Source organism: Pseudomonas sp., assembly GCF_036404235.1.
GTDB lineage: Bacteria > Pseudomonadota > Gammaproteobacteria > Pseudomonadales > Pseudomonadaceae > Aquipseudomonas.
Window position 1 is genome coordinate 1 of record NZ_DASWOT010000215.1, and the last position, 56,589, is coordinate 56,589.

54 protein-coding genes and 5 pseudogenes (1 of these 59 only partly in view) are annotated in these 56,589 nt (G+C 56.7%); 37 read left to right on the forward strand and 22 right to left on the reverse strand.

Features of this window, described 5'->3' with window-relative positions; genetic code table 11:
* Positions 1-234: 234 nt before the first annotated feature.
* Positions 235-1,152: a cation diffusion facilitator family transporter gene (locus tag VGC62_RS26950; RefSeq protein WP_331190127.1), complete on the forward strand. Its 918-nt coding sequence runs from the start codon at positions 235-237 to the stop codon at positions 1,150-1,152.
* Between the two features lie 52 nt (positions 1,153-1,204).
* Here VGC62_RS26950 and VGC62_RS26955 read toward each other — a convergent pair whose 3' ends face one another.
* The 3 genes from VGC62_RS26955 to VGC62_RS26965 form a co-directional block, all read right to left on the reverse strand.
* Complete coding sequence (locus tag VGC62_RS26955) at positions 1,205-4,345, reverse strand: CusA/CzcA family heavy metal efflux RND transporter (protein WP_331190128.1); 3,141 nt, start codon at positions 4,343-4,345, stop codon at positions 1,205-1,207.
* A gap of 24 nt (positions 4,346-4,369) precedes the next feature.
* Positions 4,370-5,674, reverse strand: coding sequence for an efflux RND transporter periplasmic adaptor subunit (locus VGC62_RS26960; RefSeq protein WP_331190129.1), 1,305 nt, complete (start codon positions 5,672-5,674; stop codon positions 4,370-4,372).
* A 65-nt stretch (positions 5,675-5,739) separates the two neighbouring features.
* Complete coding sequence (locus tag VGC62_RS26965; protein ID WP_331190201.1) at positions 5,740-6,966, reverse strand: TolC family protein; 1,227 nt, start codon at positions 6,964-6,966, stop codon at positions 5,740-5,742.
* 487 nt (positions 6,967-7,453) lie between these two features.
* Between VGC62_RS26965 and VGC62_RS26970 the strand changes: the two genes are divergently transcribed.
* The 3 genes from VGC62_RS26970 to VGC62_RS26980 are packed head-to-tail and all read left to right on the forward strand — an operon-like array spanning position 7,454 to position 10,006.
* Complete coding sequence (locus tag VGC62_RS26970; RefSeq protein ID WP_331190130.1) at positions 7,454-8,128, forward strand: heavy metal response regulator transcription factor; 675 nt, start codon at positions 7,454-7,456, stop codon at positions 8,126-8,128.
* Positions 8,125-9,561 (forward strand): heavy metal sensor histidine kinase, encoded by a 1,437-nt coding sequence (locus VGC62_RS26975; RefSeq protein WP_331190131.1) that lies wholly within the window; start codon positions 8,125-8,127, stop codon positions 9,559-9,561. The genes VGC62_RS26970 and VGC62_RS26975 overlap by 4 nt, the downstream gene beginning before the upstream one ends.
* The gene (locus VGC62_RS26980; RefSeq protein WP_331190132.1) at positions 9,542-10,006 is read left to right on the forward strand and encodes a DUF411 domain-containing protein; all 465 of its coding nucleotides are present in this window, start codon (positions 9,542-9,544) and stop codon (positions 10,004-10,006) included. The genes VGC62_RS26975 and VGC62_RS26980 overlap by 20 nt, the downstream gene beginning before the upstream one ends.
* A 289-nt stretch (positions 10,007-10,295) precedes the next feature.
* Here VGC62_RS26980 and VGC62_RS26985 read toward each other — a convergent pair.
* Both VGC62_RS26985 and VGC62_RS26990 read right to left on the reverse strand, forming a co-directional pair.
* A pseudogene (locus VGC62_RS26985) lies at positions 10,296-10,466 on the reverse strand (flavin reductase family protein); the annotation flags it as partial.
* 3 nt (positions 10,467-10,469) lie between these two features.
* The gene (locus tag VGC62_RS26990; RefSeq protein WP_331190205.1) at positions 10,470-10,631 is read right to left on the reverse strand and encodes a hypothetical protein; all 162 of its coding nucleotides are present in this window, start codon (positions 10,629-10,631) and stop codon (positions 10,470-10,472) included.
* Positions 10,632-10,638: 7 nt separating this feature from the next.
* Between VGC62_RS26990 and VGC62_RS27870 the strand changes: the two genes are divergently transcribed.
* Positions 10,639-10,839, forward strand: coding sequence for a helix-turn-helix domain-containing protein (locus VGC62_RS27870; RefSeq protein WP_414705855.1), 201 nt, complete (start codon positions 10,639-10,641; stop codon positions 10,837-10,839).
* 421 nt (positions 10,840-11,260) lie between these two features.
* On the opposite strand, the gene VGC62_RS26995 is transcribed toward VGC62_RS27870, so the two are convergent.
* Positions 11,261-12,163, reverse strand: coding sequence for a LysR family transcriptional regulator (locus VGC62_RS26995; protein WP_331190133.1), 903 nt, complete (start codon positions 12,161-12,163; stop codon positions 11,261-11,263).
* 141 nt (positions 12,164-12,304) lie between these two features.
* Here VGC62_RS26995 and VGC62_RS27000 point away from each other — a divergent pair, with 141 nt between their 5' ends.
* The 3 genes from VGC62_RS27000 (at position 12,305) to VGC62_RS27010 (ending at position 13,636) form a co-directional block, all read left to right on the forward strand.
* Complete coding sequence (locus VGC62_RS27000; RefSeq protein WP_020291262.1) at positions 12,305-12,502, forward strand: tautomerase family protein; 198 nt, start codon at positions 12,305-12,307, stop codon at positions 12,500-12,502.
* Positions 12,503-12,589: 87 nt separating this feature from the next.
* Positions 12,590-12,943, forward strand: a complete 354-nt coding sequence (locus VGC62_RS27005; RefSeq protein WP_331190134.1) for a hypothetical protein — start codon at positions 12,590-12,592, stop codon at positions 12,941-12,943.
* A 78-nt stretch (positions 12,944-13,021) separates the two neighbouring features.
* On the forward strand, positions 13,022-13,636 hold the full coding sequence (locus VGC62_RS27010; RefSeq protein WP_331190135.1) for a nitroreductase family protein: 615 nt from the start codon (positions 13,022-13,024) through the stop codon (positions 13,634-13,636).
* 72 nt (positions 13,637-13,708) lie between these two features.
* Here the strand turns inward: VGC62_RS27010 and VGC62_RS27015 are convergent, their stop codons facing one another.
* The gene (locus VGC62_RS27015; protein WP_331190136.1) at positions 13,709-14,584 is read right to left on the reverse strand and encodes a LysR family transcriptional regulator; all 876 of its coding nucleotides are present in this window, start codon (positions 14,582-14,584) and stop codon (positions 13,709-13,711) included.
* Between the two features lie 104 nt (positions 14,585-14,688).
* Between VGC62_RS27015 and VGC62_RS27020 the strand changes: the two genes are divergently transcribed.
* Both VGC62_RS27020 and VGC62_RS27025 read left to right on the forward strand, forming a co-directional pair.
* Positions 14,689-16,056 carry an MFS transporter gene (locus tag VGC62_RS27020; protein ID WP_331190137.1) on the forward strand — a complete coding sequence of 456 codons (1,368 nt, stop codon included), beginning with the start codon at positions 14,689-14,691 and terminating at the stop codon, positions 16,054-16,056.
* A gap of 126 nt (positions 16,057-16,182) precedes the next feature.
* Positions 16,183-16,767, forward strand: coding sequence for a carboxymuconolactone decarboxylase (locus tag VGC62_RS27025; protein WP_331190138.1), 585 nt, complete (start codon positions 16,183-16,185; stop codon positions 16,765-16,767).
* Positions 16,768-17,189: 422 nt separating this feature from the next.
* Here VGC62_RS27025 and VGC62_RS27030 read toward each other — a convergent pair whose 3' ends face one another.
* Positions 17,190-17,984 carry an SDR family oxidoreductase gene (locus VGC62_RS27030; RefSeq protein ID WP_331190139.1) on the reverse strand — a complete coding sequence of 265 codons (795 nt, stop codon included), beginning with the start codon at positions 17,982-17,984 and terminating at the stop codon, positions 17,190-17,192.
* A 139-nt stretch (positions 17,985-18,123) separates the two neighbouring features.
* A complete protein-coding gene (locus VGC62_RS27035; RefSeq protein ID WP_331190140.1) occupies positions 18,124-19,032 on the reverse strand; it encodes a LysR family transcriptional regulator in 909 nt (302 codons plus the stop codon).
* 181 nt (positions 19,033-19,213) lie between these two features.
* Here VGC62_RS27035 and VGC62_RS27040 point away from each other — a divergent pair, with 181 nt between their 5' ends.
* Together VGC62_RS27040 and VGC62_RS27045 are read left to right on the forward strand one after the other, a co-directional pair.
* Positions 19,214-20,161, forward strand: coding sequence for an alpha/beta hydrolase (locus tag VGC62_RS27040; RefSeq protein WP_331190202.1), 948 nt, complete (start codon positions 19,214-19,216; stop codon positions 20,159-20,161).
* 76 nt (positions 20,162-20,237) lie between these two features.
* Positions 20,238-20,513, forward strand: a pseudogene (locus VGC62_RS27045) (dioxygenase); the annotation flags it as partial.
* A gap of 15 nt (positions 20,514-20,528) precedes the next feature.
* On the opposite strand, the gene VGC62_RS27050 reads toward VGC62_RS27045, so the two are convergent.
* Positions 20,529-21,410 (reverse strand): LysR family transcriptional regulator, encoded by an 882-nt coding sequence (locus VGC62_RS27050; protein ID WP_331190141.1) that lies wholly within the window; start codon positions 21,408-21,410, stop codon positions 20,529-20,531.
* Positions 21,411-21,566: 156 nt separating this feature from the next.
* Here VGC62_RS27050 and VGC62_RS27055 point away from each other — a divergent pair, with 156 nt between their 5' ends.
* The 8 genes from VGC62_RS27055 (at position 21,567) to gfa (ending at position 28,118) form a co-directional block, all read left to right on the forward strand.
* Entirely contained in the window at positions 21,567-22,577 is a 1,011-nt protein-coding gene (locus tag VGC62_RS27055; protein WP_331190142.1) for an LLM class oxidoreductase, read from the forward strand.
* Positions 22,577-23,377, forward strand: coding sequence for a sugar phosphate isomerase/epimerase family protein (locus VGC62_RS27060; RefSeq protein WP_331190143.1), 801 nt, complete (start codon positions 22,577-22,579; stop codon positions 23,375-23,377). The genes VGC62_RS27055 and VGC62_RS27060 overlap by 1 nt, the downstream gene beginning before the upstream one ends.
* A gap of 16 nt (positions 23,378-23,393) precedes the next feature.
* Positions 23,394-24,200, forward strand: coding sequence for a sugar phosphate isomerase/epimerase family protein (locus VGC62_RS27065; RefSeq protein ID WP_331190144.1), 807 nt, complete (start codon positions 23,394-23,396; stop codon positions 24,198-24,200).
* A gap of 40 nt (positions 24,201-24,240) precedes the next feature.
* Entirely contained in the window at positions 24,241-25,224 is a 984-nt protein-coding gene (locus VGC62_RS27070; RefSeq protein ID WP_331190145.1) for an LLM class flavin-dependent oxidoreductase, read from the forward strand.
* Positions 25,224-25,583, forward strand: a complete 360-nt coding sequence (locus VGC62_RS27075; protein ID WP_331190146.1) for an ArsR/SmtB family transcription factor — start codon at positions 25,224-25,226, stop codon at positions 25,581-25,583. The genes VGC62_RS27070 and VGC62_RS27075 overlap by 1 nt, the downstream gene beginning before the upstream one ends.
* A gap of 431 nt (positions 25,584-26,014) precedes the next feature.
* Positions 26,015-26,290 (forward strand): formaldehyde-responsive transcriptional repressor FrmR, encoded by a 276-nt coding sequence (gene frmR / locus VGC62_RS27080; RefSeq protein ID WP_331190147.1) that lies wholly within the window; start codon positions 26,015-26,017, stop codon positions 26,288-26,290.
* 69 nt (positions 26,291-26,359) lie between these two features.
* Positions 26,360-27,469, forward strand: a complete 1,110-nt coding sequence (locus VGC62_RS27085) for an S-(hydroxymethyl)glutathione dehydrogenase/class III alcohol dehydrogenase (RefSeq protein ID WP_331190148.1) — start codon at positions 26,360-26,362, stop codon at positions 27,467-27,469.
* A 70-nt stretch (positions 27,470-27,539) separates the two neighbouring features.
* Positions 27,540-28,118, forward strand: coding sequence for an S-(hydroxymethyl)glutathione synthase (gfa, locus tag VGC62_RS27090; protein WP_331190149.1), 579 nt, complete (start codon positions 27,540-27,542; stop codon positions 28,116-28,118).
* A 269-nt stretch (positions 28,119-28,387) separates the two neighbouring features.
* Here the strand turns inward: gfa and VGC62_RS27095 are convergent.
* Together VGC62_RS27095 and salA are read right to left on the reverse strand one after the other, a co-directional pair.
* Positions 28,388-28,721: pseudogene (locus tag VGC62_RS27095) on the reverse strand (dioxygenase); the annotation flags it as partial.
* Between the two features lie 73 nt (positions 28,722-28,794).
* Complete coding sequence (gene salA / locus VGC62_RS27100) at positions 28,795-30,069, reverse strand: salicylate 1-monooxygenase (protein WP_331190150.1); 1,275 nt, start codon at positions 30,067-30,069, stop codon at positions 28,795-28,797.
* 133 nt (positions 30,070-30,202) lie between these two features.
* On the opposite strand from salA, the gene VGC62_RS27105 reads away from it, so the two are divergent.
* Positions 30,203-31,102, forward strand: coding sequence for a LysR family transcriptional regulator (locus VGC62_RS27105; protein ID WP_331190151.1), 900 nt, complete (start codon positions 30,203-30,205; stop codon positions 31,100-31,102).
* Between the two features lie 213 nt (positions 31,103-31,315).
* Positions 31,316-31,573 (forward strand): cupin domain-containing protein, encoded by a 258-nt coding sequence (locus tag VGC62_RS27875; RefSeq protein WP_414705857.1) that lies wholly within the window; start codon positions 31,316-31,318, stop codon positions 31,571-31,573.
* Between the two features lie 135 nt (positions 31,574-31,708).
* Here VGC62_RS27875 and VGC62_RS27110 read toward each other — a convergent pair whose 3' ends face one another.
* The 3 genes from VGC62_RS27110 to VGC62_RS27120 all read right to left on the reverse strand — a co-directional run bounded on the left by VGC62_RS27110 (position 31,709) and on the right by VGC62_RS27120 (position 34,471).
* On the reverse strand, positions 31,709-32,122 hold the full coding sequence (locus VGC62_RS27110; protein WP_331190152.1) for a cupin domain-containing protein: 414 nt from the start codon (positions 32,120-32,122) through the stop codon (positions 31,709-31,711).
* 64 nt (positions 32,123-32,186) lie between these two features.
* Positions 32,187-33,113, reverse strand: a complete 927-nt coding sequence (locus tag VGC62_RS27115) for a LysR family transcriptional regulator (RefSeq protein ID WP_331190153.1) — start codon at positions 33,111-33,113, stop codon at positions 32,187-32,189.
* Positions 33,114-33,571: 458 nt separating this feature from the next.
* Positions 33,572-34,471, reverse strand: a complete 900-nt coding sequence (locus VGC62_RS27120) for a LysR family transcriptional regulator (RefSeq protein WP_331190154.1) — start codon at positions 34,469-34,471, stop codon at positions 33,572-33,574.
* Between the two features lie 99 nt (positions 34,472-34,570).
* On the opposite strand from VGC62_RS27120, the gene VGC62_RS27125 reads away from it, so the two are divergent.
* Complete coding sequence (locus VGC62_RS27125) at positions 34,571-35,095, forward strand: heme-binding protein (protein WP_331190155.1); 525 nt, start codon at positions 34,571-34,573, stop codon at positions 35,093-35,095.
* A gap of 167 nt (positions 35,096-35,262) precedes the next feature.
* Complete coding sequence (locus VGC62_RS27130; RefSeq protein WP_331190156.1) at positions 35,263-36,108, forward strand: aldo/keto reductase; 846 nt, start codon at positions 35,263-35,265, stop codon at positions 36,106-36,108.
* A gap of 79 nt (positions 36,109-36,187) precedes the next feature.
* Here the strand turns inward: VGC62_RS27130 and VGC62_RS27135 are convergent.
* The 3 genes and pseudogenes from VGC62_RS27135 to VGC62_RS27145 all read right to left on the reverse strand — a co-directional run.
* Positions 36,188-36,340 (reverse strand): annotated as a pseudogene (locus VGC62_RS27135) (AraC family transcriptional regulator); the annotation flags it as partial.
* Positions 36,340-36,528, reverse strand: a pseudogene (locus VGC62_RS27140) (Rieske 2Fe-2S domain-containing protein); the annotation flags it as partial. The pseudogenes VGC62_RS27135 and VGC62_RS27140, both read right to left, overlap by 1 nt.
* A gap of 119 nt (positions 36,529-36,647) precedes the next feature.
* Positions 36,648-37,532, reverse strand: coding sequence for a LysR family transcriptional regulator (locus tag VGC62_RS27145; protein WP_331190157.1), 885 nt, complete (start codon positions 37,530-37,532; stop codon positions 36,648-36,650).
* A gap of 134 nt (positions 37,533-37,666) precedes the next feature.
* Between VGC62_RS27145 and VGC62_RS27150 the strand changes: the two genes are divergently transcribed.
* The 3 genes from VGC62_RS27150 to catA all read left to right on the forward strand — a co-directional run bounded on the left by VGC62_RS27150 (position 37,667) and on the right by catA (position 40,111).
* Positions 37,667-38,782: a muconate/chloromuconate family cycloisomerase gene (locus tag VGC62_RS27150; protein ID WP_331190158.1), complete on the forward strand. Its 1,116-nt coding sequence runs from the start codon at positions 37,667-37,669 to the stop codon at positions 38,780-38,782.
* Between the two features lie 47 nt (positions 38,783-38,829).
* Entirely contained in the window at positions 38,830-39,120 is a 291-nt protein-coding gene (gene catC / locus VGC62_RS27155; RefSeq protein ID WP_331190159.1) for a muconolactone Delta-isomerase, read from the forward strand.
* Between the two features lie 61 nt (positions 39,121-39,181).
* Positions 39,182-40,111: a catechol 1,2-dioxygenase gene (gene catA / locus VGC62_RS27160; RefSeq protein ID WP_331190160.1), complete on the forward strand. Its 930-nt coding sequence runs from the start codon at positions 39,182-39,184 to the stop codon at positions 40,109-40,111.
* A gap of 257 nt (positions 40,112-40,368) precedes the next feature.
* Here the strand turns inward: catA and VGC62_RS27165 are convergent, their stop codons facing one another.
* From VGC62_RS27165 to VGC62_RS27180, 4 genes are read right to left on the reverse strand one after another with little or no spacing between them, the layout of a single operon-like run.
* Entirely contained in the window at positions 40,369-41,343 is a 975-nt protein-coding gene (locus VGC62_RS27165) for an ornithine cyclodeaminase (protein WP_331190161.1), read from the reverse strand.
* Positions 41,340-43,394, reverse strand: coding sequence for an NADH:flavin oxidoreductase (locus tag VGC62_RS27170; protein WP_331190162.1), 2,055 nt, complete (start codon positions 43,392-43,394; stop codon positions 41,340-41,342). Before VGC62_RS27170 ends, VGC62_RS27165 begins: the two co-directional genes overlap by 4 nt.
* A gap of 17 nt (positions 43,395-43,411) precedes the next feature.
* Positions 43,412-44,797 (reverse strand): aminotransferase, encoded by a 1,386-nt coding sequence (locus VGC62_RS27175; protein WP_331190163.1) that lies wholly within the window; start codon positions 44,795-44,797, stop codon positions 43,412-43,414.
* Between the two features lie 38 nt (positions 44,798-44,835).
* Complete coding sequence (locus tag VGC62_RS27180) at positions 44,836-45,480, reverse strand: TetR family transcriptional regulator C-terminal domain-containing protein (protein WP_331190164.1); 645 nt, start codon at positions 45,478-45,480, stop codon at positions 44,836-44,838.
* Between the two features lie 191 nt (positions 45,481-45,671).
* Between VGC62_RS27180 and VGC62_RS27185 the strand changes: the two genes are divergently transcribed.
* The 10 genes from VGC62_RS27185 to VGC62_RS27230 form a co-directional block, all read left to right on the forward strand.
* Positions 45,672-47,267: an ABC transporter substrate-binding protein gene (locus tag VGC62_RS27185; protein ID WP_331190165.1), complete on the forward strand. Its 1,596-nt coding sequence runs from the start codon at positions 45,672-45,674 to the stop codon at positions 47,265-47,267.
* 73 nt (positions 47,268-47,340) lie between these two features.
* Complete coding sequence (locus VGC62_RS27190) at positions 47,341-48,324, forward strand: ABC transporter permease (protein ID WP_331190166.1); 984 nt, start codon at positions 47,341-47,343, stop codon at positions 48,322-48,324.
* A gap of 17 nt (positions 48,325-48,341) precedes the next feature.
* Positions 48,342-49,208, forward strand: a complete 867-nt coding sequence (locus VGC62_RS27195) for an ABC transporter permease (protein WP_414705856.1) — start codon at positions 48,342-48,344, stop codon at positions 49,206-49,208.
* Positions 49,205-50,788 (forward strand): ABC transporter ATP-binding protein, encoded by a 1,584-nt coding sequence (locus tag VGC62_RS27200; protein ID WP_331190167.1) that lies wholly within the window; start codon positions 49,205-49,207, stop codon positions 50,786-50,788. Before VGC62_RS27195 ends, VGC62_RS27200 begins: the two co-directional genes overlap by 4 nt.
* A gap of 434 nt (positions 50,789-51,222) precedes the next feature.
* Positions 51,223-52,092, forward strand: coding sequence for a MurR/RpiR family transcriptional regulator (locus tag VGC62_RS27205; RefSeq protein WP_331190168.1), 870 nt, complete (start codon positions 51,223-51,225; stop codon positions 52,090-52,092).
* A gap of 46 nt (positions 52,093-52,138) precedes the next feature.
* The gene (locus VGC62_RS27210) at positions 52,139-53,728 is read left to right on the forward strand and encodes an ABC transporter substrate-binding protein (protein ID WP_331190169.1); all 1,590 of its coding nucleotides are present in this window, start codon (positions 52,139-52,141) and stop codon (positions 53,726-53,728) included.
* A gap of 33 nt (positions 53,729-53,761) precedes the next feature.
* Complete coding sequence (locus VGC62_RS27215; RefSeq protein ID WP_331190170.1) at positions 53,762-54,691, forward strand: ABC transporter permease; 930 nt, start codon at positions 53,762-53,764, stop codon at positions 54,689-54,691.
* 35 nt (positions 54,692-54,726) lie between these two features.
* Positions 54,727-55,548 carry an ABC transporter permease gene (locus VGC62_RS27220; protein ID WP_331190171.1) on the forward strand — a complete coding sequence of 274 codons (822 nt, stop codon included), beginning with the start codon at positions 54,727-54,729 and terminating at the stop codon, positions 55,546-55,548.
* Positions 55,549-55,551: 3 nt separating this feature from the next.
* The gene (locus VGC62_RS27225) at positions 55,552-56,511 is read left to right on the forward strand and encodes an ABC transporter ATP-binding protein (RefSeq protein WP_331190172.1); all 960 of its coding nucleotides are present in this window, start codon (positions 55,552-55,554) and stop codon (positions 56,509-56,511) included.
* Between the two features lie 8 nt (positions 56,512-56,519).
* Positions 56,520-56,589 carry the 5' portion of an ABC transporter ATP-binding protein gene (locus VGC62_RS27230; RefSeq protein WP_331190173.1) on the forward strand. 899 nt of this gene lie beyond the right edge of the window, so 70 of the gene's 969 nt are visible here — the first part of the coding sequence; the start codon lies at positions 56,520-56,522; the stop codon falls past the right edge of the window.

Genomic DNA, 56,589 nt, shown 5'->3' on the forward strand with positions numbered 1-56,589 from the left:
AACTCTGGGACGGACTTGGGCTGGTTTCAATACTGGATACGATAAACCGGCTTAGCCGCCTGACCTGAACCGCCGTATACGGATCCGTACGTACGGTGGTGTGAGAGGACGGCGGATGTAAATCCGCCTCCTACTCGATGCGTTTTTTATAGATTGTGTGGCGAACGTCCCGCCTGCCTAATGTGTCCTAACACAGCCTCTATTATTCATTTCCCCCTACCAAAGGACCCTCTAATGAGCTCAGGTCACAGCCATGGCCAAGTACGTGCAGGTCATGAGAAAAAACTCCTGATAGCACTGGGCCTGACCACCGGATTCATGATCGCGGAAATTATCGGTGCATGGATCACAGGAAGTCTGGCACTTCTCTCCGACGCAGCACACATGTTTACCGACTCAGCTGCGCTGGCGATATCGCTCATGGCGTTGCAGATCGCAAAACGGCCTGCGGATCGCAACCGCACATTTGGTTATGCGCGATTCGAGATCCTGGCCTCGGCATTTAACGCCATGCTTCTTTTCTTCGTTGCTATCTACATTCTTTACGAGGCCTATCAAAGACTCGTGAGCCCTGCCCCTATTCAATCAACAGGGATGTTGGTTATCGCCATTCTGGGGCTGGTTGTGAACCTGGTCTCAATGCGGCTATTGGGGGCGGCGAGTGGTGAAAGTCTTAACGTAAAAGGTGCGTATCTGGAGGTCTGGAGCGACATGCTTGGATCGATAGGTGTCATTGTTGCGGCACTGGTGATCCGCTTCACCGGCTGGACGTGGGTGGATTCGCTCGTTGCGGCAGGCATTGGCTTGTGGGTATTGCCAAGAACCTGGACGCTCTTGCGTGAAAGCATGAATGTGCTTCTGGAGGGTGTTCCGAATGGGATTGACCTGGAAGAGGTCGAGCGAACCATTGTGGCGGTTGAGGGGGTCAAAGCGATCCATGACCTGCACGTCTGGTCGGTTACCAGCGGTAAAAACGTGATGAGCGTGCATCTGGTGATTCCACATACATCGCTTACCGGACAAGACATCCTGGCTCAGGTAACGACCTCAGTCAGTGAGAAATTTGATATTGCTCACTGCACCATTCAACTTGAGCATGATGGTTTCCACGATCAAGAGCACGAACATGCAGATCATGAGCATCATTCGTGAACCGCTCGCGGCGGTTTCCTGCCGCGAGCGGTGACTCAACGAGCAGACGCCCCTACACCTCTTCTTCCCGGCGATGCGCCCATTGATAAAGCGCAGGAAGTACAAGCAGTGTCAGAGCAGTAGAGGAAAGGATTCCGCCAATCACAACGGTCGCCAGTGGCCGTTGCACTTCAGCCCCGGTGCCTGTGGCCAATGCCATCGGGATAAAGCCAAGCGAAGCAACCAGCGCAGTCATCAACACGGGGCGCAAGCGTGTCAAAGCCCCCTCGTTAATGGCATCCGCCAACGAGCGCCCCTCTTGGCGTAGGTTGCGAATGAAAGAGATCATGACCAAGCCGTTCAGCACGGCGACCCCAGACAATGCGATGAAGCCTACGCCTGCTGAAATCGACAGCGGTATGTCACGCAGCCAAAGCGCCATGACGCCACCCGTCAATGCGAATGGAATACCTGTAAAGACCAGCAAACCGTCCTTCATGTTGTTGAACATCAAGAACAACAGCGCCAGCACCATCAGCAGCGCCACTGGAACCACTATCTGCAGGCGCTTGGCGGCGGACTGTAGCTGCTCGAACTGGCCACCCCAATTTGTCCAGTACCCCGCTGGAATCTGAACACTGCTGTTGATCGTCTCCCCCGCTTCCTGAACGAATGAGCCGAGGTCACGACCCCGTACGTTGGCGCTGACGATTACCAAACGCTTGCCGTTCTCCCGACTGATCTGGTTCGGACCCAGCACCAAATCCAGACTTGCCACCTGGGACAGGGAGATGAAGCTGATCTGCTGGTTAGCGCTGCTTGCGGTGGCAGGCACCGGGATAAGCAGGCTGGAAAGCCCGGCCACATCAGTTCTTAGTGCTTCAGACAAGCGCACCACCATGTCAAACCGGCGATCGCCTTCGTACAGTGTGCCCGCCTGGCGTCCGCCGACGGCAATAGCAATAGCGTCTTGAACATCGCCAACATTCAGGCCGTATCGCGCTGCCTTGTCGCGATCAATGTTGATCGTCAGCACAGGCAAGCCAGTGGTTTGTTCGACCTTTACCTCGGAGGAGCCGGGCACCGTCTGCAAGGTCGCGGCAATTTTGGCCGCAGTTTGGTTCAGCACAGCCATGTCGTCGCCAAACACTTTCACCGCGACGTCGCTGCGTACCCCTGAAACCAGCTCATTGAAGCGCAGCTGGATTGGCTGCGACAGCTCGTAGTTACTGCCGGGTACTGTCGCGGCAGCCTGTTGCAATTCGGCAATCAGTGTTTCCCGAGACTTGCCCGGGTCAGGCCACTCGCTTTGCGGCTTGAGCATGACGTAGCTGTCAGAGATATTCGGTGGCATCGGGTCGGCAGCGATTTCTGCCGTGCCGGTGCGGGCGAACATACGCTCCACTTCCGGCATTTTTTCCATGACGGCTTTTTCAAGACGCTGCTGCATGTCCACCGACTGGCTCAGGCTCGTGCCAGGAACCCGAAGCGCTTGCAGCGCAAAATCACCTTCACTCAAGCTGGGGATGAACTCGCTGCCCATGCGACTCGCCGTAAACCCGGACAGGACGATCAACACAAACGCCATGGAAAACGCTATCGACCGATGCCCCAGCACCCATTTCAGCACAGGTGCGTAGCGCAGGCGTGCCGTGCGCATCACCACGCCCTCTTCTTCCTTGACCTTGCCGGTGACGAACATAGCGATGGCGGCCGGCACGAACGTCACCGACAGGATCATGGCGCCCAGTAGCGCTATCACCACGGTAAATGCCATCGGGTGGAACATTTTGCCTTCGACGCCCGTCAAGGCGAAGATCGGCAGGTACACCACCATGATGATCAACTGACCGAAGATCAGCGGTCGACGCGCCTCTCTGGCGGCGGCAAACACCTCATGGAAACGCTCCGAGCGGGTCAACATCCGTCCGTGTTTGTGCTGCGCGTGGGCAAGCCTGCGGATCGCGTTTTCGACGATCACCACCGCACCGTCGACGATGATGCCAAAGTCCAGCGCGCCCAGGCTCATCAGATTGGCGCTGACTTTGTTGGTGAACATACCGGTGAAGGTGAATAACATTGCCAGCGGAATCACCATCGCGGTAATCAACGCTGCACGGATATTGCCGAGGAAAAGAAACAGAATCGCGATAACCAGAATGGCCCCTTCGATCAGGTTCTTCTTCACCGTGGAGATGGCTTTTTCAACGAGATTGGTACGGTCGTAAACGGTGATCGCTTCTACCCCTTTGGGCAGCGAGCGATTGATATCCGCCAGCTTGGCGGCGACAGCCTGCGAGACCGTGCGGCTGTTTTCGCCGATCAGCATGAACACGGTGCCGAGAACCACCTCACGGCCATTTTCCGTCGCAGCTCCCGAACGTAGCTCCTGACCGATATCCACATTTGCCACGCTGCTGACTCGAATAGGCGTGCCCTGAACGTTGGCAATCACGATGTTGGCGATGTCCTGGACTGTACCGAGCTGGCCCGGAGCACGAATCAGTAACTGCTCGCCGCCGCGCTCAATGTAGCCTGCGCCAATATTCGCGTTGTTACGCTCAAGGGCCGCCACCAGGTCGTTCAAGGTCAGCTTGTAGGCCGCCAGTTTCTTGGGATCTGGAGCGATCTGATACTGCTTGGCGAAACCACCAATGGTATTGATCTCGGCCACGCCAGGCACATTGCGCAGTTGCGGCTTGATGATCCAGTCCTGGATGACCCGAAGATCGGTTGGGGTATAAGGCGTTCCATCCTCTTTTAGCGCCCCCTCCCTGGCCTCAACCGTCCACAGGAAAATCTCGCCGAGCCCGGTGGAGATCGGCCCCATGACGGCGTCGACGCCCTCAGGCAGCTGATCCTTGGCGATTTGCAGACGCTCGCCCACCAACTGGCGTGCAAAAAACAGGTCGGTGCCATCTTCAAAAATCACCGTGACCTGCGACAGCCCCGAACGCGACAGAGAACGGGTCTGCTGCAGCCCGGGAAGTCCCGCCATGCTCGTTTCAATCGAAAAGGTCACCCGTTGTTCTGTCTCCAGCGGCGAAAAGCCGGGAGCCGACGTATTGATCTGCACCTGAACGTTAGTGATGTCAGGTACAGCATCGATGGGCAATTTCTGATAGCTGGCAATGCCAAGCCCAGCCATGAGCAAAACAGCAAGCATCACCACGATGCGTTGTTCGATTGCGAATTGGATTAACCGTTCAAACATGGCGTTGTACTCGTGCGGGGCAGATCAATGGGAATGCTCAGCGGAGCCTTTACCCAGCTCGGACTTGAGAATGAAACTGCCAGCGGCGGCCACTTGCGTGCCAACTGCCAAGCCTTGAACGATTTCCACATAGCCACCGTCGCGCCTGCCGACTTTCACCGGGCGCAGCTCAAAGCCTTCAGCATCACGAACAAACACCGAGGTCTTGTCTTCAATGGACTGGATGGCGGACTCAGGCAGGCTGACAGCTGCGTTGGCTTTGTCTGCAGTCACATCAACAGAGACAAACAGCCCTGGACGCCATGCCCCTTCAGGGTTGGCCAGCACCACGCGTACCGCAGCGGCTCGGGTCTGCTCCCCAAGCAAGCTTCCTACGTAACTGATGCGGCCTTCGACTTGAGCATCAAGGTCGGGGGCACTGACCGTTACCGCCCGGCCCACCACGACTTTGTTCAGATCCTTGGGCGTCACACCAAAGGTCGCCCAAACCCTGGACAAATCCGAGAGAGTGAAAGCAGAGCTTGATTCATTGACCACTTCGCCAATCGCAAGATGTTTTTCAATGACCACCGAGTTGAACGGAGCAATCAATTCGTAACGATTACCCGCGGACGGATTCAAGCTGGCGCCGATAGCGCTCAATTTCTGACGGCCGTTGGCGAAGCTGATGTCAGCCTCCTGATAGGCCTGACGGGCCAGCAGATAGTCCTGCTCTGCGGAAATCTTGTCTTCCCAGAGTTTTTTCTCGCGCTGCATGGTCAGACGTGCGAGCTCCAGACGACGCTGCGCGGCATTCAACTCACTGCGCTGATCGGAGATTTGCTGGCTCGCAATAACCGCCAGCACCTGGCCCCTTTTCACGGCCTGGCCCAGGTCAACTTTCACCTCCTCAACGATACCGCTGACCCTGGGCACCACATGGGTCGTACGGTCTTCGTCAAAGCGGATTTCACCAGGAAAGGTGACGGAAGTACTCATCTCCCGGGGCACGGCGACAACCAGCTCGATACCGGCTGCGCTGATCTGTTCAGCGCTGAGCGCAAGCTTTCCTTCTTGCGCATGGGACTCATCTGACGCATCGCTACCGTGGCCCTTTTCACCGTGAGTTTCGTCACTGTCTTTATCAGCGTGCTCCTTTTTGTCGCCGTGCCCGCTCTCACCCGCCTGCCCCTCTTCTTCCGAGTGCTCGTGCGGTGATTCTTTAGCGTCCTTGCTCGTCGGCTTCGGCTCAGCCGCCGAAGGAAAACCCTGATTACCCAGTGCCAGGCTCCCCAGGCCAATGATTGCGACCACAGCCAAGGCCGTTGTCATGCTCCGTTTGTTATCCATGGATGCTCCCGGCGATCACGTAGTTGCGTACACAACGAACGCCCAATAAGTACGAGAAAATGAGTTTAAGGATGGGTAGTGAACCGGTTCAGATCGCCGTAGATGCGCTCAACGGTCACTCTGGCGTCAGTCGCCATGGCCAGTGATTCGAGGTATTGGCCACGCGCCGCAATCAGCGTGCGCTGCGCATCGAGAACTTCCAGAAAGCCGAATTTGCCCATCTCGAAACCACGAGTGGCCGCATCAACAGCGCTTTTCGCCGACGGCAGGATGACTTGATCAAACGACTCCACATCCCGCATGGCAGTTGCCCACTGATCGAGTGCAGACTGGGTCTGGGTACGCAATCTGAGCTCTACAGCGTTGCGTAAGTCCCGGGCCTGATCGGCCCGCCGCGACGCCGCGAGCACATTTCCCTGGTTTCTGTTGAACAGCGGAAGGGGCATGGACATGCCGACAACGTTGACCCGCTCGCGGTCCTCGCGACTGTACTGACTGCCGATGCTCACGGTGAGGTCGGGGATGCGTTGCGCTCGCTCAGAACCCAACGCCGCGTCACGTTGCTCAATCTGGGCTTGCGCCAGACGCAGTTCGGCAGACTGATTGATAGCAGTGAAAATCTTCGCAGCTGGCGGAGATTTTCCTGGCGAGAGTTCCCGATATTCCAACCGATCAAATGATGACGTTGACGATCCGGTGGTCCGGGCCAGGTCACGGTAGCTGTTGGCTTTCAACGTTTGGGCTCGCCGGACCAGCACGTCAGTTTCAGCCAACTGCACTTGAGCACGGGTCACTTCGACCGGAGAGGATTTCCCCGCACGCACACGACCTTCGGCCACTTCTACGCCACGCTGGGCAAGCGCTTGGGACTGTCGCGCAAGATCCAGACCTGTGTCAGCCCGTACAGCTGTGAAAAAGGCCTGGACGACTTCGGCACGCAACTCGTTACCGCGGCGCTCAAGCTCCCACTGCGCAGCATCCTGGCCCCGGCTCGCGACCTCAATACGAGCGCCTCGCTTGCCTCCCAACTCCAGCGCCTGGCTGAGCATAACCGTCGTCGTGCTAGTGTTACGACGCGTGTCTTCCACTTCCCACGACAACTCGGGATTCGGAAACAGACCTGACTGTTGCCTGTCACCTTCGGCCACGCCGATCTCCCAGCGTGCCGCTGCAAGCTCGGGGTTTTCCGTAAATGCAGCCTCGATAGCCTCAGGCAAGCTTAAGCTCTGGGCAGCCACAACGCCGGGGACGGCGAAAGGCAACATCAGGGCGCATAGGACGCTCATTCTCACAGAGGCTGGCACAGGAAAAAATCTAGACCTAAGCACGTTCGCACTTCTCCAGTCGCATAAATCACCCAACCAAAAACAGGTATTACCCCGCCCCGAGGGCTGGAGTTTGATGCGGGGACTTTATGCAACAGGACTTATCAGAGGGATTGCTGGAACATTACAATTCTGTAATTGAGCGTCAGTGGATACTTCTTCACATTACAATGCGTGGCGCCATTATCTGCATTCGCTATAGAAATAATGCGCAATACTTTTTCGCTTGATTTGCGACGACATATTAAAAATGTGATTCATCTCTTAAATCCAGAGCGGCATAACTTTAAAGCTGATTTTCTTAAAGGAGTGGGTTGACCCTCAAGCGGCTACAGGCTCCAAGATCCTCCGAAAATTCAGAGAGCTGTGAGGCTCGCACCAGACTCAATAACAAAACGCTAACCCTCACAGAATTTGTTGATCATTCCCCCACCGATAGAAACAGGACATTCATATGCGAATCCTTGTTGTAGAGGACGAGCCAAAAACTGCCGAATACATGCATCAAGGTTTAACAGAGAGTGGCTATGTCGTGGATGTGGCTGCCACCGGACTTGACGGACTCTACCTGGCTCAGCACCAGACCTACGACATCATAATCCTGGATGTGAACCTGCCAGAAATGGAGGGCTGGGAAGTATTAGCCAAGCTCAGGAAAACCGATAATACCCGGGTCATGATGGTCACCGCTCGCGGTCGCCTGGATGAGAAAGTCAGGGGGCTGGAAATGGGCGCTGATGACTATCTCGTCAAGCCGTTCGAATTCCCTGAGCTGCTGGCCCGAGTGCGAACCCTCCTGCGTCGCAGTGAACAAAGCGGGTTGCCTGACGTATTGCGCGTAGGCGACCTTGAGCTGGATCAGGGACGACACAGAGCGTTCAGAGGCAACCAGCGTATCGACCTGACGACCAAGGAGTTTGCCCTGCTGCATCTGTTGATGCGCCATAGCGGAGAAGTCATGTCCCGCACTCAGATCATCTCTCTGGTGTGGGACATGAATTTTGATTGCGACACCAACGTCGTTGAAGTCTCGATCCGTCGGTTACGCGCCAAAATCGACGATCCTTTCGAGCATAAATTAATCCATACCCTGCGCGGCGTGGGTTATGTGCTGGAAGTCCGGGGATGAAACCGACTCGCCTGTCCATGAGGCTAGGCCTCACGGTAACCGCCATGAGCGCCGTGCTGGTATTGGTGATGGCGACGTTCGCCTATGCAACCATCTCCCATCAGTTGGACGTGAGAGCCAGAGATGGACTGAATGAAAAGCTGGGACAGATTGAACACAGTCTGGAGGAGAGCCTGGCCTCGACTGCCGATATTGTGCTTCACCCCCACAACCTGCGTGACCAGATCATTGGGCACGATAACTTCACCCTTATGATCCTCGACTCAGGCACCCCGCGAAAACGCTTGATGAACCTGGGAAGCAACGAGGGTTTAGAGCTACCTGTACCCGATACTGACGAGCCCTTGCAAGACTTCCAGCGTTTGAAATCTGCAGAGGGTTACGAAATTCTCGTGGCTTACAAGAAAGTGCGCCTCACTAGCGGCCAGCAAATCCTGATCATTCTTTCCCTGGATAGAAAGAGCGATGTCACATTACTCAACGCTTTTGTGAAGTCCACACTGATAGGACTGCCTCTTATCTTGCTGCTGGTGGGCGGCTGTGGGTGGTGGGTTGTACATCGCGGATTGAGACCTCTGCGCGCGTTCCGCAAGATTGCAGAAAGAGTCTGCGCTCGGGATCTCTCCTTGCGGATGAAAGTAACAGGGCTGCCTGACGAACTGCGTGACCTGGCCCATGCCGTCAATCTCATGCTCCATCGGCTGGACGGCGATGTTCAGCAACTGACGCAGTTCTCGGACGACCTGGCACATGAACTGCGCTCCCCGATGAACAATTTGATGGGCAAGGCTCAGGTGACCTTATCCAGAGAGCGGCCGCCGCAGGAGTACAAAAAGGTCCTTGAGTCCTGTACCGAGGAACTGGAGCGCTTGTCACTCATGGTGTCCCAGATGCTTTTTCTGGCGAGCGTGAGTCAGCCATCGGCTCGACTAGCGTTTGGCCCTGTGAACCTTCATGAGGAAGCCCAAAAAGTCGCCGAGCTGTTTGCATCGTCAGCTGAAGAGAAGGCTATGCTCTTACAGATCCAGGGGAGCGGTTGCGCCCAGGGCGACAGGCTGATGATCCAGCGGGCGATTTCGAATCTACTTTCTAATGCCATACGGCATGGCACTCCCGGTAGCACCGTCACGATAATGCTCGTCGAGCATGCTGATGAAGTAGCGCTGGCGGTACGCAATGAGGGCGACGGGATTGAAACCGAGCATTTACCTCGATTGTTTGATCGTTTCTACAGGGTTCATCCCAGTCGTTCCCGCCAACAAGGAGGCACAGGACTGGGGCTCGCCATCGTCCGCTCTATCATGACGCTGCATGGAGGTCGTGTAGCGGTTGAAAGCGAGCTGCGTCAGTTCACTGCGTTCACTTTGTATTTCCCCCACCCTCTTTCCCAAAAAATATCTGCGAGTACGATCAATGCACCTGCTTTCAGTTAAAAAACAAGCGTTTATCCTCGCCACTGCGGTAATCATCGGTTTCGCTCCTGTTCTACAGGCAGCCCCGCAGCTGTCCATTGACGTTCATCGGGACCCGAACTGCGGGTGCTGCAGCAAATGGATCGCTTACTTGCAAGAGCACGGCTATACCGTGGTCGATCACCTTGAAGACAACATGAGCGAGGTGAAGGAAAAGCTCGGTGTGCCCGCACAACTGGGGTCCTGTCATACCGGCGTGGTGAATGGGAAATTTGTGGAGGGTCATGTGCCTGTAGAACAAATAGCCGAGCTGACCCGGCGAACGGATCTGATCGGCGTCGCCGCACCCGGCATGCCAATGGGATCACCTGGCATGGAGTCAGGTAACCGTCGCAGTGCCTACCAAATCATCGGCCTGACCAAATCTGGCGCCGAAGAAGTCGTAGCTGACTATCCGGCCCGATAACTTCCGCCTTTATGGCTCTGGTTGACCGAAAAACCAATAGATCAGCCCCAGAGCCCATCATCAAAATCAGGTTGCAGAGACAGTGCGAAATTCTATGGTCAGGTGGCTGACTTCATGGACGGGCTTGAGGCGCTCGCCAATGCGATCCGCATTCGTTTAAGTTGTCTGGGCTTGGCTTGCAGGGACGGCAAGACATTCACGCCATCGCATGCTGCTGGATAAAAAAAGCCAGGCTGAGCAGGCCTGACCAAAGGAGTTTTTGTTGAGCAGTGCACACCGGCCTCGGAAATTATGAGGCGACAGCTTTATAGGGCTTCTGGGCTGAGGAGGCTTCACCCAAACGGTGATAGGCGCGATTGAAATACACCAGCCCCTCTTGGGAGCCGCCTATGCACAGGTCGAGGATTTCACAATAGAAAATCGTGTGTGAGCCCACTTCGTGAGCTTGGGTAATCCGGCAATGTTACCGGCCAGGGCATCGTCGGAGTTGATCAAGCGAACCAGCTTGCTGCTGGACCTTGAAGCTCTCGCCGGCACGCTCCAGTTCATAGACGATGTCGGCGCTGTAGTGCTTGAGCGAATCCTTGCGGAACTCACGCAGGTTCTGCGCACAACGTAAAGCCATCTATGGCATGACGGTATTCGACTATGGACTGCGCCAACGAATGGCGCATGCCATGAACTTGCTGATAAAGGACGGGGTATCAGCCTCTGAAGTCGCCAAGGCTATTGGCTACAGCAACCAGGCCAGTTTTTCGACAGCATTCAAGAAATATTATGGCCACCCTCCCCGCGAAGCGCGCCGTAGCACGAGCAAGTTTCTGACCCCCTGAGCCCGATCCCTCGCTGGAGAAGTTCAGAAAACAGGATTGATGCGCGCCGTGTGCGTCCATCGAGACCAGCAGGTCGCTCGACTTCCCGACCTTGAGCATCCACGCAGGTCAAGCCAGTGGGTCGCCAGTGGGTCGCCAGAATGCCCACTCCCCAACTACAAATCCAAAGCAACGCCATGCCATGCCTCAATACAGCCATTTTGCCGGGCTGGTGTAACCGCAAGTGTTCGTGTTTTTCATGGAGGTCTTCTTCGATGACTTATCGGCTTACGGTGGCTGCTCGCCTCGATCGAATGTGGGCATCAGACCGCGCGCCACAATCCTATAGTGGAAACGTGGCTCGATAAATAATCGTTCAGGATCAAGTATGTAGAATCTATGTCCACAGATGAAAGCCGGGCGCTATGTCCTTCCGTTGAGGCTACTGCCAGTGCTCACACAACCGTACCAACTCATCGACCACGTACCTCACCTTGGGCCGCAAGTGGGAAACCTTGGGCCATACGGCATGGACCTCAACCGGCTCCGGCTCATAGTCTCCCAGCACCTCTGCCAGCCTGCCTGCGTCAATATCGTCCTTGAAGAGGCAGCGCGGCATCTGGCACAGGCCAATGCCGGCCACGGCTGCGAGGATCATGGCCTCGCCGTCGCCTATCTGGTGGGTTGAAGGTGGCACATAACGAACGGTTTCTTGCCCTTCCCTGACTCGCCAGGAGAGCGGCTGCCCCCGTCGATGCCCGACGATGCAGTGGTGACGATTCAGATCTTCCAACGTGTCAGGTACGCCGAAACGGTCCAGGTAACTCGGCGCTGCACAGATAGCCCAGCGTTGTCGTGCAAGGCGGCGGGCAACCAGGCCGTTGGTATCTTTGAGTTCTCCAAAACGAACCAGCAGGTCGATGCCCTCCTCTATCGGATCGACCAGGTGGTCAGAAAAAGTCATGTTCAACTGCAGCGAGGGATACTTGTCAGCGATTTCAAATAACAAGGGCGCGACGACCCGGCGCCCGAATGCGACGGGCATGTCTACGCGCAATCGTCCGGAAGGCTCGCGGGTTCCCGGACCCAGTCCGCTCTCTGCAGCGCCGATTTCTTCGAGTGCGTTTGAGCAGGCGATGAAATAGGCATCGCCATCAGCAGTCAGGGAGATGCGACGAGTGGATCGATGAAACAGCTGCACCCCCAAGCGTCCCTCAAGACGAGCAATTGACTTGCCAACGGCAGACTTCGAAATCCCAAGTCGCCCGGCCGCCTCGGTAAAGCTGTTCGAGCGCGCAGCCACGACGAAGGTGATGACGCCTTGGAACGAGTCTATGGGGATCATAACGGCCTAAATAAGTAGACAATAAGTCTACCCACTTTATAGTTTTAGGCAGTTTATCGCCAGACGCTTCTACTCTAGCATTGCTGTATGTCACGGACTGATCACTTCAGACCCGAGTTTTTATCCCAAGAGGAATACATCATGCCCGTAGTCCGCGTTAGCTGGTTCGAAGGTAAAGAGCACGCTCAGAAAGCCACCGTCGCTGCTGAAATTACCGAAAGCATCGTCAAAAACACCGGCACCCCAGCCGAATACATCTATGTTATTTTCGAAGACGTAGCGCCATCAGATTGGGCAGGTTCGGGCAAGTTGTTCGGTGAAGCTCCCGAGAAGTCCTGAGCCTGAACACCGCATCGAATGCATCGGCTGGATCAGCGATGCATCCTCACCTGGCGTCCTCTGACGCCGACGATGGAAGAGACCCCCATGCATCCATATATTTCCTGCCTGTTCTCCCTTGCGATCAAACCCGGTGACTTTCCAGAGTTCAAAGCGCTGATCGCCAAGATCGTTGTCGCCACCAAGCAAGAGCCGGGCACATTGGTTTATGAGTACAGCGTCAACGAAGATCAAAGCGTTGCGCATATTCTTGAGCGCTACAACGTCGAATCCGTGGTCAGCCACGTAGACACGACCTTCGCTCCGTTCGGCAAACGCTTCCTCGAACTGTGCACCATTACCAGCCTGGTCGTGTACGGCACGCCTGATGCCGAGATCCGTAAACGTCTGGATCCGTTCGGTGCTGTGTACATGACGCCGTTCGACGGCTTCAGCCGCTAACTGATTTGATCCGCGCAGACTCGACTGCAAAAAAATGGGGCTGCGCTTATTTCCCCCTTTTACTGCACAGAGAGCACCATGTCCGCCATTGCTGACGTTATTAAGTCCCGAATTTCCGCCAACAACTACGACACTGAGCGCAAATTGTCAGATCAAGAGATCGCTGATCTGATTGATCTGGCGACACACGCGCCTTCCGCATTCAACCTTCAAAACTGGCGATTCATCGCCGTGCGCAGCGAGGAAGCAAAAACACGTTTGCTGCCATTGGCATACGGCCAACAGAAGGTGATGGATTCAGCGGTAACGTTCATTATTTGCGGCACCCTGAATCCGCATGAAACGATCCCAGCGTCCCTGAAACCGTCAATGGATGCCGGCATCATCGACAAGTCGATTTACGACATGTGGGTGGGCGCAGCTCAGGGTATGTACTCTGAAAATCCGCAACTGCGACGCGACGAAGCCATTCGCTCAGGTTCACTCGCCGCCATGACGCTGATGCTTGCTGCCAAAGGCCAGGGTCTTGATTCGACCCCAATGATCGGCTTCGATCAGGCGGCAGTCGCGAGTGCATTCGATCTTTCGGCTACCGAGATTCCGGTCATGCTGGTGACCGTCGGTTATCCGGGCGAGAGCAACTGGCCGCAAAAGCCACGTAAAGCCGTTCGCGAAGTGCTTGAGTTCATCTAGCAACAATGCGCCGACGTTGTCGGCGTTTCGCTCTTGCATGGGTTTGCTGGGGTCCGGGAACCCCGAAACGCACTACTTGCGGCTCGAAGGCAAACCCAGGCCATATGGCTCAAGTAACTGCGCGATAGTCTGCGAGGTATGACGGACCACTGGGTCGTTGCGACTATCCGGGTGCATAGCGACCCAAATGTCGAGATTGAGCATGGGGAGGTGACTCTCAAGCCTGGTCAGGCGGGGGTCGGGATCGCCGATAAAGCAGGGTAAACCTGCCACACCGATTCCTGTGCAAGCAGCTTCGTATTGATGACTCAACTCCGAGAGTTCGCAAGCCACACGCCTTGAGCCAATGACATCGTAAAGCCAACGTTTATGGGCAAAATCAGCTTGGCGGTCGGTATAGCCAACAAACGCCCACTGCTGCTCATCGTGCGCATAAGGGTAGTCTTGCCCTGCATAGAGTGCGAAGCGCATCTGCCCCACCTTCTTGATGATGTCTGTATCTTCGATGGGTGGAGATAATCGCAACGCCAGGTCCGCCTCCAGTCGCGACAATGAGGCGACATGAGACTCGCTCAGAATGGTCAGTTGCACCTGTGGGTAGAGACGCGCCAGTTTGGCGATGTTTGGTGCCAGAAAGTGCCTGGCAAGAATGGGAGGTGCCGTAATAGAAACCTTTGCCCTCACGGCTGTACTGGACGTCAAGCACTTGCGTTCTATGGCAAACGACTTCGCTTCAATATCCAAAGCATCCAGGAGTATTTGTTGACCTATAAGCGTGAGGCGTGACTCGCGCGCTAGCCGATCCACTAAACGGACATTGAGTTGGGCTTCCAACGAAGCCAGACGCCGACTGACGGTGGCTTGATTGACGCCTAATACGCGTGCCGCGCCCGACAAACTACCTGACCGGGCGATTGTTAAAAAGAATTGAAGATCTTCCCAGTTCATAAGCCATGCAAATATGCATTGAGTGCCTGCGGATTTTAGTATTTACGCATGGACTGTCAACCGATACTTTCCCCCACTGCCACAGCATTGCGACTATTAAAACCATGTCAAAAACCACATCCCTGGCTGCAATACACATCGCGGCCTGCTTAGGATTCCTCGTGGTCCAGCTTGACGTCAGCGTAGTGAACGTCGGCCTGGGTACACTGAAAACGGCTTTCGACACAAACCTCACTGGCCTGCAATGGGTCATCAACAGTTACGCGCTGGCGTTCTCCGCGCTGCTGATTCTCGGTGGCGCCTGGGGCGACAAGTTCGGCGCCAAGACGGTCTTCGCTTCAGGTTTTGCGATTTTCACAGTTGCCTCCATCGGCTGTGGTCTGTCAAACAGCATGAGCATGCTTATCGGCATGCGAATTGTTCAGGGTGTCGGGGCCGCGCTATTGGTCCCGACGTCTCTGACACTGATACGACTGGCTTTCGAGGACCCAGACAAACGTAGATCCGCCGTAGCGATGTGGGGTGCCTGTGGAGGTATTGCCTTGGCTGCCGGGCCTGTCATGGGTGGCCTGTTAATCGAGTACCTGGGCTGGCGCAGCGTTTTTTTGATCAATGTACCTATCGGCATTCTGGCGATCGGACTTGTCATGCGCTACGCCCCGGCATCTCCTCGCGTTGATCACAAAGTCGATGTACCAGGACAGATCAGTATTGCCATTTGTCTAGCCTCGCTGACTTACGCACTGACCGAGTTGAGCGCCAAGGGCTGGGCTACCGAAACTGTCTCGGCCATGGCAATCGCCTTGGTGTGCGCGATTGCCTTTGTTGTGATCGAACGCCGGATAAAACACCCACTGTTGCCAGAGCGCCTGGCCAAAAACAAAATATTGGCGACCACTGCGTTGGCCGGCGCGGCGATCAACCTCACCTTCTACGGAACGGTGTTTGTATTGAGCATCTACTTCCAATCATTTCTGCACTATGACGCGTTCAGAACAGGCCTCGCATTTATCCCCCTGACGGCAGTGCTGACCATTTCCACCATGGTCTCGTCGCGTATTGCCAAACGCGTGAGCGCGCCGCGCATCATCACTACCGGTTTCTTGATTCAGGTCATAGGCTTTCTGGCGCTGTCCAGAGTCACTCCAGACACTTCGCTTTGGTACCTGAACATTGCCTTGATGATTGTGGGCATTGGCAGCGCAGCATCAGTGCCCTCGATCACTAACTCAATGTTGTCATCTGTCTCCAAGGATGACGCTGGCATGGCATCCGGCTTGATGGCATCGGCACGGCAGTTGGGGGGCGTGATTGGTGTTGCCGTGTTTGGTGCAATGATTACCAGCACCGAACCCACCGCGTTTTCTCATGGTTTGTCCAATGCAATGATCGTCTGTGCATTGGCTCTACTGTTCTGTCTTGGCGTGAGCCATTGGGTCAGCCGCCCGTCCAAACTAACGATCAGCACCTGAATATCTCTTTGAGAAATTACCCTCAAAGAACGTCATGGAGAAACAAAATGAGAACCACGGCATAGCTCGCGCAACCACGCAGGACGAAACCTCACGAACATCAGATCGACTCTAAAGGAGAGCCGTATGGCCAACCCAACCGAATCCAATGGCAACATCAGTTCAAAAGTAGAAATCGAGTATCCCGACTTTACGAAACTGCCTGATCAGGTACGGGAAAAGTTTGAGAGGCTGCCAACGAAGGTTAACTTCTTTCGAATGCTGGGTTACAGCCCCGGAGCATTTATTCCGGTCATCGATCTGACCAACGCAATATTCAGGGACCTCACCCTCTCCGATTACCATAAGGAGATGATGGTTTTGCTGTTGGCTGCGCATGAGAACGTCGCCTACGAATGGGAGCAACATGTTTCCATCGCTCAAGTTGCGGGCGTTCGTCCTGATCAGTTCGTCGCCATAGCAGAAGGCTGCCTGGATGATGCCGCAGCTTTCAAAGAGGACGAGCGCGTCCTGCTCCGGTTTGGCCACGCCATTATCGAAAAAGGCAAGGCCCCGGGGGTACTCTTCAAGCATGCCTTGCAGCACTTCTCGCTCCAGGAGTTGAGCGATGCAATTATTGTCATTGGTTATTATCGGATGTTGTCAGGCTACATCCAGACCTTCGATATCGCCGTTGACGCCCAAGCGGATGGGAACTGGATCAAAGGCTGAAACTGATCCGCCCTCTACACACACGGCGGCATTATCGCCGTGTGTACTACAGCGCGACAGCGATCCTACAAGCTATCCCCCATGAGTCACTTTCAAGTTCTTGAAATGCGCGACGGTCCCGGACTCGATCCAGATACCATATTTGAGATTGCTCACCAGGAGTGCTGGTTTCGCCGCGTGATCAAGATACAAACTGGCTTTTGCCCCCTCCACTACAACTTTCATATGAATCCACCGCCCAAGATCGATAAATGAGTTCAGTTTCAGGGTCACGCTCTGAAATAGCAGATTCGTCAGCACATGAAAGGATCAATGGCAACTCTGCCACCGATCCCATCGAGTAACTCCAACAGTCAAGGATGGACGTTGAAGTCGCTAAAACCCGTCTATCGATTATGCCAAGTACACATCAACCGATGAGGTCAAACAATGTCATCGACCACACCACCATCAACCCTGAGCGCTGCGCCCGTGGTGGCTGATGCCTGATGCGAGCAAACATAGACGATCATGTTCGCGACTTCTTCGACGGTTGCAGCGCGCTGGATGATCGAGCTGGGGCGATGCTCCATGATGAAAGCCTTCGCGACCTCCTCAAGGGATTTGCCAGTGCGCTCTACTTCGCTCTGCATCATCGCTGCAACGCCATCGGACAATGTCGGCCCTGGCAGTACGCTATTGACGGTCACACCGCTGCCGGCGACGCGCTTGGCCAGACCACGCGCCAATGCCAATTGAGCTGTTTTGGATACGCCATAGTGAATCATGTCTGCCGGGATATTGCGTGCAGACTCAGAGGACACAAACACTACCCTGCCCCAGTTCTTGCCCATCATTGCCGGCAGCAGCGCACGACTCAGACGCACACCTGACATGACATTGGTCTGCCAATAGCTGTCCCAGACGTCATCGTCAGTTTCAAAGAAATCCTGGGGGCCATAGATACCCGCATTGTTCACCAGGATGTCGATATGCCCAGCGCCCTGCACCAGTTTTTCAACGCCATTTGGAGAACTCAGATCTGCGGCCACGCCAGTGATTGTGGCACCCGGCACAGCACTGGCTAGTTTGGCGACCGCATCGTTTACAGAACCGTCACTGCGGCCATTGATCACCACTTCTGCCCCAGCCTCAGCGAGCCCTTTGGCAATCGCGAAACCAATTCCGCAGGTCGATGCAGTCACCAGCGCACGTTTGGAATTCAACTGAATGTTCATCTTTTACTCCATCACGATCGGGTGGGCACAACCCACCCTATTGGGCTTCCACAGCATATATAGAAGCAATCAATCACTCTAAAGCGTTAAAGCCTCGGGATAAATGTCGGTACTGAAGATGCATTCAAAACGCAGCGTTTCAAAACAGTTGAGGATTCACCGCATCGGGACCAAATGTCATCAGCGCAAAATCCAGAAAACTGCGCAGTTTGGGGGTTAACCGGGGGTCAGGCGCGTACAGGACATGCAGGGGCCGTGAAGGGATGGGATAAGTCGCAAGCAGCGGAACCAGATCGCCGACCAGCAGTGACTGACGCACCAATTCTACCGGCTGGAGCAATATACCCAGCCCCGCCAGTGCCGCGCACAGAAGTGGCTCACCGTGATCAGCCATCAGCCGGCTGTTAACAGGAACGATCACCTTGCCTTCTGGCCCATCGAACGTCCAATGGGTCCTTAATTCTGTGTGAGAAAAGCCCAGGCACTCGTGATCCTGCAGGTCCCACGGGGTTTTGATAGCGGGCTTATCCCGCAGATAGGATGGCGCTGCGCACAGAATCAACTGATAAGGCGCCAAGGGACGAGCAACCAGGCCACTGTCGGAAAGCTGACCCACTCTAAAGACCACGTCGAACCCTTCGTCGATAACGTCAACCGCGCGGTTGGCCAGCGTCAACTCGACACTGATCATGGGGTTGGCCTTCATGAACCCCGGCAATCGAGGCGCCAGAGACTGCATCCCGAAACTGACCGGCGCGTTCACCCGAAGCCGCCCCGTGGGCGTTGCCTGAGTCTCAGCCGCCATATTTTCAGCGGTTTCGACTTGCGCAAGGATGATCTTGCAGCGCTCATAAAACTCACGACCGAAGTCGGTGAGGCTTTGTCGCCTGGTCGTGCGATTCAACAACCGCACGCCCAGATGCTGTTCCAGATGATGCACATGCTTGCCAATCAACTGCGCGGACATCTGCATTGAATCCCCGGCAGCACTGAACGAGCCCATCTCAACTGCCTTGACGAACGCCGCCATACTGCTTAGCCGATCCATTGAAAATGATCCGTTTCGAATGTCGCCTCATTTTGAGTATTTATCCCAATACCGTTCAAGCCCTATTCTGGACCCATATCACTTATACCCGCGGGCGAGGATCAACATCACACGGCCTTAGAAAGGCCGAGATTGATGCCAAGACTTGTCCATCGCCATTTCAAATCGCAGGCGTTCCTTCTTGAAATACCCATTGAAAGCTGTACCTCTCAACACTGTCCTCGATGAAGATTTTTACTTCCCTCATGAGATCATTGGTCAGCCCTTTCGCACTTCGGACTTTACTGATCTGAAGATAAGCAGCTTCACCACAAGCGATGCCGTCAACCTCAGCTATTGGGAAGCCGGCGCTGGACAACCGTTGATTTTTATCCCCGGCTGGTCTGCCAACGGTGCGATGTACTTCCACCTGATGCACATTTTGAGCAAGCACTACCATGTGTATGTGCTGGACGTGAGAAACCAGGGCCTTTCTGAACGGGTCACCTTTGGTAATCGCATTTCCCGGTACGCCATGGACGTGAAGGAGTTTGCCGATCATTTGGGTGTGTCGCAGGCCAACTACTGCGGGTGGTCCATGGGGGCATCTGTGATGTGGGCCTATATTGATCTGTTCGGCACCCAAGGCATTCGCACACTGAGCATCATTGATCAGGCACCATCGATTTATTGTCACGCCGACTGGACGGAGCAAGAGCGGCTGGAGGCGGGCGCGTTCACAACGTCGCCAGAGCGAATGATTGCATCCTATGCGCAAGGCACCGCGACCAATATGCTCGTTTCCGGAAGCCGGGTTGTCGAGCGAGCAATGGCCATGGACTCGCCCTGGTTCCACAACGTCATCAGCCTCGTGCAAGAAGTGGTCAAAGATGACATGGCATTCACCGCACAGGTGCTTTTCGATCACGCAACCAACGACTGGCGAGACGTGATTCGGTCAAAGATCAATGTGCCGACTGCGATCTTCACAGGCGAGTACAGCGACTGGCTGGAGAGCCAGCGCTGGATGAGTTCGGTTATTCAGGACTCGGTGCTTTATGTGTACACCAAGGCCGAGCAAGGCGACCATTTCCTGGCGTTCAAGAACCCGGAGAAATTTGCGGCAGACCTGCGCAGCTTTTTGCAATAACCATGACTCGATGGGTGACCGTGCTCCTGATTTTTGTGAGTGTGGACACCCCTGATACAGCGCTCCTTTTATCCGGCTGATGACTTCATCGCCACTGCTGTTTGTGTCTCATGGTGCTGCAACGTTCACAATCGAGCCCGGTCTGGCGAGCAAAAAGCTGGCCGAACTCGGCCGCGAACTGCCAAAACCTGACGCCATCGTCATCTTCTTGCCACTCTGGATGACCCGAGGTGAAGTCAGCGTTACAACGAGCACCGCACCTAACACCATTCACGGCTTTGGCGGCTTTCCGGACGAGTTGTATAAGTTGTCGTATCCAGCGCCAGGCGCACCTGAGTTAGCGAGTCATATGAGCGCCGATGGATATCTAGACCAGACGCAACGCCATGAACTCTACGAAGGCCCTGATTTTCGGTAACGGCTGACGGCTGGAGGGCCAGAGAATACTGATGGTGCGATGGTCGTGAACATAGCGCTCCAGCACAGGCGTTAACCGCCCTTCGGCAATGGCGTCCTCTACAAAAAAATCGGGTAGGCAGGCAATGCCCAGACCCGCCATGGCCATAGCCAGCAATGGCTCAACGGCGTTGGCTGTCGCCGATGTTGGTACGTCAATACTGACTGAGGCGCCTTTCACGACAAGCGGCCAAGGATCCAGTTTCCCGCTGGTGGGGTATCGATAACGTAAGCAGGAATGGCTGGAAAGGTCGGACGGCCGAGCAGGAATGCCTCGATCCGAAAGGTATGAAGCAGAAGCCACCAACCGATGGCTGTAACCATTGAGCCTGCGCCTGGTAAGTCGTGAATCCTCCACCTCACCGATGCGCACGACAGCATCAAACCCCTCCTCGATCACATTGACCAGCCTGTCGCTGAACTCAAGCTCAAGTTCAACCTCAGGATAAGCCTGCTGAAAAGCAATCAAGTGCGCCATCAGGCTCATACCCAACTGCGGCAGCCCCACTCTTAATCTCCCTTGGGGCTTGCCAGCGGCCTGAGTGAGTTCGCGCTTGGCGACTTCGAACTCAGCAAAAATCCGGTTACAGCGTTCCAGAAACAGACCGCCCTCGGCGGTCAGCGTGATGGCCCGCGTCGAACGATGAAACAGCCTCACACCCAGGTCTTGCTCCAATCGTGCAACAGCCTTGCCCACTGCCGATGACGACACCCCTGTTCTACGACCCGCCTCGGTGAAGCTGCGTGTTTGTGCGGCCTGAACGAATGCGCTGAGCGCGCCAAAGTGATCCATGTCCGAGCCCTCCCCATGCAAGCGTTTTATTCCGAAATGATCGGAATTCTATCCTATTTTTCTTTCAAGGCATCCCGCTTATAGTTTGCGTCAAAGCGAATTAACGCCGTTGAATCTGGATGCGCCGCTGCATCCATTTATACGAGATACTTTTCGATGACCTCCACACGCCCGCCCGACAGACTGCCCCCAGAACTTGAGCAACACCCCGGATATTCACGCGTCTTTCAGCCTGGTCAGTTGACCTTTGGCTTCATTGCTCCTCTGGAGAGTTATCCCGACAGCCCTGGCCCAACCATGGCGGAGCATGCCGAGTTGGCGCGCAAGGTTGACGATGCCGGGTTTGCAGCAATCTGGTTGCGTGATGTTCCGTTCTACGATCCAAACTTCGGCGACGTCGGGCAGATACTCGACCCCATGGTCTACGCCAGCTATCTAGCTGCCATTACCAGGCAAATCACGATTGGTACTGCCGGTATCGTTCTTCCATTGCGCGACCCGCTGATCGTTGCCAAGCAGGCAGCCAGTATTGATCAGCTACTGGGCGGACGGTTTATTCTGGGTCTCGCTACCGGCGATCGACCTGTCGAATACCCGGCATTTGGCATTGATTTCGCGAGTCGTGCCGAACGCTTTCGCGATGCATTGGCGCTCATTCGTGCGACAACTGAGCAGCATTGGACGAGGCACTCGTCACAATTTTACGGGCAGCTCGATGGGTCGATAGACCTGATCCCCAAGCCCGTAGGCTCACGCATTCCGAACATTGTCATTGGTCAGTCGGGGCAGTCGCTCGAGTGGATAGCCGAACACACCGACGGCATTTTGTCTTACATCTCAAACCCTGCACTTGTGCCACAAACCATCGATCGCTGGCGTACCGCCTGCGGGGCCAACGGCTACAAGCCGTACGGCTACGGCACCCTGTTCGACCTGGATCGTGATCCGAATTGTCCCGTGCAACCGGGACGAGTGTTGCGCGCAGGTCGTAACGCACTGATCGAACTCTGGAAGCGCCAGCGGGATCAGGGCGTCGGGCACGTTGCGTTGCACTTCAAGCCTCAGCGGCGCGATGCGGCGCAAGTCATCGATGAGCTGGGCGAATACCTTTTGCCTGTATTTCCAAGCCTGTCCTTACCGACTCCATCGAAAGCGGAGATGCATTGATGAAACGGCCTGTTCACCATATGGACTTCATCTTTCAGACCACACTAGGCACTTATCCGCTGTCGGCTCAGTGCGAGATGCTGGCTGAGCTCGACTATCAGGGCCTCACCATGTCGGCGTGGAGCAAGGATCTGAAATCGATCCCTCTCATCAAACCCCAATGGGGGCTGGATGTAGGCGCCGTCTACCTGATCTATCGTCCAGGTCTGGAATCTTTCGTGACTAACGTCTTTGAATCCATCGAGGGCTGTTCGACCATTGAACTGGCCCTGCACTCGGGCGAAGAAGTCACCGATATGGACCGCAGAATGCTGGAGCACTTGCTGCCCATCTGCGAGCGCCGCGGACTGAACATCGCTTTGTATCCGCATGCCCGGTACGGCATGCAAACGACCTCAGAAGCTGTAGCCCTGTGCGAAGAATTCAAGCACCCACACCTGAGCATCGTCTTCAACGGTTATCACTGGTACGCCAATCAAGAGAAGGCGCTGGAGAAAAGACTCGACGCGGTCTGGCCGTGGCTCAATCAGGTCAATATCGCTGGCTGCCGACGTTCGCCATTGGGATGGGGTGGGCTGGCAACTATCGAGACTTTGGACGAGGGTGAAATGGATAACTTCGTATTGCTCGGTGCTCTGGAACGTCGTGGTTTTGATGGGCGTGTTGGTGTTCTGGGCTGGGAAAGCATGGGCGGCGATGTGTATGGCAACCTGCGCCGATCAATGACGGCATTGCGCTCCATGGAGCAACGCTTGGCCGCCCACCCCGAATGGGCAGTCTTGAACACTTTGCCCTACTAGGGGCCGGAGACGATTGATGGCTCATCCAATCCATGCACTGGACTCGTTTTTCTATTCATCGATGGGGGTCTACGAGTTCCAGACACAGTGCGAAATGCTGGCAGAACTGGGCTATGACGCAATCACCGTTTCAGCCTGGGGAGGCACGCCGCTGACCGATCTGACCTTACTGCCCAGCGTGAAAGACAACTACGGCCTGAAGGTTGATGCGCTTTACCTGGTGCTACATGAAGGCCGTAATGACGCCGTGCTGCGGCGCATCATGGAAACCGTCGAGGGCGTAGAGCTTATCGAGCTGGCCGTACAAACTTCAGTGAACGGCAGTGACGCAATCCTAGGCTTTATCGAGTCGATACTGCCCGTTGCCGAGCGCCGCGGGCTACGCATCGCGCTCTATCCCCATCTGCACCATGTTACCCAGACCACCACCCAGGTTGTGCAAATCTGCGAGCACTTCAACCACCCAAGACTCGGTGCGTCGTTCAATGGCTATCACTGGTACGCCAGCCAGGAAGGTGGACTTGAAAAATGCCTGCAGGCGATGAAGCCCTGGCTCATGCAAGTGGTGATCTCCGGGAGCGCACTGTCACAACTGGGCTGGGGCGGTGTCGCCACCATGGAGCCGGTGGACCGGGGCGAAATGGATAACTTCGCGTTGGTCGCAGCACTTGATCGCGTTGGTTATACCGGCAGCATTGGCGTGCTTGGCTGGGATTACGGTGGAGATATTTATCTGAAGCTGCAGCGCTGCCTGACAGCACTTCGAGATATTGACCGACGCCTGGAAGCCCATCCGAACTGGGCCGCATTCCCGCTGAAATAGTACGCCCGCCCTTCCCTCACACTGCAAGCAGGAGCCTGCAATGACTGCCCTTTCAGTCCTTGACCTCATGATGATCGGCGACGGCAAGACCTTCGCCCACACGCTCGACGAAGCCGCCACATTGGCACAGCACGTAGAGAACCATGGCTATAAACGCTATTGGGTCGCAGAGCACCACGACCTGCCGGGCATAGCCTCCTCGGCCACGACGCTGCTCATCCAGCACCTTGCCGCAGCCACAAGCACGTTGCGTGTGGGCTCTGGCGGCATCATGCTGCCCAACCACTCGATCCTGAGTGTTGCAGAACAATTTGGCACCCTGGACACCCTGTTCCCCGGCCGTATTGATCTGGGTGTCGGCAGAGCACCCGGATCTGCGGGCCCTGCTATTCGTGCGCTGCGGGGCGACGCATCCGAACGCAATTTCGAACAGGATATCCAGCAACTTGCCGACTACCTTGCCGACGAAGGTCGCCAGGCTGTCCGGGCGATTCCGGGCAATCATAGTCTTCCGATCTGGCTGCTGGGCTCTAGCCCGAACAGCGCGGATCTGGCTGCAAAGTTAGGTCTGCCTTACGCGTTCGCATCACACTTTGCACCGCGCTTCTTGATGGATGCAATCGCTCACTATCGGGCGAATTTCCGACCGTCAGCGACCCTAAAACAGCCGTATGTCATTGCGGGCGCCAACGTGTTCGCGGCGGCAACCCGCGCTGAAGCGGACTATCTCGCCAGCTCACACCGTCAATGGGTAAGCAAGCTGTACGCAGGGAAGCCCGGTCCGCTGCCGCGCCCCGAAAACGGCTACATGGAAAGGCTTTCTGATTTTGAACGGCATAACCTGGCACAGGCCATGGCGCTTACTGCGGTCGGAGACAAAGAGGATGTAGGCAGCTGGCTACGGCAGTTCATCGCGACGACTCAGGCGGACGAAGTGATCATCGATGCGAGGATCTACGACGCGGAGGCCCGCTGTCACTCCTACCAGATTGCCGCTGAGTCGATCGAGGACATACTCGGCTGATGGTATTGGACAGACTTGGTATTGATGATGAGGAAAAGGTGGAGAAGTACGACTTCGATACCTCGATAAGGGCAATCGCTCATCCCTTGAGGCGTCAGATTCTGATGTGGCTGAAGACGCCTCAGCTGTATTTCCCGGAACAGGAATATGGGCAGGAACTAGGGGTCTGCGCGGGTCAAATCACGGGACGATGCAGCCTTTCAAAATCGACAGTGTCAGCTCACCTCAATGCACTTAAAACCGCTGGCCTGGTTAGCCTGCATAAAGCGGGCACCGTGCATTTCTACAAGAGAAATGAAGACGCCATCCAATGTCTCGGCGCCCACTTAAAGTCGCTGTTGAAGGGCGATCCTTGTTAGCCACGACACTTCACCCACGAGTCATCTATCGATTTTTTCGAAGATAGCCTGCGGGTTATTAACCCATAAAAAGCCGTTGAGCTTGAGACAATCAGGGCTATTGAACCTCCTCATCTTATTTCACCAGCGCCATGCGCCGTCACGTCCTGTCTTTGCAGCAGCCCAGAGCGAACCTCGATTGCAAACAAAATGATGGGAGTCTCCAAACCTGTCGGCTGTTTTTGGTCTGGGCATTCAGGGCTAAGCTCGCGGGGACTTGATCAAGCGCCAACCCTGGAAACCGAGCCGCTGGAAGCCCATGCGACGGTCAGACGCAGATACTTTTATATACTCCCAACCAGTATGTGCATATACTCCCCACCAGTACCTGTAAATACCCCCTACCAGTACCCGTGTACAATGCGATTCTCGTACACACCTGGAGAACCTAGATGCCCCATTCACCTGCTGAGAAAAAACGCGTATTGGGAAGAGTTCGGCGCGTCAGAGGACAACTGGATGCCCTTGAGGCTGCACTTGAAAAGGGCGCTGAATGCGGCCCGGTCCTGCAACAGATTGCCGCCATACGCGGGGCTGTAAATGGGCTGATGGCGGGTGTTCTGGAAAGCCATCTCAGAGAAGAGTTCACGAATCTAGTAGAAACGACCGAGGCGCAGCGCTCGTCGATTGATGAAGTGGTTTCATTGGTGCGCACGTACCTTAAATAGCCGCTATAACCTGAGATCGGCGTGGCTGATTGCCTTGGTCAATGAGCATCATCACTTGGAGAAAATCATATGAAATCTCGTGCTGCAGTTGCATTCGAACCTGGCAAGCCGCTTCAAATCGTCGAGATCGACGTTGCGCCGCCACGTAAGGGTGAAGTGCTGATCAAGATCACTGATACCGGGGTATGTCACACCGACGCGTTCACGCTGTCCGGTGATGACCCTGAAGGTCTTTTCCCGGTAGTGCTTGGCCATGAAGGTGCAGGCATTGTGGTGGAAATCGGCGAAGGCGTGACTAGCGTGCAAGTTGGCGACCACGTCATTCCGCTGTACACCGCAGAATGCGGCGAATGCCTGTTCTGTAAATCAGGCAAAACTAACCTGTGCGTAGCCGTGCGTGCCACTCAGGGCAAAGGCGTGATGCCCGATGGCACCAGTCGTTTTTCCTACAATGGCCAGCCGCTCTATCACTACATGGGCTGCTCAACCTTCAGTGAATACACCGTTGTCGCTGAAGTCTCCGTGGCAAAAATCAACCCGCAAGCCAACCATGAGCATGTGTGCCTGCTTGGGTGTGGTGTAACCACTGGCATCGGTGCGGTTCACAACACTGCCAAGGTTCAGCCGGGAGATACGGTCGCCGTGTTCGGTCTGGGCGGCATTGGCCTGGCAGCAATCCAGGGCGCACGCCAGGCTAAAGCCGGGCGCATCATTGCTATCGACACCAACCCGACCAAGTTCGAACTGGCCCGTTCGTTTGGCGCCACCGACTGCGTGAACCCAAAAGATCACGAACAGCCGATCCAGCAGGTGATCATCGAGATGACTGGCTGGGGTGTTGATCACTCCTTCGAATGTATCGGTAACGTGCATGTGATGCGTGCAGCCCTCGAATGCGCCCACCGCGGTTGGGGCCAATCGATCATCATCGGTGTCGCCGGTGCCGGACAGGAAATCTCAACCCGCCCCTTCCAGCTGGTCACCGGCCGTACCTGGAAAGGCTCGGCGTTTGGCGGCGTAAAAGGCCGTAGCCAACTACCGAAAATGGTTGAGGACTCGATGAAAGGCGAGATTGAGCTGGCACCGTTTGTCACTCACACCATGCCGTTGGATCGCATCAATGAAGCGTTTGACTTGATGCACGAAGGCAAGTCAATCCGCACCGTCATCAAGTACTGATGTATTCCCCTGTTCTGGGGCACATGCCCCAGAACTCCATCCAAATCACCCATAGATCTGGAGATACAAAATGAGCGATGTAAAACTTCACCCTGCGCTGGATAACGGCATTAAACCGGCTGCTGCCGATTTCGCAGGCGGCACTTTGCAGTGCCTGTGCTCGACCGACAAGGTTGAGGTCAAAATCGAATCTCAGACCCTGCATAATCACGCCTGTGGCTGCAGCAAGTGCTGGAAACCAGCGGGCGCCAAATTTGCCGTCATCGCTGTCGTTCCCCGCGACAAAGTCAGCGTCACCGCCAACGCGGCGAAACTGGCCATTGTTGATGAAAGCGCCACCATCCAGCGTCATGCCTGCAAAGACTGTGGCGCGCATTTGTATGGGCGGATCGAGAACCAAAACCACGCATTCCACGGTCTGGATTTCGTACACACCGAACTGTCTCCTCAGACTGGCTGGGCTGCGCCTGGTTTTGCCGCGTTCGTATCATCGGTCATTGAAACCGGAACGCCTCCAGGTGAAATGAACGGTATTCGCGAACGCCTCAATGCAATTGGTTTGCCACCCTACGATTGCCTTTCCCCAGCGTTGATGGATGCTTTGGCAACGCATGTAGCGAAGCAAAATGGCTTCTTTCAGGCAAACTGAATAAGCCCTATCTAATCAACAACATTGTTCATCAATAGTACCAAGTACTGTTGGCTGTATCCGTTCGCCTGTTGAAACATACAAGCGAACGGTTCTTACATTTTATTTTTTATAACATTCAAACTTTTATTTGAAAGCACACATGACACACAAGATTGTCGTTGTAGGCACAGGTGCGGGCGGAGTTAGAACTCGCCACCCAACTGGGTGACCCGTTCAAGGTCTCAGACAAAGCGAGCGTAACGCTCGTGGACGGCATGCGCAGGATCGGCTTGATACAACGGGCCTTCGATGGTGCGTGGCGTTGCGCCGGGCCGTCCTTGCTGCCTGTTTGGCATCGTTGCGCAGGTCGAGGAAGTGCTCGATGCCAAGCCCAGCGACCAAAAGGCCCGTCTCTTACTTGCACCTAATCGGTTGAGGTCTTCGACTGCGGCCCAGAATGGGTCATCGCTGACGTCCAGGCTCCTCGATCAGCCGAGTGGTTTCCTGTAGCAGGCGAAATACAATCTGCTTGTTTCGGGCACTGCCAGCTTTGTTCTTCAATCGCGCAGCATCCTTGAGAAACTCAAGAGCCTGCGGTGTGCTGGTAATGCTGACGGTCATGATGTGGCTCCTTTTTTATTGTTGATGTTTCTGTAGTTGACCCAACACGAGGGCAATCCAGCCTCGAAACTACTCATTGCCATCCGAGCTGAGCGCGTGCGCTCGCCAGATCAATTTCCATGTCGTGATTCCACAACCAGTCGAAGCGAGAGGCCAGGGTCGCTGACAGAAGGGACTGATCATCGCCGACCTGACGATCACGCAATTCGTACAGCTCGCCGGCTTCCCACGAGGTGCGCTGGACCCTGCACGCACGTGGCCTGCGCACCTGGTCGTAAACCTCAAGCACGCGTTTGACGTTCCCGGCATCGACCTGAGGTTCTGCCAATAAACGGGCGAGCAACCAGGCATCTTCGAGGCCTTGACCAGCGCCGGCACCTTGATGGGGGAGCATGGCGTGCGCTGCGTCACCGATCAAGCCCACGCGACCATGCACATAGCCAGGCAGCTCTTCCAATTCATGAAGGGCCCAGAGGGTAGGCGCAGGAATGCACTCGAGCAGAATCCGGACCGCGTCTCCCCAGTTCGAAAAAGCATCGAGCATCTCGGTTTGTGTGGTGTTTTTTACCCAAGGCTTATCCTGGGGCCATTGCGGGTCTTGGGAGCTGCGATCAGAGACGAAGGCCACGACGTTGATCAGCCGGCCTTTTTTGACAGGAAAGGTGAGGATGTGCCCATCGAGGCCCAGGTACATCTGCGCAACGTTAATCAAATGTTCGTCGATACCGGCTGCGCGATAAGCCGCACGCAGTGTTTCGCTATCAATCATTCCACGATAGGCACAGGTGCCACTGAATCGAGGAGCGACGGCAGGATGCCCTAAGCCTTGCAGAACATAATCGCGAATCGAGGACTTGATACCGTCTGCGGCGATCAGCAGGTCACACTCGTGTTCGGTTCCGTCTGTAAATCCAACCCGAACCCGCTCAGCTGTTTCTTCGACCTTCAGCGCACGCCTGTCAAAACAAGCGATTCCAGCTGGCAACTGCTGTGCCAAGGCGTCAAGAAAATCGGCTCTATGAACGGATGACTGGCCCACGCCCGGAGCGATACTGGCGCCCAGATAACCCGCATCTACGCCACGGCGCCATTCAAACCAGATGTCCTGCCACGGTTCCGGCGTACGGTCAGCAATGAGTTGATAGGGTTTGCCAATGCCCAACCCTTCGATCGCGCGAACGGCGTTGGCACCAAATGAGACCCCTGCCCCGACCTCACCGAATGCAGGCGCTGCTTCGAATAGCTGGATGTTGAGATGGGCATGGCGACACAGATCCAGCGCCAGGGCGACGCCGGCGATACCACCACCGACGATGGCAATTTGCAGTTTCGATTGAGGACTACTCATGGGGACAACCTTGCCTTTTGTTTTTGGAATGTCCCGATAATGCAACGCCCATCGCTATTGATAAATGGTGCAAAATTCATAGAAACTATCACCATTATGAATATTGGCTCTAGCCTCACTCAAGGGCACCGCAATGCAATTACGCGATCTGGATTTAAATTTGCTGGTGATCTTCCACCAGTTGCTGCTGGACCGAAGTGTGTCTATTGCCGCTCAGAATATTGGCTTCACTCAACCAGCAATGAGCAATGCCCTCAAACGACTGCGCACAGCACTTAATGACGAATTGTTCGTACGGACGAATCAGGGCATGCAGCCCACCCCCTACGCAATGCAACTGGCCGAGCCCGTGGCTAACGCCATTGGTACGCTGCACGGTGCGTTGAACCGGCTTGACGATTTCGATCCGGCGACGACGCAAAAACGTTTCGTGATCGCGATGACAGATATTGGCGAGATCTACTTCATGCCGAAGTTGATCCAGACGTTGTTAAAGCTGGCACCGGGTGTGTCAGTGAGTACCCTGCGAAGCCACACAGGCTTGTCCGAAGCGCTGGCCAACGGCAGTGTTGATCTGGCAGTCGGGCTTTTGCCGGATCTACAGGCAGGTTTTTATCAGCGCCGACTTTTTCACCATCGCTACGTAGGCCTGTGCAGGAACGGGCATCCCATCACACAGCAAGCCATGACCCGAGAGCGTTACTGTGAGTACGGCCACGTGAGGGTTATCGCGGCCAGTACAGGGCACGGTGAAATAGATGGGGTCATGCAACGCGCGGGGCTGCATCGAGACATAAAACTGGAAGTGCCGCATTTCATCGCAGTCGGTCACATCCTCCAGAATACTGATCTCATAGCAACGGTACCGGAGCGTTTCGCAACCAGTTGCGCCGAGCCATTCGGTCTCACTATCCTGCCTTTGCCGATGCCTCTGCCGGAAATCGCAATCAACCTGTTCTGGCATGCCAGATGCGTTCGGGACCCGGCCAATCGCTGGTTCAGGCAATTGATGTTTGACCTGTTCAGCGACTGATTATTACCGGCCTCCCCTTGCCACTGATTGAACTTGTAGCTGCACTCTCGACACATAAGTCGGGCAATTACTTATCCGATGGAGGCTCCTGTTGCATCAGAAGTATGTGGATGCACCCCTTATTGCGAAACGCTGGTCTGCAGCGAAGAGTCGTGGAATGGGAAGAAATATGAAAAATATCCTGACGGCATTCCACAGCTGACCGTCGTTCGAATGACCATTCCAGCAAGAACCTCATTACCCTGGCACACACACCCGATGCCGAATGCGGCCTACATCCTTTCCGGGCAAATGACCGTTGAAGAGCTCGCCACGGGCCGCACTCGAACTATCAGAGCTGGAGAGGCATTTCCGGAATCCGTCGATGATACTCACCGCGGTACGACGGGAGACGAAGAAACCGTCGTAATCGTGACCTATGCATCGGTAGCAGGTTTGCCGTTGAGCGTGCCCACTGCCGACGACGCCTAGCCAAGCCTGGCTGCAGCACTGCAACACCTACAGTGGTAGCTCTCCCGGCTTGCGCAGTCTGCGCGGGTAAGCTCAAGCACTAAACACTGACATCGATGCCTGGGTAAACACAGGCATCGAATCCGCCGGTAATAGTTACGGCAGCGCCTTCATTAACGGCTTTCCGGCTTCAGTGATATAGGTCGAAATAATCTCAGTCTCGACGGCCCCATTTTTTACAACATGGGGTGCGTAGGCCGGCGTCTCAAAGGTATCCCCTGCGTGCAGCACATGGTCCGCCTGGCCATCGATGCTAATCGTCACAGCCCCTCTTGCAACATAGCCAGATTCCAGCCCGGGATGTTCGTGATGGGGTGAATCAGTGTTCGCAGGAAGCACGATGCGAATCACGTTGACTTCATACCCTGAAGGGTAAACCTGGTGCTGCAAAACAGTCCTTGATCCCTTTGACGGTGCAGAAGCCGAGGCGCATCCGGCAAGGACTGCTGCAGTTGCTGCTACTACGCAAAGCGCAGCTGGGTAGCGCCTGGCTTTGAATGTGAAGCTCATGGTTCAACCTCGATTTTTGATACGGAAATAATCAGCAAACGTAGCCAACTGACGGGATGCGTGTTCAGGCCGATCGTGCATGCAGGTCGCTGGCCATCAGCCGGGGCAAGTTGTTGCCCAGGTAAGCAGTCCAGCTTCGAATACACGTTCCGCTGTTTGACTCTGCTCGGTAAACGGCATGGATTCCGTTCGACTCAAGGTGATAAAGAGGCAGTACTCTAACCAGTCGTCCATCAGCCAGATGCTCAGCCGCAACAAAGGCGGGGATGCAGCCGATCCCCACACCGCAATTGACGGCATCCAGCAGACCATCACGGGTATTCAAGTGAAATTCCGAAGGCGGAATATAAAGATTCACCGGCCCGTAAGGCCCTTCAAATGTCGCGCTGTCCAACGTGCTTGCTGGATCATCAAACGGCCTGATGCACTCATGCCCTGCGAGATCCTCGGGTACCCGCGGCATGCCATGGGTGGCAATGTAATCGGGCGAAGCACACAGCACGCTATAGGTCGCGCCTACATTGCGTGAAGTCCATTGCGAGCTCACATGGGGCGTCACCGAGACTGATACATCAAAGTCTTCGACACAGAGGTCGGGAATCCGGTTTTCCAGGGTCAGATCAAAGGTGACCAAGGGAAAAGATCGTCGGTAATCCGCGATCAGCGGGATGAGATAGCGACGACCGATTTCACTCGGAGTATGGATACGCAAGTGCCCTTCAGGCTGTACTTTGCTGTCGGCGACGGTTTGAACCGCATCATCGACACCCGCAATAATGGTTAAACAACGATTGAAAAAATCTCTCCCGGCCGCCGTCAATGCAACTTTGCGGGTCGTCCTGCTCAGCAGCTCAGCGTTCAGGTGGCTCTCCAGCCGGGAGATACTCTTGGAGACGGCAGGAACCGTTCGATTCAGCGCCTTCGCCGCGCTTGTAAAACTGCTGTATTGCCCAACGAGCGCGAACGTTCGCATATGATCCAACAGGTCCATACTTTTCCCTTTAGCTTGAAAAGGAACGGCAGCTATCACGAGATAGCCGACCAGGCCCCATTCACAATGTGAAGTTTGTAACGGTTGCGGGCACCTTAACAAGCGGGCCCGACTCCCGTGTATGGTCACTGTTGATACTGGCTATTGAGGATCGATGCGTACGTGAATAACTCTTCATGAAACGGTATACATTGCCAGGCAATAAACTCCCGATTCGGCGACGCTTTTCACTCAGGAAAAATGCCCCCCTTTTCAAGCGTAAGACAGGAGCCTCGCCTTATGGTCAGGCTCCTGCAATCACCTCATCGTTCGTAACATGGCAAACTATGGTTGAGGCCGTTATCTTACAAAGCAGCCTTCGCCGGCGCCCCCTTGATGAACGTCTACGCAGATAAGCTCCCACAGCAGCGCTATATGCCGCCCATGATGGGCATTCCCAGCGCACGCCCGGCAGAATGTCAGACTCCGCTGAAGTTCTCGAAATACATCGATGCAGATTCTACAAAGAGGCCCACTTTACGCGACTGAGCGAATCGCACTGGATGGATCGCATAGAAGGAAACAGGGTCCGGTTCATAAGCCTCCAGCACGGTTTTCAACAGGCCGTTGGCAAGGTACGGCGCGACTTCCCAGAAGGATTTTTGCGTTATGCCCAAGCCAGCCAGTGCCCAGGTCACGGGCAGTTCCGATTGAGTCGAGGCCATCGCTGCCTCGACTCGCATGGAGCGAACCTGAGGACCCCGGCCAAAACGCCACTCAGCAGTAAAATGTGTCTGACTGTTGAACACCAGACAGCGATGATGCTTCAAGTCCTCAGGCACTTGCGGCGTACCCGAGCGTTGCAGGTACGCCGGGCTCGCAACTACCACTCTGCGCGTGTCGAATAAGCGGCGTCCGGTAAATTGGCTGTCGACGATCGGCCCGCCCCGAAACGCCACATCAAAACCTTCCGCGACGATATCGCTGAATCGATCATCCAGGGTCAGGTGCACTCGGATTTGTGGATGCGCCAGACAGAAGCGCGCCACGAATGGCGCAATGTGCTGACGCCCCAGAGGCCCCGGCGCGGTGATCTGTAAATCCCCACGGGCACAGTCGCCGGACTCTCTGACTGAAGCCTCCATCGCGGCAATATCGGCCATGATCTGGCTAGCCCGCTCAAGGTAGGCCATGCCACTTTCGGTCAGGATCTGGCTACGCGTTGTGCGATGCAACAACTTAATCGCGAGTTTGCTCTCAAGCCGCTTAACGCGATCACTAACGACCGAATTCGCCAGCCCCAAACGTCTACCTGCTGCAGAAAAGCCACCCTGACGAGCAACCTCAACAAAAACCGCCATGTCAGATATGTCGTGCATGATTATCCGGTTTTATCGGAAAGTGATTCCCATAATATGCGGTTTTTCAACGAGCCGTCGTTACCGATACTGATCCTTCAACAGGATAGAAGGACACCCATGATGCAGCCTAAGTCGATGATCGCCCCCGTTACGCTCGCCAGTGCGCTACTTTGCACCAGTGCATTCGCCGCCAGCACTCAACTCATCACCACCCAGAAACTGCCCTGGCAGACAGCCGAAAAACTGGCAAGTGAAGCCGTCCAGATCTGCGCCGCGCAGGGTTACTCGGTGACGGCTGCGGTAGTTGATCCTTCTGGCCATGAGCAAGTAGTGATAAAAGGCGACACTGTTCCTCTGCAATCCTTGTCGGTTTCCTACCGAAAGGCTTACACCGCCTTCTCCTACGGTCAGGCCTTCAACAAGAACTCGACCAGCGAACTGGTTGCCGAAAAGCTGGATGGCCCCGCTAATGGTGCGCTCAATACCGTTCCACAAGTGATCTTCATCCCCGGTGGCGTCACGCTCAGACGAGCCAATCACCAGGTCATCGGTGGTATAGGCGTGTCTGGCGCACCGGGAGGCGACAAGGACGAAGCCTGTGCGCTGCAAGCCGTGAAAAAATTCCAATCCTCGTTCGAATAGTCGATTCGGTCTACGTGACCCTTGGTCAATGGGACCGACTGGGCAAAGGCTTTGACACCCGGGAGCCCCCTTACCTTCTGGTTCGAACGCCCCTGGCCCCGATGCCGCCATTTGATGCGCAGCCCACCCCCTGACGCCCACACCTTAAAATACAGGAGTAATCAGTCATGCCAGAAGTACGTATCCCCTCGGTTGAGCTCAACAACGGATCAACCCTGCCGGCAATTGGTTTCGGCACCTACAAGCTCAACGGTTCCCAAGGCGTCGAGACAATGAAAACCGCTATCGACACGGGCTATCACCTGCTGGACGGCGCGGTGAACTATGAAAACGAAGGTGCGTTAGGTGCAGCCATCCGCCGCAGTTCAGTAGACCGAGAGCAGCTTCGGATCACCTCTAAATTGCCGGGGCGACACTATTTATTTGAAGATGCACTGACCTGCATCGAGGAGTCGCTCTATCGCACCCAACTGGACTATTTCGACCTGTACCTGCTGCACTGGCCCAACCCAGGCAAAGGTCAGTACGTGCAAGCATGGCGCGCACTGGTAGAGGCCCGCGACCGTGGCTGGATCAAGAGCGCGGGGGTATGCAACTTTCTGCCAGAGCATCTTGAAAGAATCATCGCTGACAGTGGCGTAACACCTGTGGTGAACCAGATCGAATTGCACCCCTACTTTCCGCAGCATGAGCAATTGGCCTGGAACAAGGCTCACGGTATTGCCACGCAATCCTGGAGCCCTTTGGGGCGGGCGAATCACTTGCTCAAGGATGCTTCAATTGAGGGTATCGCACAGCGTCTGGGGAAAAGCATCCCACAAGTGATTTTGCGCTGGCATCACCAACTGGGGGCTATTGCGCTTCCCAAGGCAAGCTCACCGGAACGGCAAAAGGAAAACCTCAGCATCTTTGACTTTGCCCTGACTGCAGATGACATGGCCATCATCGCTCAACTGGCCGATCCGAATGGCCGCACCAAGAATCAAAACCCGGCGTTCTACGAGGAGTTCTGATCCGTGGCGAAACACCCTTTACCAAGCACTGCGCAAACAGGAATCGCTAATCGATACGAGCCTGCTGCAGTAATCAGCCTTAGTGAGCAAGCGCCAACGGACGGCGGCGTCTGAGCGTATCCGAGGGAAGCTCGGCGAACTGCTTGCGATAGTGTTCGGCGAAGCGCCCCAGATGGACAAAACCATAATCCAGAGCCAGCTCGGTGATGTTCCTGACATTGCAACTTGGATCCAGCCGTGAAATGGGCATGTGTACGAGGCTTTATTGCCGCGCTTATGCCGGCAAAGCATTGCACCACGGTGGCTGCAGGCGTTGAGAAACGCGTTAAGCACACCGTCCTTGTTGCGCGTAATGAATACCGGCTGGCGGCCCATCTGCAGGGTGATGTAGTCGTTCTTTTGCGGGATTTGGCAGCTCAAGTGTCACGAGATCGCAATCTCGGCAATATCCGTTCGCGCAGACCTGTATCCGTTTTATGCAGATTCAAACGACGTTAAGTGAAGGAGGGTCGCAAACGACGCTGATCGGGATGCTGACATCAAGCAGGCTGCGATGCCCCTAACTCGGCAATCCATCGCAAGCATTGCTGCAATAACGCCGACTCATCCCCTGCCCTGTAACTGACAATAATTGGCGATGTCGCCAGCGGATCCAATAAAGGCGTGAAGCCGATATCGTCACGATGCAAACGTTGCACAGAGGCAGGAACGAGGGTGATGCCGATGCCAGCAGCGACCAGGCCAATTGCGGTCTGCAACTCATTGGTCATCTGAACCACACGAATTTTCAGGTCCTGGCGGGTGAATAGTTTCAGCACATGATCAGCGTAACTGGGGCGAACATTGCCTGGATAAAGTACGAAAGGCTCTTGGGCCAGTTGCGCAAGACTGACCGGCGCGCCCAATAGGTGGTGCCCAGCCGGCAACGCCGCGACCAGTGGGTCTTGGCGAATCACTTTTTGCACCACCGCCGGGTCATCGATGTAAATGCGCCCAAAGCCAATATCGATGCGTCCGTTTTTCAGCGCTTCGACCTGCTGCAAGGTGACCATCTCCGACAGCCCCAGCTCAATCCCGCCGTCGCTGCGCAGGCGTCTGATCAGTTCCGGCAGAGCGCCGTAAAGGGTTGAGGGCGCGAAGCCGATGCCGAGCCAGCGCCTCTGCCCGTTATCGATACGCCGCGTGTCGTCACAGACTCGATCCAACTGCTCCAGCAATTGCACCGAGTGCTCATAGAAAAACCTGCCTGCCTCGGTCAGGCGCAACGGACGGCTTCGTTCAAGCAGTGCGACTCCCAGCTCCTCTTCCAGTTGCTGAATCTGGCGGCTCAAGGGTGGCTGCGCCAGATGCAGTTGCTCGGCGGCTCGGGTGAAGTTCAAGGTTTGCGCGACGACGCGAAAGTAACGCAGGTGACGTAACTCCATGATACCTCCCAGGTATCAAACCAGACCCATTCAATATTGGACCCCAGGCTTATCGGGGTGCAACCTTTGTCTCAGACAAATAAAAACCCTAGGGATATGGACTTGTTCCATACACCCTCGATCAGGATCTCCCAATGATCAGTATCACCAGCCTCGAAACCTTCATCGTTGATTTGCCCACCATCCGTGCGCACAAGCTGGCCATGCACACCATGCAGAACCAGACACTTGTGATCCTTCGACTGCGTTGCAGTGATGGAATCGAAGGTCTGGGTGAAGCGACCACCATCGGAGGCCTCTCCTATGGAAACGAAAGCCCGGAAAGCATCAAGACCAATATCGACGCGTATTTTTCGCCGCTGCTGGTAGGCCAGGACGCTCGCAACATCAACGCCGCCATGCTGAGAATCGAGAAAGTGGTGCGTGGCAATACCTTCGCCAAATCCGCTGTCGAGACAGCGCTGTTGGATGCTCAAGGTAAACGCCTGGGATTACCCATTACGCAGCTGCTCGGTGGCCGCATGCGGGACGGTCTTGAAGTGGCCTGGACACTGGCCAGCGGCAATACCGAGAAAGACATTGAAGAAGCCGAGCACATGCTCGATATACGCCGCCATCGGATTTTCAAACTCAAGATCGGTGCGGGCGAACCCGCCAAGGACATCGCCCACGTCGCAGCGATCAAGCGCGCTCTAGGCGACCGTGCCAGCGTGCGAGTCGATCTCAATCAGGCCTGGAGCGAAGCCACCGCAATACGTGGCTGCCAGATGCTGGGCGATGCTGGCGTCGACCTGATCGAGCAGCCGATTCCCCGCCAGGATCGTGAGGCCCAGGCCCGAGTCAGCGCCCGCAGTCCGGTGCCGATCATGGCCGACGAAGCCATTGAAAGCGTCGAAGACAGTTTTGCCTTGGCCCGAGCAGGAGCGGCTCACGTTTTCGCGCTCAAGATTGCCAAAAACGGCGGACCACGGGCCGTGCTTCGCACAGCGGCCATCGCCGAAGCGGCAGGGATAGGCCTGTATGGCGGGACCATGCTTGAGGGCGGTATCGGTACTTTGGCCTCGGCTCATGCCTTTGCAACGTTGGGCCGAATCGAGTGGCATACCGAACTGTTTGGCCCACTGCTGCTGACAGACGACATCCTCACCGAGCCGCTGATCTATCGAGACTTTCAATTGTTGATTCCAAACACACCCGGCCTTGGTGTGGAACTCGATGATGAGCGTGTCAAGCGTTTCCAACGCCGCTAAAGATATGAGTCCCCCCACTGCCCACGCATCGACAGGAGATTAGATCAATGCTGTTCCATGTGCATATGACTGTAAAACTGCCTCACGACATGCCTGCCGATCAGGCTGCTCGTTTGAAAGCCGATGAAAAGGAACTGGCCCAGCGCCTGCAACGCGAAGGTACCTGGCGCCACCTGTGGCGGATTGCCGGTCGGTACGCCAACGTCAGTATTTTCGATGTGGCTGACGCCCAGACCTTGCACGACACCCTGATGCAATTACCACTCTACCCGTTCATGGACATCGAAATCATGGCGCTGTGTCGTCATCCCTCTTCGGTACATGACGACGACCGCTAAATCAGAGCCAGCACGACCCGATGCTGAGCGAATTTTATAAAAACAAGATGAGGACAAAGCCATGAATGTACGCATATCCCAGAGTGCCGAAGTACAGAAATTCTTTGAGCAGGCCAGCGGCTTTGACAACGATCAAGGCAGTCAACGAATGAAGACCGTGGTCCATCGCGTGCTGACCGACTCGATCAAGATTATCGAAGATCTGCAGATCAGCCCCGAAGAGTTCTGGAAAGCGGTCAATTATTTCAACGAATTGGGCAATCGTCAGGAAGCCGGATTGTTGGTAGCCGGCCTTGGCCTGGAACACTATCTGGATCTGTTGATGGACGCTGAAGACGAAGCAGCCGGTTTGGCTGGCGGCACACCACGGACCATCGAAGGGCCGTTGTACGTGGCAGGTGCGCCATTAAGCAAGCATGAAGCGCGCCTGGACGACGGCGTGGACGATGGCACCGTGCTGTTCATGCAAGGTCAGGTTCTGGATACCGATGGCCGGCCACTTTCAGGCGCGATCGTCGACGTCTGGCATGCCAACACAGGTGGCACCTACTCCTACTTCGATGCATCGCAGTCGGAATTCAACCTGCGTCGGCGCATCGAGACTGATGCTGAAGGTCGTTATCGTTTCCGCAGCATCGTTCCATCAGGCTACGGCTGCCCACCAGATGGCCCGACTCAGCACTTGCTCGACCAGTTGGGTCGACACGGCCAACGACCAGCCCATATTCACTTCTTCATATCGGCGCCGGGTCATCGGCATCTGACTACTCAGATCAACCTGGCGGGCGACAAATACCTGCACGATGATTTCGCCTACGCCACCCGAGATGAGCTGATCGTTGAGATCAACTTTTTCGACGACCACGAAAAGGCACACGCTCATGGCATCACGGGGCGCTTTGCCGAAATCGAGTTCGATTTCACCTTGCTGAGCACCGCAGAACCCAAGGCTGAACATCGTCAGGAGCGAGTTCGCGCACTGGAAGATTAAGCGCCGCCCTCCCTCTGCGTAAACTATTCACTGCATGCAAGGCCATCGTTGATTGAGCTTGATCATCGATGGCCTTCAAGGAATCGCGATACGGATTCAAAGATCCGTATGGATCATCCTTAGGAAGTGCTGGAAGATGGACAGTGTCACCGGGCCATTGATGGAAGGTAGCCACCTATTTCTGGGATTATTTCAGGCAACTGAAGCGTGAAGCAAACCGATCAGGGACTTGTCAGAACTCCTGGATCAATGTGGACTTATGAGGCCCACTCCACACCCACCTCAGTCGCCAGAAACTGCGCGGCGAACAGATCCAGATGCGCCCCACCAGCATTCTTGAACAGCGTCACCTGCCCTGCCTCAAGGGTAGGTATTTCATACCCTTGACACAACTCGAACAGATCGGCACGCACATCGGCCCAACTGATCAAACCGCTGACAACCGGTTGCAACAGGTCACCACTGTGCCGGCTGACCTCGCGCGAATCGACATAAATCTGCGCCCGTGCAATCGTCGCGTCGTCAGCCTCGCGCATATCTTCCTGCCAACTGCCAACCAGACTGACATGGGCGCCGGCCTTGAGCAACGCGCCCTTGATCAGCGGTTGCTGGCTCATGGTCGCACTGCAGACCACATCAGCTAACGGTAGGGCTTGATCCAGGTCAGTGACCACCTGGCAGTCGATACCGGACGCCTGTAGGCGCGCCGCCAGTGCTTCGGCGCGCCGCATCGTGCGGTTCCACAGCAAGACCCGCGTCAGTGACGGCCGTATTTGGATGAAGGCCTCGACCAAGGGTCCGGCCATGTCACCTGCGCCGATCATCAGTAGCGTCGAGACGTTGATAGGCGCCAGCAGCTCCAGCCCCAGTGCCGAGTCGGCGGCGGTCTTGCGCAACGTCAGCGCGGCACCGTCGGCAATGAACAAGGGCGTACCGGTGCGCCCGTCGAAGGCAGCGTAAATGCCTTGCACCGTGGGCAACGGCACCCGAGCCCGAACGTTGTCCGGGAACACCGAGAGCAGCTTGACCCCCATCATGTGCTGCCCACTCCAGGCCGGCAGCAGCAAAAAATTATTACCGCGCCCGGCACCCGGTTCATCCATGCAGACGTCTTCACTGATCGGCATAGGCTGCAGATGCGCCTCGCGCAGCGCCTGCACCAGGCGGCGATAGTCCAGCAGACGGTGGACCCGCTGCGCATCGATCCACAGCAGCGTACTCGCTTCACTCATAAGACCAACCCCAGACGCATCGCATCAAGCATGGCGGCATGCACATTACGACTGCTCAGTGCATCGCCGATACGGTACAGCGCAAACCCGTCGCGCCCCCCCATAGGCTGCGGCTTAAGTTGCAGAAATTGAGGAATCTCCAACACCCCATCGTTGCAGGACATTCCCCGAAGCCCTTCAAACACTTCGTCCAGTGGGGCGGTACCCCGTTCCACCACCACCTTGTCGGCGCGCCGCTCAAGTAATGTGCCCGTCAACTCATGACGAAACGTTGCCATCAGGCCACCTTCGGCATGACGGCTGACTCGGATCAGATGGTGATCACCTGTCACGTCGATGCCGTGCTGGGCATATTGCTTGCGATAGATCGCCCGGGACGAATACTCCATTTCCATCGCCAGACTTTCGTCGATTCCCACCAGTGATACCTGCGCGCCTTGCTCGGCAAGGTGCAGCGCCGTTGACACGCCTTCATGGCGGCCGCTGCCGTCGTACAACAGATAATGCCCGCTGACCGGTGCCGTGCCCGCCAGCACGTCCCAAATGCTGAGACAGTGTTCAGCACCTTCCAGCCAGTCAAGATCCGGTAGTCCACCGGTGGCGACAATCACGACCTCGGGCGATTCGGCCACGACCTCTTCGACGCCGGCATAGACGTCATAGCGCACCTCTACACCCAGGCGTTGCAATTCAGACACACGCCAGTCGACGATGCCGATCAGATCACGCCGCCAGGTAGCCCGAACCGCCAATAGCAGTTGCCCGCCCGCCCGGCTACCGGCTTCCAGCACCAGCACTCGATGTCCACGTTCGGCCGCCACCCGTGCGGCCTCAAGTCCCGCTGGCCCGGCGCCTATCACCAGAACTTTGCGCGATGGCTGTGGGGACCGCTCGATCACCTGAGGCAACTGCGTCTCGCGCCCTGAAGCCGGGTTGTGGATGCAGTTGACCTTCTTGTACATGCAGTACGAAGCGCCCACGCAGGGGCGGATATTGGCCTCTTCACCGCGCATCAGTTTGTTGACCAGTTGCGGGTCGGCCATGTGCGCGCGGGTCATGGCAACCATGTCCAGCAACCCCTCACCGATGGCGTAACGCGCCGTTGCCAGGTCGGCAATGCGCGCGGCATGGAACACCGGCAGGCAGACCTCGCGACGAAACGCGCCAACGTTGTGCAGGAACGGCGCGCTGGGCGAAGCCATGCCCGGCATGTTCTGTTCGGCGAGGGCGATGACGGTGTCCATGCGCCCGAAGATGCAGTTGAAATAGTCCACCAGCCCTTCACGCTGGAACAGTTGGGCCAAGGCTATGCCTTCTTCAAAACCGAGGCCATCGTCGATACCTTCATCGATGACAAAGCGGATGCCGACGATCATCTTCTCGCCGACCTGTCGGCGAATTTCCTCGTAGACCATCAGCCCGAAGCGCGCACGGTTCTCCAACGAACCGCCGAAACGGTCATGGCGCTGATTGGTACGCGGCGAAAAAAACTGTCCCAGCAGGTGCCCGCCGGTCAGGGTTTCCAACCCATCCAGACCGCCCTCCAGGCAACGCTTTGCAGCAGCCCCGTATGCCTTGACGATGCGCCGGATGTCGTGCTCGTCCATTTCACGGGAAAACGCCCGGTGCTGGGTCTCCCGGGAGCGCGATGGTGCAATGCTGGGCAACCAGTTATACGACGTGGCATCGGCCCGCCGCCCCAAGTGAGAAATCTGGCACATCAACGCGGCGCCATGCCGATGGATACGCTCGGAAAACTGCTGGAATGGCGCAATAATCCCATCGTTGGACAAGTCCAGCTGTCCGCTGCCCCCCCAACTGGAGTCGGCATCTACCATTGACGAACCACCGAACATAGTCAGTGCGATGCCGCCTTTGGCCTTTTCCTCGTGATAGCGCTGGTAACGCTCCAGCGGCAACCCGCCCTCCTCCAGAAAGGGCGCGTGGCTGGTGCTCATGATGCGGTTGCGCAGAGTCAAGTGCTTGAGTTGCAAAGGCGCGAGCAAGGGGTCCTGCTTGCGGCCCGGAACAATCAACGGCGAACTGGACATCGACCACCTCGTGGCGATTAGCGGGCGTATTTTTCGGCAGCGTGCAGCAAGCTTGCGCGCAGGATCTCGATCATGCTATCGATCTGCTCGCGGGTGATAATCAGCGGCGGCGACAGCACGCACATGCTGCCAATGGGCCGCACGATCAGACCCAGTTCATAGCATTGGCGGTCGACGTACTGGGCGATCTCGAGGTCCAGTTCCGTGGCCGCCGGCGTGGTTTCGCCCGCAGCGCACTCGATGCAGCCGAGCAGGCCGATGCTGCGCACATCACCCACCAGCGGCAAGCCGGCCAGGCTCTGCAGGCGTTCCTGAAAATACGGAATGATGTCCCGGACATGTTCCAGCAGATGGTCGTCGTCGAACACCTGCATGTTGGCCAGTGCTGCCGCGCAGCTGACCGGGTGCCCGCTGAAGGTATAGCCGTTGCTGTAGCAACTGCCGTTAGCATTGTCGCCACTCACACGATCAAGCACTGCGTCGCTAATCACAAAGCCCCCCAACGGCACATAGCCGGAGGTGACGCCTTTGGCGAAGGTGATGATATCCGGGGTGATGTCGAACAACTCTTGCGAGGCGAACCAGTGCCCGCAACGACCGAAGCCGGTGACCACCTCATCACTGATGTAGAGGATGTCGTGACGCCGGCAGATATCCAGAATGCGACGGTGGTAGCCCTTGGGCGGGATCAGGATGCCGCCCGAGGCCAGCACCGGCTCGGCAATGAAAGCGCCGATATTGTCCACGCCAATGGACGCAAGGCGGTCTTCGAACTCAGCCAGTAACTGCTCGAGAAATTGGGCCTCAGAGGTGCCCGCCGGCTGGCGATAGAGGTTCGGCGCGCTGAGAAACGAAAGCTCCGGCAGTGCCAGGTCAAAATTCGGTCGATTACCGGCGCGCCCCGAGCAAGCAGCAGTCAGATGCGTGCTGCCATGGTAGCCGTCGATGCGGCACAGAATGCCCTTCTTGTTCGGCCGGCCCAGCACATTGTTGTAGAACTGCACGAAGCGCAGCGCCGAATCCACCGCCGTCGAGCCGCCGGTGGTAAAGAACACCCGGTTCAGATCGCCCGGCGCCACTTCGGCGATACGCTGGGCAAGCTCTGCCGAGGGGCCGTTCATAGAGTACCAGGGCGTGTTGTAGCACAACTGCATCGCCTGCTGCGCCAGGGCGTCAGCGATTTCCTTGCGCTGGTAGCCGATCTGCGTACACCACATGCCAGCCGGGCCGTCGATCAGCTTGTGGCCCTGAGCGTCGAACACGTAGACGCCCTCACCCTTCATCAGCAAAGGCCGGGTGCTCCGACCCAGCTCGGTCATGTCTTCGGCGGGCACCAGCAGATGTTGGCGAGCGGCCTGACGCAGTTGAGTGGCGTCAAGCGGGAGATTGAGGCGTTCAGACATGGCGAAACTCCTTTAAGGGCAGAACGATCAGGGCGCATCTAGGGCGCGGGCAATGAGAATTCGTCAGGAAAAAAACCGGACATGTAGGCGTAGCAAAGCCTGCGCGACGCCTCTCGCTGGGCAGGTCCCGTCTCGCCGGTGACATGGTTGAACGTCCAGCAGCCGTCGCTCAGGGCATACAGGCCAAAAGCGATTTGCGCAGCCGGCAGGTCCAGTTGTCTATCAACGGCCAGCGCCTCAACCAGTTCAGTTATGGAGGCCAGCGAGCGCCGCTTGAGCTCACCGCAACGTGCCCGATAAGCCGATACCCGCGAGGTCTCGGCCCAGAAGGCCATCCACACGGCGACGTTTTTGGGTTTGGCGATGCGCTTGTCAAAGTCCAGGTCGATGACCAACCGCAGGCGTTCGGCCACGGTGGCAGTATTGGGTGCCAGAATCTTGTCCCAGAGCACTTCGTATTCCTTGACCAGCATATCGAGCGCCGCCAGCAGCAGGCGCTCCTTACTCTTGAAATGGAACGCGACCACGCCGTAGCTGCAACCCGCTTCTACGGCGATGTCATTCATGGTGATACCCGACAGGCCCTTGCGAGCGATGACCGTGACTGTCGCCGCGAGCAATTGCTCCTGGCGCTCAGCGACCTGATCGGATTTGTTGGCAGGCTTTGCAGTGACTTTAACCAATCTATTTCCCCCAGCATTGTAGTGGGCCGTCAGCAGCCCCAGTTGCCATGTGCCAGAGAAGATAGACTGACTGGACAATCAATATCAAGTGGTTGACTAATCAATCAACGACGAATAGCTTGGGTGGCACGCAGGTCAGCTGCGTCAGGGGTTCGAGAAAACAGCCATGCATTTTTTTCGGGGATGATCAGATGACGCACAGCAAAGACCCAGATGACACCTGCAACGGTTTTTCACGCCGACGCTTTCTGGAAGTGGCCACGGTTCTGGGTGCCAGTGCCGCCATGGCTTCAGCATTACAACCGGGCATGGCGTTCGCTGCCCCCGCGACGCCCAAGGCTGGCGGCCACGCCCGCTTCGCCATCAACGACGGCGCACCCAGCGATAGCTACGACCCTGCTGGCTGGTTGACCTCTTTTGCTCAGGCTGCATTTGGCGGCACCCTCACCAATGGCCTGACGGAACTGGCGGTCGACGGTTCGATCGTGGCGGCACTCGCCGAGAGCTATCAGGCCAATGGCGACCTGACGGTGTGGACCTTCACCCTTCGCCCGGGCCTGGTGTTCCATGACGGCCGCCCGGTCACCCCCAATGATGTGATTGCCTCGTATCGTCACCACATGAGCAAGGACTCCACCTCCGGGGTCAAAGCCTCACTCGATACCCTCACCGACATCAGCGCCAAGGGCGAGCACGATGTGGTGTTTACCCTCAGTGGTGGCAACGCCGACTTCCCGTACACCGTGTCCGATAACCACCTGGCGATCATGCCGGCCAACGCTGACGGCAGCCTGGACTGGCAAAAGGGCGTCGCCACCGGTCCGTACATGGTCGAAAGCTTTCAGCCAGGCACCGTGCTAAAAATGAAGCGCAACCCGCACTACTTCAAGAAAGGCCTACCCTGGTTCGATTCAGTTGAGTTCGTCAGCATTGCCGACGTGGCGGCGCGCACCAATGCCCTGGTTACGGGCGAAGTCGACTACATGGTTGACGCCGATATCAAGACCCTGGCCATGCTGGAACGCAACCCCAAAGTTCACGTTTTACGCACCGCTGGCGTGCGGCACTTCAGCTTCGACATGAACGCCAAAGTCGCGCCCTTCGATAAGCCTGAGGTGCGCCTGGCCATGAAGTACGCCATGGACCGTGAGGCCATTCTCAAGAAGGTTTTCCTGGGCAACGCCAAAATCGCTGACGACAACCCCATCGCACCGCAGATCAAGTTCGCCACACAACCCAAACCGCTGCACACTTACAACCCGGATAAAGCTCGCGCCCTGCTCAAACAGGCGGGCCTGGACAGCATTGAAGTGGATCTATCGGTCGCCGATACCGCTTTCCCCGGCGCTGTCGATGCCGCGCTGTTGTACAAGGACTCGGCGGCCAAGGCTGGCATCACCATCAATGTGATCCGCGAGGCAGATGACAGCTACTGGGACAAAATCTGGCAGCACAAGCCGTTTGTCGCCTGCGACTGGCTGGGTAAACCGACCCTGGACGCCATGTTCACCACGTCCTATGCCAGCAACGGCCCATGGAACGACACTGGCTGGGCCAATCCGACTTTTGACCAGTTACTGGTACAAGGCCGCGGCGAGTCCGATCCGGTAAAACGCCAGGCCATTTACGCGCAGATGCAGCAAATCTTGCATGACGATGGCGGGGCCATTGTGATGGTGTACGCACAATTCATCGACGCCGTGTCGGACAAGATCGCCCATGGCCCGCTGGGCAATATGTTGCAGTGCGACAACTTCCGCATGGCCGAGCGCTGGTGGATGGCCTGAGTCGACTGCGCACCCTGTACTGACACCCTGCACGGCATGGGGCCGTGCGGCTGGCAAAACTCGGGAAATAACCATGGACAGTGCGCTTTCAAACCCGGTATTGCGAACCACTGTGCAACGCCTGGGCATGGGCCTGGCAACGCTGGCGGCGGTATCGTTGCTGGTGTTTTCAGCGGTATTGCTGCTGCCCGGCGACTTCGCTAAGGCTACCCTCGGCCGTTCCGCCACCCCTGAAACGGTGGCGGCCCTCCAACGCCAACTGGGCTTGGACCAACCGTACAGCGAACGTTACCTGCACTGGGTGGGCGGCGCGCTGACCGGCGACTTCGGCCTATCGTTCACTTCCCGCGCCGGTGAGCCGCGTCCAGTCATGGGCATCGTCGCACCCCGCCTGAAAAACACCCTGTTGTTGGCCGGCATCACCGCACTGGTGGCGGTTCCGCTGGCGCTGCTGCTCGGTATTCTTGCCGCAATCAAGCGTAACAGCTGGCTCGACCGGTTGTGCAACCTGACGACGCTGGTGAGTATTTCGTTTCCAGAGTTCTTCGTGGCCTACACGCTGATGCTTTTGTTTGCGGTCAAGCTGCCGTGGTTTTACTCACTGGCTCGCATTACCCCCGGCATGAGCGTCGGCGACATCGCCTTGCACCTTGCGCTCCCGGTGCTGACCCTGACTCTGGGCATTGTCGCGCACATGATGCGCATGACCCGCTCAGCCATCGTCAGCCTGCTGACCAGCCCCTATATAGAGATGGCCACGCTCAAGGGAATTGCCCCATGGAGGATCATTCTGCGCCATGCCCTACCCAATGCCTGGGCGCCGATCAGCGCGGTGGTGGCCTTCAACCTCGCTTATCTGGTGGTCGGCGTGGTCGTCGTGGAAGTGGTGTTCGTCTACCCCGGTGTCGGTCAGACCATGGTCGACGCAGTACGCTCGCGAGACATTCCAGTGGTACAGGCCTGCGCGCTGATCTTCGCCGCCACCTACATCGCCCTCAACCTGGTGGCCGACATCGTTGCCATCACCACCAACCCACGGTTGCTGCACCCGCGATGACAGACGAGATCCCACCCATGACGGTACTTTATACGGCCCCGCTCGAACGTGTGACGGTCAGTCGCTGGCAGCGCTTGAAGCGCAAACCCTGGATGGTCTACCTGTGTGCGGCGATCGTTATCGGCTACCTGCTGGTGGCGTTGTTGGCGCCCTGGCTTGCGCCCCACGGCGAAGCAGACGTCATCAGCGACCAACCGTATGCTCCCTGGAGCAGCGAGTTCTGGCTGGGTACCGACCAGATCGGTCGCGACGTGCTCAGCCGCCTGATCTACGGCACACGCAACTCGGTGGGCATCGCGGTGCTCACCACCCTGCTGGCGTTTGCCGCCGGTGCCAGCCTGGGCGTGTTCGCCGCGATTCGTGGCGGCTGGATAGATAACCTGCTGTCCGCCGCCATCGAAACCTTGATGGCGATACCGCAACTGATTCTGGCCCTGATTCTGCTGGCGGCGCTGGGTCCGTCGATTCCCAATATCGTGCTGATCATCGCCGTGATCAACGCCACGCAAATCTACAGGCTGGCACGCACCACTGCACGCAACGTGGTGGTGATGGATTTTGTCGAGGCCGCACGGCTGCGCGGTGAAGGCACAGCATGGATACTGCGCCGTGAGATCCTCCCCAATATCCTGCCGGCCCTGATCGCCGAGTTCGGCCTGCGCTTCTGTTTTGCCTTCCTTACCATCTCGGCCCTGTCATTCCTGGGTCTGGGCATCCAGCCGCCCTCTGCCGACTGGGGCACCATGGTGCGCGAAGGCGCGACCTTCATCAGCTACGGCGACATCACTCCGCTGATTCCGGCCGGTGCCATCGCCCTGCTGACCCTGGCGGTGAACGTGGTGGTCGACCATTTCCTCGACCCGACCGACGAGCACCGACCATGAGCACCGAGCTGCTGCGCATCTGCAACCTGACCCTGGACGCACGTAACGGTAACGACTGGCAGCCCATCGTGCAGGAAATCGACCTGACTCTGGCGCGTGGCGAGGTACTGGGCCTGATAGGCGAGTCCGGCGCCGGCAAATCCAGCCTGGGCCTGGCCGCCGCCGGATTTACCCGCGCCGGCTGCCGGGTGCGTACAGGCGAGGTCTGGTTCGACGGTGTCGATCTGATCAAGGCCGGCGACAAGCACTGCCAGCAACTGCGCGGGCGACGTATCGCCTATGTCGCGCAAAGCGCCGCCGCTGCTTTCAACCCGGCACGGCGCCTGCTCGACCAGACCATCGAAAGCGCCCTGCTGCACGGCATACCCCGTGACGAAGCCGAAGCCACCGCACGGCAGCTATACAGCCAACTCAGTCTGCCTGACCCGGATCACTTCGGTGAGCGCTATCCGCACCAGGCCTCCGGCGGTCAGTTGCAGCGAGCGATGACCGCCATGGCGATGATCTGCAAACCCGATCTGATCATCTTCGACGAACCGACCACTGCGCTCGACGTCACCACCCAGGTCGACGTGCTGACGGCAATCCGCAACGCTATTGCGCAGTCTGGGAGTGCCGCTCTGTACATCACCCATGATCTGGCTGTGGTGGCGCAAATGGCCCAACGCATCATGGTACTCAAGCGCGGCAAACTGGTGGAACAGGCGCCCACCCGGCAAATGCTTGAAGCCCCGACCCAGGCTTACACGCGCAGCCTGTGGGCGGTGCGCCAGTTGACCAAGGCAGTGGAGCCTGAGGCAAGCTCCCAGATCTTGCGCATCGAACGACTCAGCGCTCACTACGGACACGTGAAGGTGCTCGACGACATAAACATTGATGTGCCCCAGGGTCGCACCACCGCAATCATCGGCGAGTCTGGCTCAGGAAAATCCACACTCGCCCGCTGCATCACCGGCTTACTGGCGGTGAGCGGCGGGACGGTGCAGTTTGCCGGGCACCCCTTGACAGCGCGTTACGCTGAACGGCCGCTGGAGCAATTGCGGCAGATCCAGTTGGTTTACCAAAGCGCCGACACTGCCCTGAACCCGAAACAGACCGTGCGTGAATTGCTCGGGCGGCCATTGGCGTTTTATCACGCCCTGGGCGGGGCAGCGCTGCAGCAGCGTCTGCGCGAACTGATGGAGATGATCGAGCTGAGCCCCGATCACCTCTCGCGCCTGCCCGGCGAACTCTCGGGCGGACAAAAGCAGCGCGTGGCGATTGCCCGTGCCCTGGCGGCCGAGCCACGCCTGATCATCTGCGACGAAGTGACCTCGGCATTGGACAAGCTGATCCAGCAGGGCATCATCAACCTGCTGTTGCGCCTACAGAAGGAACTGGGGGTGTCGTACCTGTTTATCACCCACGACATTGCGACCGTGCGCGCGATTGCCGACCGCATTGTGGTAATGCACCAAGGCCAGGTGGTGGAACAAGGCACCCGCGAACAGGTGCTCAACCCGCCTCATCCAGCCTATACCGAGCATTTGCTGGCGTGTGAACCGCAGATGACTGAAGGATGGCTGGATGCGCGGATCTGAGGGACTGTGAGTTGGCGGAACATTTGGCACAAAAGGACGTCGTGTTTTCCGCAGAGTATTTTCTTTTACTACAATGATTTAGCTCACTTTTCAGCGCCAAAGATGTCGCAAAGCCAAAAAATGACCTTGACGCTGTTTTAGCGGTTTTTTGGCACAACAACCTTGCTCTAATACCCGTCGCTGCTTGTGCCAAAGCGGGTGCGAAGCAATGCCAACGTTGTCGCTAGCTCACAGGTGGGTCCGTTTTCGATCAGCACCAACACCGGCATAGCCATCGAAGTCCCATGGACGCAAACTCCGAATCCTTTCACCCCCCCTCCTACGCCCCCCCACGAATCTATTGCCCAAATAGTTGACTGCTATCGACCGATACATGTTATAAAAATATTACTAACCAACCAAAAGATAGAAATATATCATTTCTGGGTTTTTCAATGACGACCGTGAAGCAGCGCCTGCTCGATAGCCTCGAAGGATCAACCGCCTCCGGGCGCGTTATCGCCAACTACATGCTGGCCAATTTGAACGAGTTGCCCTTCGAGACCGCCGCCAGCATCGCCAGCAAGGTCGGTGTCGGTGAAATGTCGGTGGGCCGATTCTGTCGCGCTATCGGCTATACCCATTTCAAAGAACTGAAAGCCGAGCTGAAAAGCAATATTGGCGACAGTCCTTGGTTGGTCGGTGATCGGCTGCGGGAGTTCGCGGCACGCGCCCAGTCGGGAAACGACCTGCTTGCTGCCAGCCTGGAGTTTGAAATCAGCACCATGGTGCGTGTTTACGAGATCGCTCAAAGTCCGGAATTCGAGCGTTTCGTCAAACGCCTGACAACTCGAGAAAACGTCTACTGTGCGGGATTCCAGACGGAACGAGGGGTCGCGGCGATCCTGGCGCATCAGTTGCAATATCTACGCGACGGCGTACACCTGGCCGATCTGGCCGCCGGCAATTTCGTCGACGTGCTGCTCACTGACCCCTCCAAAACCATGCTGGTCATCATCGACACTCGCCGCTATTCACGCCAAAGCCAGTTGTTGGCGACCTCGGCGCGGGATCGCGGCATACCGGTGACCATCATCACTGACACCTTTTGCGATTGGGGTCCATCGGTGGCCAGCGAAGTGTTCGCCGTACCGACCGAGCTCAATCACTTTCTGGACTCGCTGGGCCCACTGGTCTCACTGGTGCAACTGGCGATCAACGGCGTATTCGCGCAACTGGGCGCTTGCGTCGAGGATCGCTTGAAGCAGATTTTTACCTGTTACAACAAGTTCACCGGATATGTAGGAACACCGCAGGAAGATTGACAACGAGTTCAAACAACCAACGCATTAACGATGGAGAGCGCACCTCATGAATGTCATCAAGGGCAAGTTTTACCGACCACTGTTCGCTCTCAGTTTCATCTGCGCAGCGGGACTGCTCTCAAATGCAGCTCTGGCGGACACCGAGGCCACCTTTGTATTGCCGTCATCGCAAGCGGGGGCGACTTCTCTGGACCCGATCCGCAGCTCCTTGGTGACGCTGGTTGACGGCCTGATCTACGACCGTCTGGTGGACCAGGACGCGAATCAGAAATTTCATCCCCACTTGGCCACAAGCTGGGAAACCACGGCAGATGGCATGAGCTGGACCTTCCACCTGCGCGAGGGCGTCACCTTCCATGACGGCGAGCCCTTCAACGCTCAGACCATCGCGTGGTGGATCCCGAAATTTGCCGGGACCGAGAACGCCTTTCTGGTCAGCGCCATCGACAAGGTCGAGGTCGTCGATGACTACACCGTCCATTTCGTCATGAAGCACCCCGACACCAACCTCCTCTACAACCTGTCGAGCGGATTCATGGGTGTTCCAAGTCCCAAGGCCTATGACGCGCAGGGCACGGACTATGGCGTGAAAGTCGCCGTGGGCACGGGCCCGTACAAGCTTGAAAGTATTGCTATCGGCTCCGAGGCCGTGCTGGTTCGTAACCCCAGTTACACGTGGGGCGGCCCGCTTTCTGCGAACAAAGGGCCGGCAAAGATAGATAAGCTGACCTTGCGTGAGATTGCCGATTCCTCGACCGCCTTCCTCGAATTCAAAACCGGCGGGGTCGATCTGGTCATCGATGTACCGAGTGACATCCTGGGGCAATACAAGACGCTGAATAACGCGACCATCAAAAGCCAGTCCGGCTTCGGCATTTACTACATGCCGATCAACACCACCGTCGAACCCTTTACCGATCTCAATGTGCGTAAGGCCACGGCCCTGGCCATCAACCAGCAGGAGATTGTCGACAGCCTGTTCGGTGGCAAAGGACGTGCTGCGCACAACTTCCTGATTGCTTCACTGCCGGAATCAAAGGTCGATCCCAAGCTCAACATTTCCTATGACCCCGCACAAGCCAAGACCCTGCTCGAAGAGGCGGGCTGGAAGATGGGACCTGACGGCATCCGCGTAAAAAATGGCAAGCCATTGAGCGTGACCCTGGTGACGCAAAGCGACACCGAGTTCAAACGCCTGACAGAAGTCATCCAGGCACAGCTGAAAGCCGTGGGCATCAACGCAAAAATTTCTGTGTTCGATTCCAGTTCAATTCGCGCCGAATACAAGAAGGGCACGCAGCAACTGGCCGTGCGCAGCTATGGCTGGAACAACGCAGACATCCTCGACTGGTTCTTCAGTGCTGAACGCCTTGGCTACCCCAACGTCTCGATGTGGAAAGACGCCAAAGCCGAGGAGTTGCGGACCAAGGCGCTGACCGGTTCGAGGACCCAAGAGGAGCGGGCCGCCAATTTCCTTGCGTATCACGAATATGTGCTCAGCCAATACCCCTTCGCGCCGATCTACGAGCCGGAACAAAGCATGGTCTTTGACAAGGAACGTCTGGTGTTGCCGGGGAAAATCGATGGACCGCAATTTACCGCCCAGAGCGTGCTTGATATCACCATCAAGGAATAAGGATCAGAACATGACGACCCAGAGACGACGGACATGATGAATTACTTCATTCGCAGGCTGCTGGCGATGATTCCGGTGTTCTTCGTCGTCTCTGGCGTGGTCTTTCTGATCGTCCACATGGTGCCGGGAGACCCGGTCGACAACATGATGAGCGTGGGCGCCTCGGTCAATCAGCGCGCGGAAATCGTCGCTCGCTACGGTCTGGACCGCAGCCTGATCGAGCAGTACCTGACGTGGCTGAACAACATTGTGCATGGCGACCTGGGTACGGCCATTGTCATGCGCCGCCCGGTGGCCGATCTCATCATGAGCAATCTCGGCCATAGCCTGGCTCTCGGCGGCTGGGCATTGATGTTCTCGGCAGTCGCCGGCCTGCTGGCCGGAACGATTGCCGCCTCTTTTCAGGATCGCTGGATCGATCACGGCCTGATGGGCGTGTCGCTGCTCGGCTCGACGGTACCCACCTTCTGGCTTGGCCTGTTGATGATCATGTTGTTTGCCGTCGAACTCGGTTGGGTACCGGTGTCCGGCGCACGTAGCTGGACCTCGTTGATCCTGCCCGTCATTACCGTTGGATTGGGCGGCATGGCGCTGGTGGCCAGGGTGACCCGTATCTCCATGATTGAAATTGCCCGCGAGGACTTCGTGATGCTGCTGCATGCCAAGGGGCTGTCGCGCTGGACGATTCAGCTACGACACATCCTGCGTCACGCCCTCATTCCTGTGGTGACGATTCTGAGCTTGCGCATCGGCCTGATCGTCGGCGGCTCGGTGACGGTGGAGTATGTATTTGCCCGGCCGGGGCTGGGTTCGCTGCTGATCCGCGCCTTGGCGCAGCGTGACTATCCGCTGATACAGGGCTGCCTGCTATTTCTGGCCATCGCCGTCATGCTCGGTACGTTGCTGGGTGATCTGCTTCAAGCCGCGATGGACCCGCGCCAACGCGAGGACTCCGCACAATGACCGCCCTTGCCTCTACTGTCCGCAGGAATATCTTGATGTTGGTGCCGACGTTCAGTTCGGCGGTCTCCGGCGTTGCGCTGCTGATCCTGATCCTCATTGCCTGCGCCGCACCCTGGCTGGCGCCGTACCCTTATGACGTGCAGAACCTTTCCATCGCCGCCCAGGCACCGTCTGCCGCACATTGGTTCGGCACTGACGAATTCGGCCGGGACGTGCTCTCGCGGGTCATTTTCGGCGCCAGGACTTCACTCAGCGTTTCACTGGTCGCCATTAGTCTTTCAGTGACCGTCGGCATTCTGATCGGCGCCATTTGCGGTTATGTCGGCGGACGCCTGGATCGCATCGTGATGTCTATCGTCGACCTGACCTGGAGCTTCCCGGAAATTGTCCTGGCGTTGTTGATCGTGGCCATCATCGGCCCCGGTTCGTCCAGTACCGTTCTGGCGATCAGCATCGCCTACCTGGCGCAATTCACCCGTCTGACCCGCACCCAGATCAAAAGCCTGAAGCGTCAGACATTCGTGGAGGCAAGCCTGAGCCTGGGCGCGGGGTCAACGCACATCATCATGCGGCGACTGCTACCGAACGTGGTGGCCCCGGTGATCGTCGTCGCCATGCTCTCGACCGGTAACGCGATCCTGCTTGAGGCGACGCTTGGCTTTTTCGGCATGGGCGTACAACCGCCGGTACCCAGCTGGGGCGGCATGATGAGCACCGGCTCAGCGCAATTGTTCAGCGCGCCCTGGGTCATTCTCTGGCCCGGCGCACTCATCGCCCTCTCCGTGATTTGCATCAACCTTTTTGGAGAGGGCGTGCTGCATGCCTTGGATATCAAGGCACAAGCGAGGAGTCATTGAGCCATGCTATTGACCATTGAAAATCTGAAGATCGGTTTCGGCCCTTATGAGCCTTTGTCCGGGGTAGACCTGACCCTCGACAAGGGTGAAATCCTTGGACTCGTTGGCGAATCCGGCTCCGGCAAATCGATGACCGCGATGAGCATCATGGGGCTATTGCCGCTGATAGGTGGGCGGGTCAAGTCCGGCAGTATCCGTTTCGACGGTACGGAGCTGACCACGCTGGACGAACCTGGCTATCGCGCGTTACGCGGCGGGCGGATCGCGCTCATCACGCAAAACCCCATGACGTCCCTCGACCCCGTGGTTCGCGTCGGCAGGCAAATCGACCAGGTGTCGCAACTGCATTTGCACCTCGATCGTCACGCCGCGAAAGCTCGCTCGGTCGAACTGATGGAGCGCATGCGCATTCCCGATCCGGCGCTCGCCTACGACCTGTTTCCACACCAACTATCTGGCGGAATGCGCCAGCGAATCGTAATCGCCATGGCTCTGGCCGGCGATCCCGATCTGCTGATTGCCGATGAACCAACCACTGCGCTGGATGTGACCGTCCAGGCCCAGATCATTCAGCTTCTGGTCCAGCTCGTTCGCGAACGCGGCCTTGGCCTGGTGTTGATCACCCATGATATGGGCGTCGTGGCCCAAGCCTGCGACCGCGTCGCCGTCATGTACTGCGGGCAAGTGATCGAATACGGCTCGGTGGCGACCATTTTCGACAACCCGCAACACCCCTACACCCTCGCGTTGATTGGTTGTATTCCTCGACCGGACATGCTCCCCGCAAGCTTGGCGGGAATTCCCGGAATGGTGCCATCAGCCGGCAACATGCCCCAGGGTTGTCGCTTCAATCCGCGCTGCAACAAGGTGATGGAGATCTGCCACCAGTCGATGCCCCTGCCGACGAGTGAGGCCGGACGCAGCGTATCCTGTTTCCTGCACAGCGCCGGACAGTTGCCATGAAACCGATCATGTCAGTACGCGGCGTCGGACGAACCTTTACCAGCGGCGGCGGCTTCCTCAAACCGCGACGCCACTTTC

Excerpts from the sequence above, each read along its gene's own strand:
- VGC62_RS27195 (WP_414705856.1), top strand. The coding sequence starts at position 48,342 with ATGACGGTACTTTATACGGCCCCGCTCGAACGTGTGACGGTCAGTCGC.
- VGC62_RS27215 (WP_331190170.1), top strand. The coding sequence starts at position 53,762 with ATGATGAATTACTTCATTCGCAGGCTGCTGGCGATGATTCCGGTGTTC.
- VGC62_RS26990 (WP_331190205.1), bottom strand. The coding sequence starts at position 10,631 with ATGGCTTTACGTTGTGCGCAGAACCTGCGTGAGTTCCGCAAGGATTCG.
- VGC62_RS27010 (WP_331190135.1), top strand. The coding sequence starts at position 13,022 with ATGTCCGCCATTGCTGACGTTATTAAGTCCCGAATTTCCGCCAACAAC.
- VGC62_RS27110 (WP_331190152.1), bottom strand. The coding sequence starts at position 32,122 with ATGAGCTTCACATTCAAAGCCAGGCGCTACCCAGCTGCGCTTTGCGTA.
- VGC62_RS26950 (WP_331190127.1), top strand. The coding sequence starts at position 235 with ATGAGCTCAGGTCACAGCCATGGCCAAGTACGTGCAGGTCATGAGAAA.
- VGC62_RS26980 (WP_331190132.1), top strand. The coding sequence starts at position 9,542 with ATGCACCTGCTTTCAGTTAAAAAACAAGCGTTTATCCTCGCCACTGCG.
- VGC62_RS27070 (WP_331190145.1), top strand. The coding sequence starts at position 24,241 with ATGACTGCCCTTTCAGTCCTTGACCTCATGATGATCGGCGACGGCAAG.
- VGC62_RS27220 (WP_331190171.1), top strand. The coding sequence starts at position 54,727 with ATGTTGGTGCCGACGTTCAGTTCGGCGGTCTCCGGCGTTGCGCTGCTG.
- VGC62_RS27065 (WP_331190144.1), top strand. The coding sequence starts at position 23,394 with ATGGCTCATCCAATCCATGCACTGGACTCGTTTTTCTATTCATCGATG.
- VGC62_RS27200 (WP_331190167.1), top strand. The coding sequence starts at position 49,205 with ATGAGCACCGAGCTGCTGCGCATCTGCAACCTGACCCTGGACGCACGT.
- VGC62_RS27210 (WP_331190169.1), top strand. The coding sequence starts at position 52,139 with ATGAATGTCATCAAGGGCAAGTTTTACCGACCACTGTTCGCTCTCAGT.
- frmR (WP_331190147.1), top strand. The coding sequence starts at position 26,015 with ATGCCCCATTCACCTGCTGAGAAAAAACGCGTATTGGGAAGAGTTCGG.
- VGC62_RS27105 (WP_331190151.1), top strand. The coding sequence starts at position 30,203 with ATGCAATTACGCGATCTGGATTTAAATTTGCTGGTGATCTTCCACCAG.
- VGC62_RS27185 (WP_331190165.1), top strand. The coding sequence starts at position 45,672 with ATGACGCACAGCAAAGACCCAGATGACACCTGCAACGGTTTTTCACGC.
- VGC62_RS27000 (WP_020291262.1), top strand. The coding sequence starts at position 12,305 with ATGCCCGTAGTCCGCGTTAGCTGGTTCGAAGGTAAAGAGCACGCTCAG.
- gfa (WP_331190149.1), top strand. The coding sequence starts at position 27,540 with ATGAGCGATGTAAAACTTCACCCTGCGCTGGATAACGGCATTAAACCG.
- VGC62_RS27150 (WP_331190158.1), top strand. The coding sequence starts at position 37,667 with ATGATCAGTATCACCAGCCTCGAAACCTTCATCGTTGATTTGCCCACC.
- salA (WP_331190150.1), bottom strand. The coding sequence starts at position 30,069 with ATGAGTAGTCCTCAATCGAAACTGCAAATTGCCATCGTCGGTGGTGGT.
- VGC62_RS27020 (WP_331190137.1), top strand. The coding sequence starts at position 14,689 with ATGTCAAAAACCACATCCCTGGCTGCAATACACATCGCGGCCTGCTTA.
- VGC62_RS27875 (WP_414705857.1), top strand. The coding sequence starts at position 31,316 with ATGACCATTCCAGCAAGAACCTCATTACCCTGGCACACACACCCGATG.
- VGC62_RS27015 (WP_331190136.1), bottom strand. The coding sequence starts at position 14,584 with ATGAACTGGGAAGATCTTCAATTCTTTTTAACAATCGCCCGGTCAGGT.
- VGC62_RS27125 (WP_331190155.1), top strand. The coding sequence starts at position 34,571 with ATGATGCAGCCTAAGTCGATGATCGCCCCCGTTACGCTCGCCAGTGCG.
- VGC62_RS27085 (WP_331190148.1), top strand. The coding sequence starts at position 26,360 with ATGAAATCTCGTGCTGCAGTTGCATTCGAACCTGGCAAGCCGCTTCAA.
- VGC62_RS27225 (WP_331190172.1), top strand. The coding sequence starts at position 55,552 with ATGCTATTGACCATTGAAAATCTGAAGATCGGTTTCGGCCCTTATGAG.
- VGC62_RS26960 (WP_331190129.1), bottom strand. The coding sequence starts at position 5,674 with ATGGATAACAAACGGAGCATGACAACGGCCTTGGCTGTGGTCGCAATC.
- VGC62_RS27120 (WP_331190154.1), bottom strand. The coding sequence starts at position 34,471 with ATGCACGACATATCTGACATGGCGGTTTTTGTTGAGGTTGCTCGTCAG.
- VGC62_RS27060 (WP_331190143.1), top strand. The coding sequence starts at position 22,577 with ATGAAACGGCCTGTTCACCATATGGACTTCATCTTTCAGACCACACTA.
- VGC62_RS26970 (WP_331190130.1), top strand. The coding sequence starts at position 7,454 with ATGCGAATCCTTGTTGTAGAGGACGAGCCAAAAACTGCCGAATACATG.
- VGC62_RS27005 (WP_331190134.1), top strand. The coding sequence starts at position 12,590 with ATGCATCCATATATTTCCTGCCTGTTCTCCCTTGCGATCAAACCCGGT.
- VGC62_RS27030 (WP_331190139.1), bottom strand. The coding sequence starts at position 17,984 with ATGAACATTCAGTTGAATTCCAAACGTGCGCTGGTGACTGCATCGACC.
- VGC62_RS27175 (WP_331190163.1), bottom strand. The coding sequence starts at position 44,797 with ATGTCTGAACGCCTCAATCTCCCGCTTGACGCCACTCAACTGCGTCAG.
- VGC62_RS26955 (WP_331190128.1), bottom strand. The coding sequence starts at position 4,345 with ATGTTTGAACGGTTAATCCAATTCGCAATCGAACAACGCATCGTGGTG.
- VGC62_RS27190 (WP_331190166.1), top strand. The coding sequence starts at position 47,341 with ATGGACAGTGCGCTTTCAAACCCGGTATTGCGAACCACTGTGCAACGC.
- VGC62_RS27145 (WP_331190157.1), bottom strand. The coding sequence starts at position 37,532 with ATGGAGTTACGTCACCTGCGTTACTTTCGCGTCGTCGCGCAAACCTTG.
- VGC62_RS27035 (WP_331190140.1), bottom strand. The coding sequence starts at position 19,032 with ATGGATCGGCTAAGCAGTATGGCGGCGTTCGTCAAGGCAGTTGAGATG.
- VGC62_RS26975 (WP_331190131.1), top strand. The coding sequence starts at position 8,125 with ATGAAACCGACTCGCCTGTCCATGAGGCTAGGCCTCACGGTAACCGCC.
- catC (WP_331190159.1), top strand. The coding sequence starts at position 38,830 with ATGCTGTTCCATGTGCATATGACTGTAAAACTGCCTCACGACATGCCT.
- VGC62_RS27870 (WP_414705855.1), top strand. The coding sequence starts at position 10,639 with ATGACGGTATTCGACTATGGACTGCGCCAACGAATGGCGCATGCCATG.
- VGC62_RS27050 (WP_331190141.1), bottom strand. The coding sequence starts at position 21,410 with ATGGATCACTTTGGCGCGCTCAGCGCATTCGTTCAGGCCGCACAAACA.
- VGC62_RS26995 (WP_331190133.1), bottom strand. The coding sequence starts at position 12,163 with ATGATCCCCATAGACTCGTTCCAAGGCGTCATCACCTTCGTCGTGGCT.
- VGC62_RS27115 (WP_331190153.1), bottom strand. The coding sequence starts at position 33,113 with ATGGACCTGTTGGATCATATGCGAACGTTCGCGCTCGTTGGGCAATAC.
- catA (WP_331190160.1), top strand. The coding sequence starts at position 39,182 with ATGAATGTACGCATATCCCAGAGTGCCGAAGTACAGAAATTCTTTGAG.
- VGC62_RS27025 (WP_331190138.1), top strand. The coding sequence starts at position 16,183 with ATGGCCAACCCAACCGAATCCAATGGCAACATCAGTTCAAAAGTAGAA.
- VGC62_RS27170 (WP_331190162.1), bottom strand. The coding sequence starts at position 43,394 with ATGTCCAGTTCGCCGTTGATTGTTCCGGGCCGCAAGCAGGACCCCTTG.
- VGC62_RS27205 (WP_331190168.1), top strand. The coding sequence starts at position 51,223 with ATGACGACCGTGAAGCAGCGCCTGCTCGATAGCCTCGAAGGATCAACC.
- VGC62_RS27055 (WP_331190142.1), top strand. The coding sequence starts at position 21,567 with ATGACCTCCACACGCCCGCCCGACAGACTGCCCCCAGAACTTGAGCAA.
- VGC62_RS27075 (WP_331190146.1), top strand. The coding sequence starts at position 25,224 with ATGGTATTGGACAGACTTGGTATTGATGATGAGGAAAAGGTGGAGAAG.
- VGC62_RS27165 (WP_331190161.1), bottom strand. The coding sequence starts at position 41,343 with ATGAGTGAAGCGAGTACGCTGCTGTGGATCGATGCGCAGCGGGTCCAC.
- VGC62_RS27130 (WP_331190156.1), top strand. The coding sequence starts at position 35,263 with ATGCCAGAAGTACGTATCCCCTCGGTTGAGCTCAACAACGGATCAACC.